Origin of the sequence: Streptacidiphilus cavernicola (assembly GCF_042510955.1) — a bacterium.
GTDB lineage: Bacteria > Actinomycetota > Actinomycetes > Streptomycetales > Streptomycetaceae > Streptacidiphilus > Streptacidiphilus cavernicola.
On the sequence record NZ_JBHFAB010000001.1, the window covers coordinates 112,218 to 169,500 of the forward strand.

Consider the following 57,283-nt stretch of genomic DNA (forward strand, 5'->3'; position numbering starts at 1 on the left):
GTCCAGACGATGGTGGAGGCGTCGACCTCGACGCCGTTCTTCAGCACCACGTGCTTGTCCAGGCAGGAGTCCATCGAGGTCTCGATGTAGATCTCGATACCGCGCTCCTCCAGCCGCTCCTTGGTCCACAGACCGAGGTCCGGGCCCATCTCGGGGAGGATCCGGTTGGCTGCCTCGACCAGCAGGAAGCGCATGTCCTCGCGCTTCACGTTGTGGTAGAGCTTCGCCGCGTCCCGGGCCATGTCCTCGACCTCGGCGATGGTCTCCACACCGGCGAAGCCGCCGCCGACGACGACGAAGGTGAGCGCCTGCTTGCGCACCTTCTCGTCGGTGGTGGACTCCGCCTTGTCGAGCTGGGCGATGACGTGGTTGCGGAGGCTGATGGCCTCCTCCACCGACTTCATCCCGATGCCGTGCTCGGCCAGGCCGGGGATCGGGAAGGTGCGGGAGACCGAGCCCATCGCCACGACCATGTAGTCGAAGGGCAGCTCGTAGGGGTCACCCGCGGCCGGGTGGATGGTGGCCACCTTGGCGACCTGGTCCACGGAGGTGACGTGGCCCGTGAGGACCTCCGCGGTCTTCAGGACGCTCCGCAGGGGGGCGACGAGGTTGCGAGGCGCGACGTTGCCGGCCGCCGCCTCGGGAAGGAAGGGCAGATAGGTCATGTACGACCGCGGGTCGACGACCGTGACGGTCGCCTCCCCGTAGCGCATCTTCTTGAGGATGCGCATCGCGGCATACAGGCCGACGTATCCACCGCCGACGATAAGAATGCGAGGACGCTCCGTGGTGCTCATATCCGAAAGTATCCAGCACTCCCGCACCCACCTGCTGCGGCCCTACTCCTCTCCCTCTGGACAGGCCCTGCTACACTACGCGGCCCACGGGTCCCCGCCGGTGCGCTCCCGTCCCACCCGTGTGTCGCCCGGGACATCACCGCAGCTCGCCGCCCCTGTTGCGATTGTGTGTCCGAAACCGGCGCCCCGCCTTGGAAGTTGCTGGAGAGCAAAGCCAGGGCCTTTGGTCTCGTAATCCGGACGAACCGCCCATAAGGAGCAGGAAAGATCGCGGATCAGCACGTGAAGAAATTCACAAACTTTCTCGCGTGCCCTCTCGCGCCGTGCTCCAGGCGATGCCGTCGAGGATGTCGTGCTCGCTCACGACCAGCTCGCGGGCACCGGTCCGCTCCATGATCGCGAGCAGCACCAGGGCGCCCGCGCCGATCACGTCCACCCGGCCCGGGTGCATCACCGGGATGGCCGCGCGCTGCTCCGAAGTCGCGGACAGCAGCAGCTCGGTGACCTCGCGGACCCGGGCCAGCGGGATCCGCGCGTGGTGGATCGCGGCCGAGTCGTAGGCGGGCAGGTCCAGGGCGATCCCGGCGACCGTGGTGGCCGTGCCGGCCAGGCCGACCAGGGTGGCCGCGGAGGTCAGCGGAACGGTCTGCTCGGCCAGGTCCAGGGCCTGCTTGATGTCGGCGCGCATGGCGAGGGTGTCCTCGCCGTGCCGCTCGGTCAGCCGGACGCAGCCGATGTCGACCGAGCGCGCGGCCTCGACCCGGTCCGTGCCGAGCACGAACTCGGTGGAGCCGCCGCCCAGGTCGAAGACCAGGAACGGCGGGGCCATCCGGTCGTCGCCGAGGAGTTCGCGGGTCGCGCCGGTGAAGGAGAGCCAGGCCTCCTCGTCTCCGCTGACCACCTCGGGCTCGACGCCCAGGATCTCCCGGACGCCGTCGGTGAACTCGTCCCGGTTCTCGGCGTCCCTGGAGGCGCTGGTGGCGACGAAGCGCAGCTGCGACACGCCGTGCCCGGCGATCACCGCGGCGTAGTCGCGGCAGGCGGCGAAGGTGCGCTCCAGCGCCTCGGGCGCGAGCCGCCCGGTGCGGTCCACGCCCTGGCCGAGCCGGACGATGGTCATCCGCCGGTCCAGGTCGTGCAGCCGGCCGGTGGCCGGGTCGAGGTCGGCGACCAGCAGCCGGATCGAGTTGGTGCCGCAGTCGATCGCGGCCACGCGCTGCGGGCTCACTGGTCGTCACCCCCGGTCGCGGCGGCGGCATCGGCCTCGGCATCGGCTCCGGGGAGCTGGACGCAGCAGCCCTTGCGCCACCACTCCGGCAGCTTGTCCAGCGCCTCGTCGCCGAGCGGGTTCACCCCGGGCCCGGCCGCCAGCGAGTGACCCACCAGGACGTGCAGGCACTTCACCCGGTCCGGCATCCCGCCGGCGCTGGGGAAGCCCTCCAGCACCTCGATGGCGTCCCGCTTGGCGATGTAGTCCTCGTGCGCCCGCTGGTACGCGGCGGCCAGCTCCGGATCCTCGGCCAGCCGGGCGGTCTGCTCCTTCATCAGCCCGTCCGCCTCCAGCGTGCCGATCGCGGAGGCGGCGCGCGGGCAGGTCAGGTAGTACAGCGTCGGGAACGGCGAGCCGTCCTCCAGCCGCGGCTGGGTCTCCACCACGTCGGGCAGGCCGCAGGGGCAGCGGTGGGCGACGGCGCGCAGGCCGCGCGGCACCCGGCCGAGCTGGGCCGCGATCGCGGCGGTGTCGTCGGCGGTGACGCCGGGGGCACCGGGGCCGGCAGAGGCGCCGGGGTCGCCGGGTGCGGGGTTGTGCGAGGTCATGTCCTGGGCTTTCTTCAGTGCGTCAGTGCGGAGCGTCAGTGCGGGGCGGTGTCCGAGGCGTCCAGTGACTCGAACAGGTTGTCGTACCAGGGCTGGCCCGCCGCGCCCGCCGCGGCCTGCGCCTGGGCCGTGGCCCGCGCCGTGGCGGAGGCGCTCGGGTCGGGGTCCACCGAGGTGAACGGGGTCTCGCCGGGGAAGCCGTAGTGCAGCCGCTCGCGCGCCTGCGCGGTCACGTACGCCGGGTCCTGCCAGCGGGCCTTCTCCCGGCGCAGCTCGTCCACCTGCGCCTGGGCCTGCTCCGCTGCGGCCCGCTGCTGGGCGATCTGGGCCCGCTGCGCGATGAACTGACGGGTCGGGTAGGCCAGCGCGGCGACCAGCGAGCACAGCACCAGCGCGAGGACGGCCGCCCGGCCGGTGAAGCGCGGCCTGCGCCCGTTCGGTCTGCTCACGTTCTCGCCCTCCCGTTGGATGTGCCGGTGCCCCGCCGCCCACCCTAGAGGGTGATCGCGGCGGGGCACCGGTCCAGCACGACGAGTCGTCAGCCGACGGGCTGTCAGTCGGCGGCGGGCTGGAACCGCGGGAACGCGCCGCGGCCGGCGTACTCGGCCGCCTCGTCCAGGATCTCCTCGATCCGCAGCAGCTGGTTGTACTTGGCGACGCGCTCGGAGCGGGCCGGGGCGCCGGTCTTGATCTGGCCGCAGTTGGTGGCGACGGCGAGGTCGGCGATGGTGACGTCCTCGGTCTCGCCGGAGCGGTGCGACATCATGCAGCGGAAGCCGTTGCGCTGGGCCAGCTCGACCGCGTCCAGGGTCTCGGTCAGCGAGCCGATCTGGTTGACCTTCACCAGCAGCGCGTTGGCCGCGCCCTCCTTGATGCCGCGGGCCAGCCGGACCGGGTTGGTGACGAACAGGTCGTCACCGACGATCTGCACCTTGTCGCCCAGCTTGGCGGTCAGCGCGGTCCAGCCGGTCCAGTCGTCCTCGAACAGCGGGTCCTCGATGGAGACCAGCGGGTACGCGGCGACCAGCTCGGCGTAGTAGTCGGTCAGCTCGGCGGCCGAGATGGCCTTGCCCTCGAACTGGTACGCGCCGTCCTTGTAGAACTCGGAGGCGGCGCAGTCCAGCGCCAGCGCGACGTCCTTGCCGGGGGTGTAGCCGGCCTTCTTGATGGCCTCGACGATCAGGTCGAGCGCCTCGCGGTTGCTGTCCAGGTTCGGGGCGAAGCCGCCCTCGTCGCCCAGACCGGTGGAGAGGCCGCGCTCCTTCAGCACACCCTTGAGGGTGTGGTAGACCTCGACGCCCCAGCGGACGGCCTCGGAGAAGGAGGCCGCACCGATCGGAGCGATCATGAACTCCTGGATGTCGACGTTGGAGTCCGCGTGCGAGCCGCCGTTGAGGATGTTCATCATCGGGACCGGCAGCACATGGGCGTTCGGGCCGCCCAGGTAGCGGAACAGCGGCAGGTCGCTGGCCTCGGAGGCGGCGTGCGCCACGGCCAGCGAGACGCCGAGGATGGCGTTGGCGCCGAGCGAGGACTTGTCCGGGGTGGCGTCCAGGTCCAGCATGGCCTGGTCGATCAGGCGCTGCTCGGTGGCGTCGTAGCCGATCAGCTCCGGGCCGATCTGCTCGATCACCGCGAGGACGGCCTTCTCGACGCCCTTGCCGAAGTAGCGGGACTTGTCGCCGTCACGCAGTTCGAGGGCCTCGAACGCGCCGGTGGAGGCGCCGGACGGAACGGCGGCACGCCCGGTGCTGCCGTCGTCGAGGCCGACCTCGACCTCGACCGTGGGGTTGCCTCGCGAGTCGAGGATCTCCCGGGCTACGACGACGTCGATGGACGGCACAGGCATCTCCTTGGGGGGAACACTGGGGTGCTTACCCCAAGAGCCTAGCCGCAGCCGGGCCCCGGGCCACGCGCACCTCGCGACTGTCTCACCCGCCGGATCCCCTACTCACGAGTAGTTCATCTCGTGGGCGGAGGACCCGGCGGCACTGACGGACCACGGACGGACGGTCAGCCGACGGTGAGGTGCTGACCGGGGAAGATCAGGTTCGGATCGGCGCCGACGGTGTCCTTGTTGGCCCGGTACAGCGCGGGCCAGCCGCCGCGGAGGTGCGCGGCGGCGGCGATCTCGGAGAGGTTGTCCCCCGGCTTCACCGTGTAGCCGCCGTGCCCGACGCTGTGCACGGCCGTGGTGGTGGTCGTGGTGGTCCCGGCCGGGGTCTTCGCCGCGGCCGTGCCCGTGGTCTTCGCCGGAGCCTTGGCCGGGGCCGCGTGCTTCGGCGTGCTGCTGCTCTTCCTGGTGGCGGCGGCCTGCTCGGTGCCGCCGCTGTGCTTCCCGGTGCCGGCCTTGGACGGCGTCCCGGTGTCCACCGACGCCGGAGCGCCGCCCTGGGAGAGACCGGCCCGCGGCCCGCAGACCGGCCAGGCGCCGGGCCCCTGCGAGGCGAGGACCTTCTCGGCTATGGCTATCTGCTGGCCCTTGCTGGCGTGGTCGGCGGTGGCGGCGTACGCGGTGCCGCCGTAGCCGGACCAGGTCGAGGCGGAGAACTGCAGCCCGCCGTAGTAGCCGTTGCCGGTGTTGATGGACCAGTCGCCCCCGCTCTCGCAGCTGGCGACCTTGTCCCAGGTCGAGACGGAGGCTGCGGAGGCGCTGGTCGCGCCGATCAGCGGCAGCGCGATCCCGGCGGTGCCGAGGCTCGCGGTGGCCACCAGGCGGGCGGTGTTGCTGGTGCGGGGCTTGCGATGACGCCCGGAGGCGTTGCTGGTGAAGGGCATGACGGAGTCCCTCTCCGACGCCTGCGAGGTGAGCTGTCGGGTTCGGGCCGTGAGGTAGCCCGGGCGCTGACGCGCCTTCACCCCTAGCCGCAGCGCTGTGAACTGCGGCGACTTACCTGGGTCCCCCGCTCCTGCCCAATCAAAGAGTCTGGGTCCCGCCCCGCGGCTGGACAGGACTCGGCGTCCCGCGCGACGGCCGCCCGCACGTGCGGGCGTTCCCGGAAGGCTAGGCACTGCCGCACCAAGACCACAAGCCCCAACCGTCCCGCCGAAAACCCTCCGAGACCGGCCGAGGCCGCGTCAGCGCTCCTTCCGCGCGGTCAACGACCTTTCGAACCAACGGGTGTGGTGCCATGTGACCAAGGCCGACCGGACCGTCTCCCGATCCGGGACGGCTCGCAGCCGCAGCGGCCCCGCCGCCGCCGCGAGCGCGCCCTGGGCACGGGTCACCGCCCAGTCCAGCGCCCGGTCCTCCGGCATCGCACCGAGGCTGAGCGCCGCCCGGATCACGTCCGGGTAGACCGACTGGGCCAGCTCGTAGCCGCGGTAGTGCCGCAGGTCGCGGCCCAGGCCGACGGCGTGCTCGGGCGAGGTGCGGATGACCGCCTCTTCCCAGGCCGCGACCACCTGGCGCTCCTGCGCGGCGGGGTAGCGCATCCGGCGCAGGTGGACGGCCAGGTCGTGCAGCGGGTCGCCGAACATCGCCAGCTCCCAGTCCACGAACCTGAGCCGGTCGTCGTCCGCGACGATGATGTTCCGCCGGTGCACATCGGTGTGCAGCAGCGCGAACGGCCGCTCGGTCAGCGGCGGCAGCGCCTCGCCGAACCTGCTGATCGCGTCCCCCGGCACGCCCAGGGCGCTGAACAGGTCGCCGAACTCGCCCTGGTTGGCGTCGCAGAGCCGCTCCTGGGCGAACCGCACCCGGGCCCGCAGAAAGCCGGTGGAGTCGCCGTCCTCCGGCCAGCCCTTCGGCAGTTCCGGCAGGTCGGAGCGCTGAAACTGGGTCAGCCGGCCGAAGAACCAGGCGATCTGCGCGACGTGGCGCTCCTGGACCGGCAGCCCGTCCGGATACCGCCGGGCGAAGGTCTCGCCGCTGACGTAGAGGTGCACGGCGGTGCCGTCGTCGTCGCTGTGCAGCACCCGCGGGCCGTCCGGGCCCCGTCCGTCCGCCGGGTCGGCGCGGATCGCGGCCAGTCGGCGGAGCAGGGCCGCCTCGTCCGGCCAGACCCGCTGGACCAGCTCCGGGCTCGACCGGCGGACCCGGACCAGCACGGTCTGGCCGCTGCCGAGGCCCAGCAGCCGCGCCTGCCGGTCGGTCGGACGGACCTGGTAGTTGCGGTTGTGGAAGCCGCCCTCGGAGCGGACCCGGAGCCGGACCGAGTCGACCAGTTCCCGGCAGGCCTCAGCCGCCGGGGCGGCGGTCTCGGCGGTCCTGTCGATGGGGGGCTCCCGGTGGTGTGGTGCTCGCTCTTCCCGTGTGTCCGGCCTGGACAGAGAAGTCAAGCCTAGTCGGGAAACGCCGGAAGGAGGCTGGAGGAAACGGGTCCGTTACCGCAATGCCTCCCGGGGTCAGCCGGGCCCGTCCCACAGCAGCACGTCCAACCCGCTGACCAGGTCCTCGACGCCCGACGCCCGGAGCAGCTCCTCCTTGCGGGCGTGCGGCGCGAAGCCGAGGAAGCGCACCCCCAGCGCCGCGGCGGCCTTGAAGTCCGACTCGGAGTCACCGATCAGCAGCACCCGGCTGTCCGGGGTGCAGCCGAGCCCCTCCAGCGCGCGGCGGACGCAGTCCGGGTGGGGCTTCATCAGATCCGGGTCCGGCGCGCGCCCGTGGACCTGGTGGCCGAACGCCTCCCGGAGCGGCCCGGCCAGGTCGCGGGCCAGGAAGTCGTGGATTGCCTCCGGCGCGTTGTTGCTGGTCACCGCCAGGCCGCAGTGCGGCAGCAGCTTCCGCACCAGCGCCACCGCGTCCGCGGTGACCCGGGCCGTGCCCGCCGCGATCCGCTCCTGCCGGACCAGCTCGCGCTGCACCACCTCGATCACCCGCGCGGCCTCCTGGAGCGGGATCCGGCGCGGATGCCGCTCCAGGACCCCGCGCAGCTCGGCCACCATGCCGTGCGGGTCGGTGGCGTCGGAGAACTCCTCCCCGGTGAGCGGCGTCTGCCGGAGGATCAGCGCGAGCAGGCCCTTGGCTATGCCGGGGGCCCGGTGCACGGCGAAAAGCTGCACCAGCGGCCCGTCGAAGTCGAACAGCACATGGGTCACTCCGTGGAACACCGCGGGGGCGGCGTCCGGTACCGGCGGGCGGATCATGTTCACCAGACGAGTGTCCGCGCAACCCCGGCGTCAGACCAGAGCGTCCCCCTCGCCGGGCCACTCGGTGGCGATGGTGTCCCACAGCGAGTCGAACCAGCGCTGGGCCACCGAGACCCCCTCCGGGGACTGCGGGATCAGCGGGGCCTCGATCCCCATCAGGTCGTGGATCGGCAGCATCTCAGGATCGCCCCCGCCGACCGAGGGCAGCTCCACCACATTGCGCTGGACCTCGTACCAACTCTGCAGGGCAGTAGTGCCGTTGATGATGTAGAGCTTCACCGACGGGGTCATCCGCACCGCCCGCACCTGCAGGTCGACCCGCCCGATCAGCCCGCGCGCCCCGATGTCGCTGATCGAGGTGTCCATCCCGCGGACGAAGCCGGCGGTCATCTCGCGCAGCCGGTTCAACGGGCGCTCGTCGGCCCAGTCCTCGATGGACCGCGGCAGCGCCAGGTGCGTCCCCGTCGCCGGCAGCAGCAACCGGACCGTGAGCGACTCGGGTCCGCTGCGGCCGGGGACCCGCAGCCGGTCCAGCCGCAGCTTGAGCAGGGTGGCCAGGGTCTCCGCGGTGAAGCCGAAGAAGTCGATGCTGACCCGCGGCTCCTGGAACGCCCGGTCCAGGTAGTCGGCCAGGCCGATGATGGCCGGCTCCAACCGCCCGCCGGTCTCGGGGCCGTCCGCGACAAAAGTCCCCTGCCCCTGCACCGGGTGGATCCGGCCCTCGTCCCGCAGCTTCCGCAGGGCGCGCTGCACCGTGTCCCGGGAGACGTCGAGCTGCTCGGCCAGTTCGTGCTGCGAGGACAGCTTGCCGCCGGGACCCAGGCGCTCGATCTCCTCACGGAGCGCGTCATAGGCCACCTGCACAGATGTGCGGGGTCCGCTGCTCACATCCGCTCCTTTAGCTAGGAGTTGACCGATCGTCAGTTTATCGATCAGTCATCTTCGGCATCATTTCCCCAGAATGCCAGTCAAGTTGCCGAGGCCATGGCCTAAGAATGACCGAACTTGGCTAACGGGGGAAGCGTGCGGTCACCAGTCAATGATGCCTCGAACCCACGTGTCCCAATCCCCGCCCCCGAGGGGTTGCAGGAGGTGGCACCGACATGAGGTTGAGGTCTGGTTGGCAGATGGCGTACGTGGCCGTGCTGATGCTGGTGGACTGGAAGTTGCAGCAGCACCAGCACGGTCTGTGGTTCCTCTTCATCGCCCCGAACATCCTGCTGTGCGGTGAGCGGGACCACGGCGGCGACATCACCGTCAAGAGCTGCCTGACCGTGGTCGCGGTCTGCTGGCTCACCTACGCGGCGCACGTGCCGCTCTAGGCTCCGCCCTCCTGGCTGAAGGTGACCGGGAGTTGGCGGAGTCCGCGCATGATCAGGCCGCCGCGCCAGCGGAGTTCGTCAGGGGCGGCGGCGAGGGCGAGATCGGGAAGCCTGCGGAGCAGCGCGGACAGCGCGTACTGGGCCTCCAGCCGGGCCAGCGGGGCGCCGATGCAGTAGTGGATGCCGTGGCCGAAGCCGAGATGCGGGTTGTCCCGGCGGTCGAGGTCCAGCAGGTCCGGCCGGTCGAAGCGGGACGGGTCGCGGTCGGCGGCGGCGAGGACCACCAGGACCGGGTCCCCGGCGGCGATCTCCTGGCCGCCGAGGGTCAGCGGGGTGGTGGCGTAGCGCCAGGTGGCCAGCTCCACCGGGCCGTCGTAGCGCAGCAGTTCCTCCACGGCGGTGGCCAGCGGCGCGGTCTCGCCGCGAGCGAGGGACTCCTGTAGCCGGGCCCGTTGGGCGGGGTGGGTGAGCAGGGCGTAGAGGCCGTTGCCGATGAGGTTGACGGTGGTCTCGAACCCGGCGAAGAGGAGGATGAAGGCCATCGCCGCGGCCTCGTTCTCGGTGAGGTGCTCGCCGTGGTCGCTGGCCCGGATCAGCTCCGAGATCAGGTCGTCGCCGCCCTGCCCCGAGCCGAGGTCGGCCCGCTTGCGGTGGATCAGCTCGGCCAGGTAGCCCCGCATCTTCTTCACCGACCGGGCCACCCCGCCCCGTGGGCCGCCGCCGTGACGGATCATCAGCCCGGCCCAGTCGCGGAAGTCGTCCTGGTCCTCGGCCGGGACGCCGAGCAGGTCGCAGATGGCGTAGATCGGCAGCGGGAAGGCGAACTCATGGATCAGGTCGGCCGAGCCGTTCCCGGCGAAGCCGTCGATCAGCCGGTCGGTGATCTCCCGCACCCGGGGCTCGAAGGTGGCCACCGTCCTCGGTGTGAAGGCCTTGGAGACGAGCCGGCGCAGCCGGGTGTGGTCCGGCGGGTCGATGTTCAGCAGATGCGTCATCAGGTCGGCGCCGCGCTCCCCGGGGATGCCGGTCCGGCCGCTGCTGCGGCCGTGGTGGCCCGGGTTCTTGCTCAGCCGGGCGTCCGCCAGCGCCTGCCGGGCGTCCGGGTAGCGGGTGACCAGCCAGGCCTCGACCCCGCTGGGGAGCGTGGTGCGGTGCACCGGCGCGTGCTCGCGCAGCCAGGCGTACGCCGGGTACGGGTCGGCGGCGAACTCCCAGGTGAAGAGTTCCGGGGCGGGCCCCTCGGCGGACTGCGGAGCGGGCTCCGGGACGGCTGCCGGGTCGGCCGGTCCGGTCGAGGCGGGCGCGAGCGGTTTGTGCACTCCTTGACGGTAGCTTGCGGTTGGCTTGCATCGCGGACGGGCACTGTTGCGGTGGCAGGCCGGATGCCTACGATCACCGGCAGTGCGCGGGCCTGTGCGGAGGCCCGCCGGGAGGAGCGGGACATGCAGATACGCGGATCCGTCGTGGTGGTGACCGGTGCGGCCGGGGGAATCGGGGCGGCGCTGGCCCGGCGGTTCGCCGCCGACGGCGCGCGCGGGCTGCTGCTCGCCGACCTCGACGGCGGCCGGGTCGAGGACCTGGCGCAGGAACTCGACCGTGAGGGTTGTCACACCGTGGGCGTCGGCAGCGACGTGACCCGGGAGAGCGACGTACGGGCGCTGGTCGAGACCGCCGAGAAGCACCTCGGCCCGGTGGACCTGTTCTGCAGCAACGCCGGACGCGGCTCGGTGCCCGGCGAGAGCGCCGGCTTCGAGGCCGCCAACGAGGTGTGGCAGTCCTGTTGGGACGTCAACGTGATGGCCCATGTGTACGCGGCGCGGGCGGTGCTGCCGGGGATGCTGCGGCGCGGCCGGGGCTACCTGCTGAACACCGCGTCCGCCGCCGGGCTGCTGCAGATGCCCGGCGACGCGGCGTACACGGCGACCAAGCACGCGGCGGTGGCCTTCGCCGAGTCGCTCGCGGTCACCTACGGCGACCAGGGCATCAAGGTCAGCGCGCTGTGCCCGCAGGGGGTGCGCACGGCGATGACCGCCGACCCGTCGGTCGAGGCCCGGCTCAGCCTGTTCGGGGCGATGCTGACCCCCGAGCAGATCGCCGACTCGGTGGTGGAGGGGCTGGCCGAGGAACGCTTCCTGATCCTGCCGCACCCGGAGGTCGCCCGCTACGAGCAGGGCCGCGCCGGAGACCGCGACGCCTGGCTGGACGGCCTGCGCGGCGCGGTCAGGACCACGGTCGTCTGACCGGGGCCGCCGGCCCGGAAGGCCCGCTGCCCCGGATCGACCGCTGCCCACTGCTGCCCCGGACGGAGCACCTACCCCGGGCTGACCGCCAGGACCGCCGCTGCGACGGCCTGGCGGCGGTCACGGGGCGCGGCGGCGCGGTCCGCCATCTCCGGGGTCGGCAGGATCGCCGGAACGGGGATGCCCACACCGTTGGCCGCGTAGCGGTGCAACTCCTCGCGCACCCGGCCCGGCTCGCCGTGCACGATCAGCGCGTCCACCACCTCGTCCGGCACCGACGCCGCCGCGCCCTTGCGGTCGCCCGCGGCCCAGGCCTCCCACATCGGCTTGAGCTGCTCCTCCCGGCCGAGCCAGCGGTGGAACGCCGCGTACGCGGGGACGGTGAGGTAGCCGGCGATCAGCCGTCGGCCCAGCGCCCGCGCGTAGTCGGCGTCGGCGGTCGGGCAGACGAAGATGCGCGCGGCGACGGTCTTGCCGTCGCCCCCGGCCGCCCGGAACTCGTCCACCACAGTGGTCACGTCGTCAGCGGAGAGCCAGTTGAGGATGGTGCCGTCGGCCTCCTGCGCGGCCAGCCGGAGCATCCCCGGCCGCAGGGCGGCCAGCAGCACCGGCGGGGTCTGCGCGGGGACCCGCTCCAGCCGGAACCGCCGCACCGCAAAGGTCGGGTAGTGCGTGTCGACGACCTGTCCGGTCAGCGCGGCCTTGAGGAATCGGACCGTGTCCCGGCTGCGCCCGAACGGCTGCTCGTGCGGGACGGCGTTCCAGTCCTCGACGATCACCGGCGAGGAGGCGCCGACGCCGAGGGTGAACCGTCCCGGCGCGGCCTCGGCGAGAGCCGCGGTCTGCATCGCCAGCAGGGCCGGGCCACGGGTGTGCACCGGGACGATCGCGGTGCCGAGGTTCAGCTGCGGCGCCCAGACCGAGGCCAGCGCGAGCGGGGTGAAGGCGTCGGCGCCGGCCGTCTCCATCGACCAGAGGTCGGTGAAGCCGAGGTCCGGAAGCGCCTCGACCAGCCGCCGCTGGTCCGCCAGCGGGATGCCGTCGAGCGGAAACGTCAGGCCCCAGCGGGCGGAGGTGTCAGGCGTGGGGGTCGTCATACCCCCGATGCGACCACGCGACGGGCCCGAACGGCAAGGGGAGGGGGAGGCTCTGCGCTGGGGCGCGGCATTGGTGGGGTCGGCGTGGCGCGGCCCCGGACTGCCGGTCAGGCGACGTGCTCGGCTGCCTCGGCCAGGGCGTCGCGGCAGAGGCGGTCGGCGAGTCGGGTGGTCTCCGGGAGGCGGTAGCGCGGGGAGGCGCGCAGCACCAGCGCGCAGGCGTCGTCCAGGGTGATCAGGTGGCCGGTGGAGACGGTGAGCGGTTTGACGCCGTCCTGGGTGCGCAGCACCCGGGCGACGGTCTCGCCGCCGTCCCGCACGTCGCTACTGTCGCCGCGGGCGGGGCCGGGCTCGTCCCACTCCCCGAGCAGCGGGGTCTTGGCGACGCCCAGCGTCGGCAGCCCGGCGAGGACGCCCAGGTGACAGGCCAGACCGAAGCGGCGCGGGTGCGCCAGGCCCTGGCCGTCGCACAGCAGAACATCCGGGGTGGTCGCCAGCCGCTCCAGCGCCGTGATCAGCGTCGGCAGCTCGCGGAACGCGAACAGCCCCGGGACATACGGGAACCCGGCCGTGCCCACCGCCGTCGCGCGGTCCAGCACCTCCAGGGTGTCCGCGTCCAGGACCACCACCGCCGCGGCAACCCTGTCCTCCGCCCCGCCGTGGCTGTCGCCGTAGGCGACGTCAAGCCCGGCCAGGGTGCGCGGCGGGGCCGCCAGCGGCGCGGTGCGCACCAGCGGGCGCAGCTCCCGCTGGATCGCGTACGCCTGCTCCTCGCCCGACGGCCAGTCGTGCGTGCGCTGAAGCTCCATCAACTGCCTTGTTCTGTCTGCTGGATGGCGTCACGGTAGCGGCGGGCCGCCGCCCGCAGCTCGGCCTCGGGGTCCAGCCCGGCCTGCTGGGCCTGGACGGCGAGGGCAAGCAGCCGACCACCGACGCCCTCTCCCACCGGCAGCGGCACCTCCAGCCGTGCCTTCACCGCCCGCGAGTGCAGTTTCGCCGCCAGCGCCAACGCGGGCTGCGCCAGCGGCACTCCCTCGACCACCGAGCCGCGCTGCTTCTCCGCTGCCTTCAGCTCCTCCCAGTCGGCCTCGACCTGGGACGCGGTGGTGGACGCGTCCGCATCGCCGAAGACATGCGGGTGGCGATACGTCAACTTGTCGACGAGGCCCGCCGCCACGTCGTCCACGCTGAACGGCTCCTCCGCGTGCTCCTCGGCGATCCGGGAGTGGAACAGCACCTGGAGCAGGACGTCGCCCAGCTCCTCGCGGAGCATCTCGCGGTCGCCCTCCTCGATCGCCTCGACCAGCTCGAACGACTCCTCGACCAGGTACTTCACCAGCGACTCATGGGTCTGCTCGGCGTCCCAGGGGCAGCCGCCGGGCGACCGCAGCCGGTCCATCACCGCGACCAGGTCCAGCAGCCGCGCGCCGGGGAGGTCGTAGGAGCCGGTCAGCACCTCGATCACCGGCACCGGTACCCGCACCGACGCCGTCCCGTCGGCGGCGCCGCTGCCCTCGACCGCGATCCGGGCCAGCCCCTCGGCGAGTCCCGGGTCGCCGTCCACGCCGCCGACCCACAGCACGGTGGCCCCGGGCCCGGACAAGGCAGCGGCCTCGGCCAGCGTCCCCGCCAGCGCGTAGCGGTCGGCGTCGACCAGTTCCACCTCGACCCCGGCCTGCCTCAGGTACGGCAGTTGCGGGTGGTCCGGGTCCCCGGCCAGCACCCGGTCGGCGCCGCGCAGCGCCTCCCAGGCGGGCCAGGACAGCAGGCCGGGGGCGATCCGGTGGGTGCTGGAGAGGAGGACGAGCCGTCCGGGCGCGCTCGCGCGGGTGTCGTGTTGTTCAGCCACGGGACGAACCTACCGCGACCGGCCGACGCACCCGCCCGGCGCCGGAACCGTCAGCTGGTCGCCGGAGGGGTCGCCGCCGTCCGCTGCAGCCAGGGCTGCTTCGCGGCGGCCAGCGGCGGCCAGGCCGAGCTGCTCGTGCTCACGGTGCTCCAGCTGCCGTAGCGGGGGTTGACGGTCACCCCGAGGCTGCTGCCCTCCTTCTGCAGGATCTTCAGGAACGCGGCCCCTGCCTGGCTGGAGGACGGGTCCACCCCGGCCTGCTGGAGCAGCAGGTCCTCGCCCACCTGGTACCGGGCGAAGATCGGGAAGTCGGACGGGGCGATGTAGAGCTGCTCGACGATCGCCTGCTGCAACGCCTGCGCGCTGCCGGTCTGCTGCGCGTACTGCGCCTCGACCTGCTGGACCTGGCCCTCGGAGACCGACTTGCCCTGGTCGGCCAGCGCCTGGTCGACGATCTGTGCGTTCACCAGCAGCGCCAGCAGGTTCCCCTGGACGCCGGGCTGCTCCTGCGCCGTGGTGTCCTGGGCAGCCGCCGCCCGGTACGCGGCAAGGTGCGACTGGAGCGTGGAGACCGTGATCCGCTGGTCCCCCACCACCGCGGCGGCCCCGGGGTGGGCGGTCGACGAGCAGGCCGACAGGGCTGCGACCGCGCTCACGGCGAGTGCGACGGCGGCGGTGCGACGGCGGTTCACGGGGCCTCCTGGCGATGACACTTCGAGCCACTGGAACGTACGGGACTGACGATACGTCTGGTACCGCGTCCGACGATCGAGGATAGGCAGCGGACCAGCCCGATGTCACCAGGTCGGCGCAGGCAGCATTCCGGCGCGGAGAACGTCAGCGGACCGGGGCGGGGGTCTCCGCCGAGGCCGGGTCGGGCCCGGTCCGCTCGGCCGGGGCGACCTCGCCGAACCTGGCCAGGGCCAGCGCGCCCGCGACGGCCAGCGCGAACCCGGCCACGGCCAGCGGCAGCAGGCCGGGGCGGGTGCCGTCGCCGAGCAGCACCACCCCGAGGATCGCGGGCAGCGCGGTCTCGCCGAGCACCATGCTGGCCGTGGCGGTGGTGACCCGGCCGCCCCTGACCCCCTCGGTCATGAAGACGAAGGACACCCCGCCGCCCGCGAGCAGCGCGTAGGTCGCCGGGTCGGCGAACAGCGGCCCCAGGTCCAGGCCGTGCACGGTCGGCAGCACCCGGACGGCCAGGCCGACCACGCCGAAGCCGAGACCGCACAGGCTGCCCATGATCGCGGCGCGGCGCGGCTCCCGCAGCCGCCAGGCCACGGCGCCGAGCACGGCGATCAGCGCGACGGCGGCGAGCAGCAGCCAGTGGAAGATCTGCGAGGGCTGCTTGTGGCCCTCGGCCCCGGCGGTCGCGCCGAGGAGCGCGAGGCCGACGCAGACCCCGACCACGCCCAGCCACTCGGCGCGTCCCAGGCGCAGCTTCAGCAGGGCCGCGCCGAGCACGGCGGTCACCGCGAGGGCGCCGGCCAGGGCCGCCTGCACCACGTACAGCGGGAGGGTGCGCAGGGCGATCAGCTGGGCCACGAATCCGCAGGCGTCCAGCAGGAGGCCCGCGGCGAAGGGGAGGTTCAGCATCGCCTTGGCTGTGCCGAGGACCCCCTCGCCGGGGGTGGGGCTGTGCCGGGAGGCGCCCAAGGCCTGCAGGACCATGGCGACGCCGAAGCAGAGGGCGGCGGCGAGGGCCATCAGCAAGCCTAGGAGCATGTGAGCGAGTCTAGGGGCTCGGAGGGACGGTGCAGGTCGGGTGGGTGGCCGGTCGCGCAGTTCCCCGCGCCCCCGGGGGCTGCGCGGCGGCTAGAACAGGGTGCCGAGGAACTCCGCGCACCAGGTCAGCAGGTCGCGGCCGACGACCGGCTTGCCGCCGATCTTGCCGGTGCCGGGGCGCGGCACCAGGAGCAGCTTGGTGCTGGCCTTGACCTGACTGCGCGGATAGATCCGCTGCAGCCGCAGCTCCTGCGACTCCCGCAGCTCGACCGGGCCGAAGCGGATGTTCTGGCCCTGCAGGGTGATGTCGGAGATCCCGCAGCGCCGGGCGAACAGCCGCAGCCCGGCCACCAGCAGCAGGTTCTCCACCGGCTCGGGGAGCTTGCCGTAGCGGTCGTGCAGCTCGGCCCGGACCGAGGCGATGTCCTCCTCCGAGTTGACCGAGGCGATCGCCCGGTACGCCTGGAGCCGCAGCCGCTCGCCCGGGGCGTAGTCGTGCGGGACGTGGGCGTCCACCGGCAGTTCGATCTTGACGTCCAGCGGCGCCTCGGCCGCGTCCTCGCCGGTGCCGCCGCCCTCCACGTTCTCCCGGTACTCGGCGACGGCCTCGCCGACCATCCGGATGTAGAGGTCGAAGCCGACGCCCGCGATGTGCCCGGACTGCTCGCCGCCGAGCAGGTTGCCCGCGCCGCGGATCTCCAGGTCCTTCATCGCCACGTACATGCCCGCGCCCATCTCGGTGTGCTGGGCGATGGTGGCGAGCCGCTCGTGCGCGGTCTCGGTCAGCGGCTTCTCCGGCGGGTAGAGCATGTAGGCGTAGCCGCGCTCGCGCCCGCGGCCGACCCGTCCGCGCAGCTGGTGCAGCTGGGACAGGCCGAAGGTGTCGCCGCGCTCCACGATCAGGGTGTTGGCGTTGGAGATGTCGATGCCGGACTCCACGATGGTGGTGGAGACCAGCACGTCGAACTCCTTCTCCCAGAAGTCGACCACCACCTTCTCCAGCGCGGTCTCCCCCATCTGCCCGTGCGCGGTGGCGATCCTGGCCTCGGGGACCAGCTCCTTGAGCCTGGCCGCCGCCTTGTCGATCGACTCGACCCGGTTGTGGATGTAGAAGACCTGGCCCTCGCGCAGCAGCTCGCGCCGGATCGCCGCCGAGATCTGCTTCTGGTCGTACGCGCCGACGAAGGTCAGCACCGGGTGCCGCTCCTCCGGCGGGGTGGTGATGGTGGACATCTCGCGGATGCCGGTGACCGCCATCTCCAGGGTGCGCGGGATCGGGGTCGCCGACATGGTCAGCACGTCCACGTTGGCGCGGAGCTTCTTCAGCTGCTCCTTGTGCTCGACGCCGAAGCGCTGCTCCTCGTCCACGATGACCAGGCCCAGGTCCTTGAACCGGGTCTCCGCCGAGAACAGCCGGTGGGTTCCGATGACCAGGTCCACGCTGCCCTCGCGCAGCCCTTCCAGCACCGCCTTGGCCTCGGTGTCGGTCTGGAACCGGGAGAGCGCCTTCACCACCACCGGGAAGTTGGCGTACCGCTCGGAGAAGGTGGAGAAGTGCTGCTGCACCAGCAGCGTGGTCGGCACCAGCACCGCCACCTGCTTGCCGTCCTGCACCGCCTTGAAGGCCGCGCGGACCGCGATCTCGGTCTTGCCGTAGCCGACGTCACCGCAGATCAGCCGGTCCATCGGGACCGTCTTCTCCATGTCGGCCTTGACCTCGGCGATGGTGCTGAGCTGGTCCGGCGTCTCCGCGTAGGGGAAGGCGTCCTCCAGCTCGCGCTGCCAGGGGGTGTCCGGGCCGAAGGCGTGGCCGGGGGCGGCCATCCGGGCCGAGTAGAGCCGGATCAGGTCCCCGGCGATCTCCTTGACCGCCTTCTTGGCCCGGGACTTGGTCTTGGTCCAGTCCGCGCCGCCGAGCCGGTGCAGCGACGGGGCCTCACCGCCGACGTACTTGGTGACCTGCTCCAGCTGGTCGGTCGGCACGAACAGCCGGTCCCCCGGCTGGCCCTTCTTGGCCGGGGCGTACTCCAGCACCAGGTACTCCCGGGTCGCGCCCTGGACCGTGCGCTGCACCATCTCGACGTAGCGGCCCACGCCGTGCGCCTCGTGCACCACGTAGTCGCCGGCCTGGAGCGCGAGCGGGTCGATGCCGTTCCTGCGCCGGGACGGCATCCGGCGCATATCCTTGGTGGAGGACTTCTGCCCGGCCAGGTCGGTCTCGGTGACCACGTGCAGCTTGAGGCCCTCCGAGTACAGCCCGTACTCGATCGAGCCGCAGGAGACGTGGACGATGTCGGCCGAGGGGGCGCCGACCAGGTCCGGGGTGAGCCGGGCGCCGATGCCCTCGCCGGACAGCATCTCGGCGATCCGGGAGGCCGGGCCCTGACCCTCCGTCACCAGCACCACCCGCCAGCCCTCGGCGAGCCGGCCCTTGGCGTCGGCGATGGCGCGGGCGGTGTCGCCGCGGTAGGCCTCGGCCGGGTGCAGGTCCAGGTGCAGCACGTCCGGGCCGGTCAGCACCTCGTCGTCGGCGGCGAACGGGCTGACCGACCACCAGGGCAGCCCGATCTCCGCGGCGTGCTCGCGGATGTCGGCGACGGACCACAGCGAGGCCGCACCCACGTCCAGCGGACGGTCGCCGCCGGAGGCCGCGGCGACCCAGGAGGCGTGCAGGAACTCCTCGCTGGTGGCGACCAGGTCGGCGGCCCTGGTGCGGACCCGCTCCGGGTCGCAGACCACCGCGATGCTGCCCTGCGGCAGCACGTCCACCAGCAGTTCCATGTCGTCGACCAGCACCGGGGCGAGCGACTCCATGCCCTCGACGGCGATGCCCTGGGCGATCCGGTCCAGGATGTCGGCCAGCTCCGGGTGCCGCACCGCGAGCTCGGCGGCCCGCGCCGTCACCGGCCCGGTCAGCAGCAGTTCACGGCAGGGCGGGGCCCACAGGCCGTGCTGGGCGACTTCGAGCGAGCGCTGGTCGGCGACCTTGAAGTAGCGGATCTCCTCGACCTCGTCGCCCCAGAACTCCACCCGCAGCGGGTGCTCCTCGGTCGGCGGGAAGACGTCCAGGATGCCACCGCGGACGGCGAACTCGCCGCGCTTCTCGACCAGCTCGACCCGCTGGTACGCGGCGGCGGCGAGACGGCGGGTCAGATCCTCCAGGTCCACGTCCTGGCGCACCCGCAGGCTCACCGGCTCCAACTCGGCCAGGCCCTTGACCTGCGGCTGCAGCACGCTGCGGATCGGCGCGACGATCACCTGCAACGGGCCCGCGGCCGGGTCGTCGGCGCTGGGGTGGGCGATCCGGCGCAGCACCGCGAGCCTGCGGCCGACGGTGTCCGAGCGCGGCGAGAGCCGCTCGTGCGGCAGCGTCTCCCAGGCCGGGAACTCGGCGACGCTGTCCGGTGGGAGGAGCGAGGCGAGCGAGGCGGCCAGGTCCTCGGCCTCCCGGCCGGTGGCGGTGACCGCGAGGACCGGACGGCCGCGGCCGTCCCGCTCCTTCGCGGCGGCCTGGGCGAGGGCGCGGGCCAGCGCGGCGACCGCGAACGGGCGGGCGGCGGGCGGACCGACCAGGTCCAGGTGGCGGCGGTCCCCGGCAAGGGCGGACTCGGCCGCCTCGGCGAGGGCCGGGTCGGCGACGACGACGTCAAGCAGGCCGGTCAGGCTCATGGACTTCTCTCAGACGGGTCTCGGCCGACGGCACGGCGCCGGGGCAACGCGAAGCACCCGGAACGCAGCGCGCACCGGGGGGTTCCCAGGGTACGCCCCACCGGCTCCCCCGCGACGGCGGTCACGGTTCGCCACCGTCGGCGCCGGTCGGAGCCTCGGACTCACCTGCGGCAGCGCCGGTCGGCGCGGCGCAAGTTCCCCACGGCGCACAGGTCAGACACTCGGGCCCGTCTCCGGCGGCGCAGGCTGGCGCGGGTCGGGCACGCTTCGGCGGCGCAGGGCGGCGCGGGTCGGGCACGCTTCGGCGGCGCAGGGCGGCGCGGGTCGGGCACGCCTGCGGCGGCGCTGGGCGGGACAGGCTCAGGGCTCGCCCGCTGCCGCGCCGGTCAGGGCGGTCAGGGTGGCGCGGATGTGGTCCAGGTGGGCGCGCAGTTCGGCCTGCTGCTCGGCGGAGGCCAGGGCCTCGCGCTCGGCCGCCGCGGCGATCCGCTCGGCCTCCCGCCGCGCCGCTTCGAGCAGGCGCTCGGCCGCCGTCACCGCCTCGGCCTCGGTCGCCGCGGCGCTGAGCCGCATCGCGGCGAGGTGGCGCTCGGCCTCGCCCTGCCGGCGCTCGGCCCGCCCGCTCAGCGCCGCCTCCCTGGCGTCCTGCTCGGTCTCCGCCTCGGCCAGGGCCTGGTCCGCGGCCTGCTGCAGCACCGCCTGCCGGGCCCGTTCCGCCTCCGCCGCCTGCTCGGACCCCGCGGCCAGCTCGGCGGCGTGCCCGGCGGCGGCCTCCCGCGTCGCGCGCGCTGCCCGGTCCGCCTCGCCGCGCAGCCCCTCGGCGGTGGCCCTGGCCCGGTCCAGCTCGCGGCGGAACGCCTCGTCGGCGGAGCCGCGCAGTCGGGCCGCGTCGTCGGCGCCCTCCTGGGCGCAGCGCGCGGCGTCGGCGCGGACCTCGGTGTCCAGCGCCTCGGTCCAGGCCTCGGCCTCGGTCCGCAGGTGCACCGACTCCTCCTGCGCCAGCGCCAGCAGCCGCGCGGCCCGGTCGCTCAGCACCGCGTACGCGGCCGGCGGGGCCTCGGCCGCGGCCTTCTCCGCGGCGGCGGCGTCGATCAGGGTCTGCTCCAGCGCGCGCATCCGGTTGCCGAGACCGGACAGCCGCTCCCAGGCGGCGTCCCGCTGCGCGGTGGAGCGGACCAGCGCCTGGTCGACCTGCGCGGTGTCGTAGCCGCGCCGGGTCACGGTGAAGCCGTGCGGGGAGACGGCGTCGCTCATCGGGCCGGTCCTCTCGTCTCGTCCGATCGGGTGGGGATCGCTAGCAAACGGTCATTATTTGACCTATTTTGCACAGATCCCCTACCCAATCGGACAATCCGACACCCGTACGGTCAGAGCAGTCCGTCCCACAGCTGTTCGATCAGCACCGCCCACCAGGTCTCCGGCGACTGCAGCGCGGCCGGGTCGAGCGCGGCCAGCTGGGTCTGGAAGTCCGTGGTCCAGTGGCCCGCCTGCTCCGGGGTCAGCCCGTACCGGAACCGCCACAGCCGGCCCAGCAGGGCCATGCAGCGCAGGAACTCCGGCAGCCCGGTGTTCACGAACCGCGGCTGCTGTGCCTCGGGGCCCGGCGGCTGGGTCGGGGTGCCGAGGTCGACCGCGACGATCGCCGCCGTCCCGTACTGGACGCAGAGCTGGCGGCCGTAGTCGTTGCCGATCACCAGGTAGGTGCCCGCGTCCGGCTGCGCCGCGATGCCGCGCTCGGCGGCGAGCTCGGCCAGGGTCGGCAGCGGGCGGCCCGGCTGGGCCTGCGCCCAGAAGAACGGCCCGAACTCGACCGGCAGTCCGGCCCAGGTCAGCGAACCGGACACGGCCTCCGGCACCCCCTGCCGGGACACCGCCTGCGGCTCGTAGCGGAACAGGTTCGGGTCGCCGAAGGCCTGCCGCAGCTCGTCGGCGAGGGCCTGCGGCGGCAGCGGCGGTCCCGGCCGCACCGACCCGGGCACGGGCAGCGGCACCCGGACCGGGCGCTGCGGCGCGGGCCCCGCGGCATGGGTGTGCAGCTCGCCGTGGTGCTCGAACAGGTGCTGGACGCCGCGTTGGCGGGCCGCCTGGTCCCGTCCGTACGGCGCGATGTTGCTGACCCGGACGTTCGGCCAGGCCTCCTTGACCATCCGCTGGCAGTAGCCGCCGGGCAGGTCGCAGCTCTCCAGCTCGGTGTGCAGTTCGAGCACCTGCTCCGGGGGCACGTTCAGTCGGCGCACCTCCTGCAGGATCTGCCACTCGGGGTGCGGCAGGCCGAGGGTGGAACGCTGGATCAGCTGCTGCTCCGAGCCGTCGGGCCCGCGGTAGCGGAGCACCGCCATGTAGCCGGGACCGACGCTCGGCAGGCCCTGCGGGGCCTGCGGCGCGGGGGCCTGCGGCGGCGCGGCGGCGGGGCCTCGGGGGGCGAACTGGGTTGCGGCGTAGCTGTCGTCCGCGGGCGCGCCGGGGGGCGCGGGCGGAGGCGGCACGGGGCCGCCGCGGAGCCCGGCCGGGGGCGGGCCCCCCGCGGGGTTGCCGGACAGCCCGGCGGGGGGCGGCGGAGGCGGACCACCGGCTGGGTTGCCGCCCGGGGGCGGGGGCGGCGGCACGGGGCCGCCGGGGCGGGACAGCATCGTCGGCGCGTAGTCGAGCGACTCCCCCGCGGACGGCGGACCCCCGGCGGGGTTGCCGGGGAACCCGGAGGACGCAGGCCCGGCGGGGCTCCCGACGAACCCGGCGGGCGGCGGGGGCGGGGGCCCGGCCGGGCCCCCGGACGACGCGGGCGGCGGACCGCCGGCGGGGTTGCCGGAGAAACCGGACGGCGCGGGCGGCGGGCCTCCGGCCGGGTTGCCGGACAGCCCGGCGGGCGCGGGCGGTGGCCCACCGGCCGGGTTGCCGCCCGGGGACGGGAGCGGCGGCTTGGGGCCGCCGGGGCGGGACAGCATCGTCGGCGCGTAGTCCAGCGAATCCCCGGACACTCCGGCAGGCGGCGGACCCCCGGCGGGACCACCCGAGAACCCCCCGGGCGGGGGCGGCGGAGGCCCGACCGGGCCTCCGGAGAACCCACCGGGCGCAGGCGGCGGCCCGGCCGGGCTCCCGACGAACCCACCGGGCGGCGGGGGCGGCGGGCCACCCGCCGGGTTGCCGACGAACCCACCGGGCGGCGCGGGCGGGGGTCCACCCGCCGGGTTGTTGGACAGGCTGACGGGCGGGGGCGGCGGCGGGCCACCGGCCGGAGCGCCGGGACGGTGGGACGGGCCGCCGGCCCACTCCGGTCCCGGCGGCGTGCCAGGACCGGAGCCAGGACCAGGACCGTACTGCGGCGCACCAGGCGGCGGCGGAGGCGTGCCGGGGGCGCCCTGGCCGGCGCCACCGCCGAAGGAGCCGCCCGCAGGGCCCGAGCGCTGCTGGGACGAAGGACCGGCCCAGTCCGGCGGCGGCGAGAGCATGGTCGGAACATCCCCGGGCGGCCCCTCCGACACCGGCGGAGCCACCATCAGCGACGGACCGTCACCTCCCGGCCCACGCCCAGCGCCAGCACCAGCACCAGCACCGACCCCCGAGCCAGCCCCCACACCCGAGCCCGCGCCCGCGCCGAAGTTGGAACCCGAGCCCGACCCCGACCCCGCACCACCCGGGCCAACCCCGGCCCCCGCCGCCTCCGCGGCAATCGCCGCGGCTCCGGCTTCCTCCAGCCACTGCGGGGGGCTGAGCAGGAACGACGTGGCCTCGGCCAGATCCCTCCCGGCGCCGCCGGCCGGCGTCCCGGCCGGGGTCGCGCCGGCCGGACGGCCGTAGGCCTCCTCGTACCGCCGGACCACGTCGTTGATCGGCAGCGCGGGCCACAGCGTGGTGACCCCGCTGTCCCGGGCGATCACCATCCGCACCGCGCCGCCGTCCGAGGAGGGCCCGTCCTGGCGGTCCACCGCCCAGGCCACGAAGCCCAGGTCGAACTCCCGCACCCGCACCTCGCGGCGCTGGTACGAGGGCACGCCCTCGTTGATCCACTCCTCCGCGCGCGCTTGCGCCTCCGCGTAGGTCACCACGGGCCCGCTCACCCCTCCACCGGGACCGCGCGGGCGAAGCCGCCGTCCACCATCAGCTCGGCCACCGTCTGCAGCTCGGGCGGGTTGCCCGCGAGCCGCAGCAGGAAGGCGTCGAAGTCCTCGCCGCAGGGCAGCAGCAGCTGCTCGCAGCGCTGCTGCGGCGGCATCCCGGCCGTGCCGGTGTCCCTGGCGTCGTCGTACGGCAGGAACCAGACGGTGCCGGCCGAGGCGCCTTTCGTCTTCAGCACGATCAGCCCGCCCTGGGCGTAGCCGACGCCCAGGTACTCCTTGGTCAGGTGGTCGCGCAGGCACTTGTTGACGTAGACCAGGTCGTCCAGCGCGCGTTCCTCACGCAGCGTCAGGAACGGCTGGTCGACCAGCATGCCCAGGTCGGTGTCCAGCGCGACGCCCTGGGGCCCGCGACCCCCGGCCGCCTTCAGGAAGGTCCGGTACGCGCCGGGCAGGCTGTAGCCGAGCCCCTCCTCCGCACTCTGGACCCGCTGCTCACTCGCCCCGACCCGCTCCGCGCCGACACCGCCGCCGTCCGGGCCCGAGCCGCCGCCCGTACCCCCGCCGCCGTCAGCGCCCCCGCCCCCGCCCAGTGGAAAGTGCACCGGCCTGCGCTCCTGCAACGGCCGGGTCCCCCGCTTGGCGTGGTCCGCGCTGGACACGGCGAGCCCGGCGTGGTGCCGCAGCAGCGCCTTGACCTCGACCGGGACCAGCTCCATCCGCCGGGCCCCGGCCCGCGCCCCGCCGACCGCGTGGTGCCAGGTCCAGCCCGCGGGGGTGGACACCGACGTGTCCACGTCCGCCCACAGCTCGTGCCCCTGGGCGTAGAGCGCGGCGTTCGCTGACACGTAGTCGGTGAGCCGCAGCTCGTCCACGCCGAAGCCCTCCGGCGGGTCGGCGACCTCGGCCGCGGCGCGGACGTAGCGGCCGAAGTCAGGGTGCCCCTTCCCGTCGATCCGCACCCCGTCGGGGTACTTCTCGGATCGCAGCGGATCAGGGAAGTGCACGACCTGCCCGGCATAGGCGGCGTTGGGCCGACCTGTCGTCATCGAGTTTGCCCCCTGCTGGAACTGAATGCCGTCCCCCAGCCTAGGGGGTGGTCGCGCCGAGCGGATCTCCACCGTCCGCACTGGTCCGCGCTGATTCGAACATGTGGAGTTCCAGTGCGAGCAGGCCACCCCGACTTCCCCCCGGCTGTGGGCATTTGGCAGGCTGACCACATGCAGCAGCGGTGGGTCCGTGCCCGCCGACGGGGGCTGCCGCGCGGCAAGTGTCCCTGCTCCGCCGTGCGCGAGAACAGGGAAGGAACGACCGTACGTGGACCACACCACCGATGATCGCCGCCCGGCGACCGTCTCCTCAGCCGCGCCGCTGCTCCGGGAGAGACGCGACAGCCTGATGCCGGTCGTCGCCGCGGCGCTGTCGCTGCGCGGCGGCGAGACCCACACCTGCGCCGGGGAGAAGACCGACCGCGCGCCCGAACTCCACCCGCTGGTCGAGACCTTCCTCGACGGCCTGCCGACGGACGCGCGCGAGCGGTTCACCGGGCGCTGCCCGGAGGCGGTGCTGCTCTCGCAGTTCTTCCGGACCGTCGAGGACAACCGCTCCCGCCGCGCCGCGCGGCGGATCTTCACCGAGGGCGACGCCCGCAAGGCGCTGCGCGGCGCCCGGCTGACGACGGTGCGGATCCGCGAGGAGGGCGACCCGGCGCACGGCACCCACCAGCCGCCGTGCCGCTCCTGCGAACCGATGCTGGCGCACTTCGGCGTGGAGACGGTGGCGCTGGCGTCGTCCGCGTCCTCCGCCGGGCAGGGGTGAGGACGGTGGCGCCGGACGCACGATTCCCCGCCGAGGTGGCCTCGGTCCTGGCCAAGGCCGGGTGGTTCCCCGGCCGCAGGCAGCTGCCGCAGGCCGAGCGCTGGGCCGACGCCCTGGCCGGGTACAGCTCCGCGGAAGGGCACCGGCACGCGCTGTTCCCGGCCGCGATGGAGGCCTGGGCCGAGTTCGGCGGCCTGCGGGTGACCCTGGAGGGGGCCGGTCGGCAGCAGGCCAGGACCCCCTTCCTGCTGGACCCCATGGTCGGCCTGCACCAGCCGCGCACCCTCGCCGACCTGGGACGCTGCCTGGAACTGCCGCTGGCCCCGCTGGGCGAGGAGCGGGACGGGCAGGCGCTGCTCGCCATCGACGCGCTGGGTCGGGTGCACAGCCTGGACCACAGCGGCGAGTGGTTCCTGGGGCAGACCATGGACCAGGCGCTGAGCACCCTGATCCTGGGCCTCACCCCGGAACGCCTGCGCTCCGTCGCCGACGCGCTGTGAGGACGGCCGCTCGGCCGGACGCGGGTCAGTCCTCGCCGTAGGCGCTGCGCAGCGCCGCCTCCGCCACCGCGCGGGCCTCCGCCGCCGGGATGCCGAGACCGTGCACCCGGGCCGCGTAGGTGGCGGCGGCCTGCGCGGCGGCGGCCCGGGAGGCGTCGCCGGAGGAGGCGACGACGGTGCCGAGCCGGCCCCTGGTCCGCACCACCCCGGCGGCCTCCAGCTCCCGGTAGGCCTTGGCCACGGTGTTCGCCGCGAGGCCGAGCTCCTCGGCGAGCCCGCGCACCGTCGGCAGCTTGGTCCCGACCGGCGCGGCGCCGGTCCGTGCCAGCTCCGCGATCTGCGCTCTGACCTGCTCGAACGGCGGGACGGTCGAATCGGGATCAAGGGTGATCAACACGGTGCGGTCTCCGTCGTCGAGGGCTCGGCAGCCGGGGGCAGGTGCCGCTGACCACGGTAGTACCGCCGTCGGGCCCGGCCGCGCCCCCGGCCGCGGCTCAGCGGACTGCCGCTCAGCGGGCCGCGGCTCAGCGGGTGCCCGGGGCCGCCGTCATCCGGGCCTCGACCCGGAAGCCGCCCGCCTCGGTCGCTGCCGCGACGAACGTGCCGCCCAGCGCGGTCACCCGCTCCCGCATCCCGACCAGCCCGTTGCCGCCGCTGGGCAGCCTGCGGGCCGCCCCGGCCGCCGCGTCCGGCCCGGCCGCCTCCGGGCAGGTGTTGGCGACCGCCAGGGCCACCCCGCCCGGCACGTACGCCACCACGACCTCCGCCTCGGCCCCGGCCGCGTGCTTCAGCACATTGGTCAGCGCCTCCTGCACCACCCGGTAGGCGGTCCGCTCGGTCTCCGCGCTCAGCGCCCGCCGTGCGCCGCCGACGGTGAGCCGCACCCGCAGCCCCGCCGCCCGCGACTCGTCCACCAGCCGCGGCACGTCGGCGAGCCCCGGCCCGTCCCCCGAGGGGACGGCCAGCACCGCCGCCGCGGCCTCCCCGCTGACCGCGTCGGTCTCGACCGTCCGCAGCACGCCGAGGATCTGCCGCAGCTCGTCCAGCGCCTGCCGGCCGATGTCGCCCATCAGCTTGGCGCTCTCCGCCGCCCGCTCCGCGTCCTTGTGCACCACCCGCTCAAGCGCGCCTGCATGCACCACCATCAGACTCACCCGGTGCGCCACCACATCATGCATCTCCCGGGCGATCCTGGTCCGCTCCTCCATCCGGGCCCGGCGGGCCCGCTCGGCGGCCTGCTCGGCCAGCAGTGCCAGCTCCGTCTCCAGGCCCTCGGCGCGGTCGGACAGCGTCTCCCACAGCCGCCGCCGGGCGCCGATGTACAGGCCCAGCATGGTCGGCGCGACCGTGATCCCCACCGCCACCAGCACCGAGAGCAGCAGCAGCGCGTACTCCGGGACGCCGTTGCGCAGCGCGTCCGCCTGCTGGGTGGTGATGGTGAGCGCGGAGACCACGGTGGTCTCCACGATCGCCCAGACGCACAGCAGCGACATCGCCCGCCGCTCCGCGAAACGCCGGGCCGGGCCCTCCGGCCGGTACGCGCCCAGCGTGTAGAGGCCGACCATCAGCAGCAGGTACCCGGCCTGGAACGGGATGGTCAGCAGCGCCGCCGCGACCGGCACCAGCGGCCAGCGCCGCCGCACCAGCAGGGTCGAGCCCGCCAGCGTCCCGAACAGCGCGAGCACCACCTCGACCGGCAGGCCGAAGCCCTGCTTGCCGACGAACGACGCGGTGCTCGCCGTGCTCTCGGCCGCCGCCAGCGCGGTCAGGCCCAGGTCGAACCACATGCTCCGGCGCCGCGACCAGACCCCCGTCCGGAAGCCGCCCCACAGCCTGTCCCGCACTCCCGTACACGGCGGGGCCTCCGGCCCGACCGTGTCCTCAGCGCCCACCCCGGGCGTCCCCGCGCTCATGGGTCCAGCCTATGCGCCGCCCGACGCCCGCTGTCCGGCATTCGACCGGCACCGCTGCCGCCGACACCCGCACACCTATGCTGGTCGCGTCGGACAGCGCCGTCCGGGAGCCCCCCGCCCACCCACCTGCAACAGGGAGCACCAGCGTGAGCGACGCACGCGAGGCCACCAACCCGGCCAACACCCCGGCCGAGCCGGACAACACTGCTCTGCGCGCCGACATCCGCCGGCTCGGTGAACTGCTCGGCGAGACCCTGGTCCGCCAGGAGGGCCAGGAACTGCTCGACCTGGTGGAACAGGTCCGCGCCCTCACCCGCAGCGACGGCGCCGCCGCGTCGGCCCTGCTGGAGCAGACCGACCTGGAGACCGCAGCCAAGCTGGTCCGCGCCTTCTCCACCTACTTCCACCTGGCCAACGTCACCGAGCAGGTGCACCGCGGCCGTGAGCTGAGCGCGCACCGCGCCGAGGAGGGCTCGCTGCTCTCCCGGACCGCCGACAAGCTCGCCGGCGCCGACCCGCAGCAGGTCGGCGACGCGCTGGCGCACCTCGCGGTGCGCCCGGTGTTCACCGCGCACCCGACCGAGGCCGCCCGCCGCAGCGTCCTCACCAAGCTGCGCCGGATCGCCGAGCTGCTGGACCAGACCGACACCCCGGCCCGCCCGAGCGGACGCCGCCAGGCCGACCGCCGACTGGCCGAGGTGATCGACCTGCTCTGGCAGACCGACGAGCTGCGGATCGCCCGCCCGGAGCCCTCGGACGAGGCCCGCAACGCCGTCTACTACCTGGACGAGCTGTACAAGCGCGCCGTCCCCGACGTGCTGGAGGAGCTGAACGAGGAGCTGGCCCGGGTCGGCGTCGCCATCCCGGACGGCGTCCGCCCGCTCAGCTTCGGCACCTGGATCGGCGGCGACCGGGACGGCAACCCCAACGTCACCCCCGCGGTCACCCTGGACGTGCTGCTGCTCCAGCACGAGTACGGCATCAAGGATGCGCTGGACGTGGTGAACGAGCTGCGGGACCAGCTCTCCTCCTCGGTCCGGCTCTCCGGCGCCAGCGACGAGCTGCTGGCCTCGCTGGAGGCCGACCTGGTGGCGCTGCCCGAGATCAGCCCCCGCTACAAGCGGATGAACGCCGAGGAGCCCTACCGGCTCAAGGCCACCTGCGTCCGGCAGAAGCTGATCAACACCCGGGAGCGGCTCGCCCACAGCACCCCGCACGTCGAGGGCCGCGACTACCTCGGCACCGGGCCGCTGCTGGCCGACCTGCAGCTGATCCAGGACTCGCTGCGGGCCCACCGCGGCGAGCTGATCGCCGACGGACGGCTGTCCCGGGCGATCCGCACGGTCTCCGCGTTCGGGCTGCAGCTGGCCACCATGGACGTCCGCGAGCACGCCGACGCCCACCACCACGCCCTCGGCCAGATGTTCGACCGGCTCGGCGAGGAGGCCTGGCGCTACACCGACATGCCGCGCGAGTACCGGCAGCGGCTGCTCGCCAAGGAACTGAAGTCGCGCCGCCCGCTGGCGCCCACCCCGGCCCCGCTGGACGCCGCGGGCGCCAAGACCCTCGGGGTGTTCCAGACCGTGCTGGACAGCTTCGAGCGGTTCGGCGACGAGATCGTGGAGAGCTACATCATCTCCATGTGCCAGGGCGCCGACGACGTCTTCGCCGCCGCGCTGCTGGCCCGCGAGGCCGGACTGATCGACCTGCACGCCGGGATCGCGAAGATCGGCATCGTCCCGCTGCTGGAGACCACCGACGAGCTGCGCGCCGCCGACACCATCCTCGACGAGATGCTGCGCGACCCCTCCTACCGGCTGCTGGTGTCGCTGCGCGGGGACGTCCAGGAGGTCATGCTCGGCTACTCCGACTCCAGCAAGTTCGGCGGCATCACCACCTCGCAGTGGGAGATCCACCGGGCCCAGCGCCGGCTGCGCGACGTCGCCCACCGCTACGGCATCCGGCTGCGGCTGTTCCACGGCCGCGGCGGCACCGTCGGCCGCGGCGGCGGCCCCTCGCACGAGGCGATCCTGGCCCAGCCGTACGGGACGCTGGAGGGCGAGATCAAGGTCACCGAGCAGGGCGAGGTGATCTCCGACAAGTACCTGATCCCGGCGCTGGCCAGGGAGAACCTGGAGCTGACGGTCTCCGCCACGCTGGAGGCCAGCGCCCTGCACACCGCGCCCCGGCAGTCCGAGGAGGCGCTGGCCCGCTGGGACGCCACCATGGACACCGTCTCCGACGGCGCCCACACCGCCTACCGCCGCCTGGTCGAGGACCCGGACCTGCCGTCCTACTTCTTCGCCGCCACCCCGGTCGACCAGCTCGCCTCGCTGCACCTGGGCTCCCGCCCCAGCCGCCGCCCGGACAGCGGCGCGGGCCTGGACGGGCTGCGGGCCATCCCGTGGGTGTTCGGCTGGACCCAGTCCCGGCAGATCGTCCCCGGCTGGTACGGCGTCGGCTCCGGCCTCGCCGCCGCGCGGGACGCCGGGCTCGGCGACATCCTGGACGAGATGCAGAACGAGTGGCACTTCTTCCGCAACTTCCTGTCCAACGTCGCCATGACGCTGGCCAAGACCGACCTGCGGATCGCCCGCCACTACGTGGACCAGCTGGTCCCGGACGAGCTCAAGCACGTGTTCGACCTGATCGAGGCCGAGCACGCGCTGACCCTCAAGGAGGTGCTGCGGATCACCGGTGAGAACGAACTGCTGGAGCACACCCCGGTGTTGAAGCAGACCTTCACCATCCGCGACGCCTACCTGGACCCGATCTCCTACCTCCAGGTGGCCCTGCTGCGCGGCCAGCGCGAGGACGCGGCCAACGGGCTCCCCGAGGACCCGCTGCGCTCGCGCGCCCTGCTGCTGACCGTCAACGGCATCGCGGCGGGCCTGCGCAACACCGGCTGACGCCGGGCGCCGACGAACGACGGAGGCCCGCAACCGGAATCAATCCGGTTGCGGGCCTCCGTCGTTGACGTGAGCTCAGCTCACGCTCGTCCGCTCAGGTCAGCTGTGGCTGCCCGCGGCGCGACGGCGGAGGAAGAACACGGCGCCGGCACCGACGACGACGAACGCGCCGGCGATCCCGGCGATCATCCCGGCGTCACTGCCGCCACCGGTGGTGGCCAGGACCGCGCCGGTCGGCGAGGCGGACGCGGTCGCGTCCACGGTGCTGGTGGTGCTGGGAGCAGCCGTAGTCGGCGCGGCGGTGGTCGGCGCAGCCGTGGTGGGGGTGCTGGTGGTCGGCGGGGCCGTGGTGGGCGGCTCCGTCGTCGGCGGCGTGCTGGTCGGCGGGGCCGTGGTGGGCGCCGAGCAGTGCTCGTCGGAGATCTTGGTGTTGGTGATGGTCACATCGTCGAGGTACTTCGGCACCGACACCTTGATGGTGATGTCGTGGATGTCGCTCCACGGCACGCCGGTGAAGGTGACCGTCTGGTCCTGGCCGTACGGCGCGCCGGGCAGGTTCGCGGTCTGGTCCGCGCCGCCGTTCTTCGCGTCGATCAGGTGCAGCGTGCCCGTCGCACCGTCGGTGTCGGTCACGACGATGGTGGCGGTGCCGTCCTGCGAGTTGCAGCTGGCGGACCAGCTGAGTTCAGTGATGCTGCACGCGAGTGCGTTGCCTGCGACGCCGAGCGTGAGCGCGGCTGCGGCGGAGGCGACGCCGAGAGTGCGCACCATCGTGCTGGTGCGACGGGATATGGACACGTCTTCCCCTAACTGGACAAACCCAGAGCGGTTGGAGCCACAGGGGATGACCAGCACGACCCGCAGGAAACGCCGCAGGTACCGGAGCCGGGAAGAGCGGCAATGACATGCACGCCTCCCCCATGAGCATCACACATCGTCATTTCAGCGGGCTGCGTTGTCAATTCACTCCAAAACCGGCAATGCGTCCTAATCCCATCGCTACCGCCGGAGCAAAAAGCTCAGCACCACCCAAAAGCCCCACAAGGCCGATGCGTAACAATCCGATAGCCGAGATCGACTTGCGGCTCCGTCAGGAGTTGTACGTCGACTGGGCCCGCTCCAGCCCCTCCGCGAGCAGCGCCTCGACCGCGTCCGCGGTGCGGTCGACGAACCAGTCCAGCTCCTTGCGCTCGGTCGAGGAGAAGTCCTTCAGCACGAAGTCCGCGACCTCCATCCGCCCCGGCGGGCGCCCCACCCCGGCCCGCACCCGGTAGTACTCCGGGCCCATCGACTTGGTCAGCGACTTCAACCCGTTGTGGCCGTTGTCGCCGCCGCCCAGCTTCAGCCGCAGCGTCGCGTAGTCGAGGTCCAACTCGTCGTGCACCACCACGATCCGGTCCACCGGCGCCTTGTAGAAGTCCCGCAGCGCGGTCACCGGTCCGCCGGAGAGGTTCATGTAGGAGGTCGGCTTCGCCAGCACCACCCGCTGCCCGGACAGCCGCCCTTCGGCCACCTGGTTCCGGCTCTTGTGCGCCTTGAACCTGGCGCCGATCCGGCCCGCCAGCAGGTCCACCACCATGGCGCCGATGTTGTGCCGGTTGCCGGCGTACTCGGCGCCGGGGTTGCCCAGGCCGACCACCAGCCACGGGCCGCTGTACTCGTCACTCACCACTGCCGGGTTCCTCTCTGCTCCTGGTGCACGGATACGCCGCTGCCCCGGCCGGTCGGAACCGGGCCGGGGCAGCGGACGGAAGACAGCGCGACGGCTCAGGCCTCCGCGGGGGTCTCACCCTCGGCCTCGGCGGCCTCGTCCTCGGCCGGGGCCTCGACCTGCGCGGCGACGACGTGCAGCACCACGGTGTCGTCCTCGACGGCCAGCGCGGTGCCCTTCGCCAGGGTGATGTCCTTGGCCAGGATGGAGTCGCCGGCGGTCAGGCCCTCGACCGAGACGGTGACCGACTCGGGCAGGTTGGTCGCCTCGGCCTCGACCGGCAGGCTGTTGAGGACGTGCTCCAGCAGGTTGCCGCCGGGGGCCAGCTCGCCCTCGGTGATGATCGGGATCTCGACGGTGACCTTCTCGCCGCGCTTCACCAGCAGCAGGTCCACGTGCTTCAGGGTGCGCTTGATCGGGTCGCGCTGCACGGCCTTCGGCAGCACGAACTCGTCCTTGCCGTCGATCGGCAGCGAGAGCAGCACGTTCGGGGTCTTCAGCGCCAGCATCAGGGCGTGGCCCGGCAGGTTGACGTGGACCGGGGTGGTGCCGTGGCCGTAGACGACGGCGGGGACCAGGCCCTCGCGGCGGGCGCGGCGCGCGGCGCCCTTGCCGAACTCGTTGCGGGGCTGGGCTTCAAGGCGGATGTCGGCCATGACGGCTCTCCTCGTGGACACGGGGCGGGCACGTCCGGGAGGTCTCAAAAAGAAAAGCCACCGGCAGAACCTCACCCGAAGAATCAGGGATGAGTTGCCCGGTGGCACCTCGCACGACCAGCCAGAGGACTGGCGGAGCAGCGCGTCGATCACGGAGTCGGTCACCTGCGGTGGGACTCCCTCGCCGGGCAGTTTCAGCAGTCTAGCCGAAGCCCGGCGAGGGACCCAAAACGATCATCCCGGGTCACCCGGGACACCCCGGAGGGGTCAGTGCGCGCCCTCGAACAGGCTGGTCACCGAGCCGTCGTCGAAGACCTCGCGGATCGCGCGGGCGATCAGCGGGGCGATCGACAGCGTGGTCACCTTGTCGATCTGCAGCTCGCCCGGCGTCGGCAGGGTGTTGGTGAAGACGAACTCACTGGCGCGGGAGTTCTTCAGCCGGTCCGCGGCAGGCCCGGACAGCACCCCGTGGGTGGCGGCCACGATCACGTCGGCGGCGCCCTGCTCGAACAGCGCGTCGGCGGCGGCGCAGATGGTGCCGCCGGTGTCGATCATGTCGTCGACCAGCACGCAGACCCGGCCCTTGACGTCACCGACCACCTCGGCCGACATCACCTTGTTGGCGACGTTGGGGTCGCGGCGCTTGTGGATGATCGCCAGCGGGGCGCCGAGCCGGTCCGACCACTGGTCGGCCACCCGCACCCGGCCGGCGTCCGGCGAGACGATGGTCAGCCGGTCGCGGTCGACCTTGCCGCCCACGTAGTCGGCCAGCAGCGGCAGCGCGAACAGGTGGTCCACCGGGCCGTCGAAGAAGCCCTGGATCTGCGCGGTGTGCAGGTCCACCGACATCAGCCGGTGCGCGCCGGCCTGCTTCAGCAGATCGGCGACCAGGCGGGCCGAGATCGGCTCGCGGCCGAGGTGCTTCTTGTCCTGGCGGGCGTAGCCGTAGAACGGCATGATCACGGTGATGCTCTTGACCGAGGCCCGCTTCAGGGCGTCGATCATGATCAGCTGCTCCATGATCCACTGGTTGATCGGCGCGGTGTGGCTCTGCAGCACGAACGCGTCCGCGCCGCGCACCGACTCCTCGTACCGCACGTAGATCTCACCGTTGGCGAAATCCAGAGCCTTCGTGGGAACCAGGTCCACCCCCAGCTGCTCTGCCACCTCCCGGGCCAACTCGGGGTGTGCGCGGCCGGAGAAGAGCATCAAGTTCTTCTCACCGGACGTTTTGATCCCGGTCACTGCACCGTCTCCTCATTGCGTCATGAACGCGCGCTGCGCCCGCCGCGGCGAGCGGCCAGGCTGCTGGGGGGTTGGCTGGAGCGCCGACGGGGACTGACGTCCGCGGCGCCTGGATGACACCCAGGTTACGCGCCGGGGACGGTTCCCGTCGCCTCCGGGTCAGCAGCTGAGACCCTCGGCGGAGCCCAACCGAAGCTCAGCGGGGGCTCACTCCCCGCCGCGCGCGCGGGCGTCGGCCGCCGCGTGCGCCGCCGCCGTCCCGGGCCGCTTGCGCTCCACCCAGCCCTCGACATTGCGCTGCTGCGGACGGGTGACCCCGAGCGCCCCGGCCGGAACGTCCTTGTAGATAACGGATCCTGCCGCCGTGTAAGCCCCGTCCCCGACCGTGACCGGGGCGACGAACATGTTGTCCGAACCGGTCCTGCAGTGGTCCCCGATCGTGGTGTGGTGCTTGTTCACGCCGTCGTAGTTGACGAAGACCGAGGCCGCGCCGATGTTGCTGCCCTCGCCGATTGTGGCGTCGCCCACATAGCTGAGGTGCGGCACCTTGCTGCCCGCGCCGATCACTGCGTTCTTGGTCTCGACGTAGGTCCCGATCTTGCCCTTGGCGCCCAGCACCGTGCCCGGACGCAGGTAGGCGTACGGGCCCACGGTCGCCCCCGGGCCGACCACCGCACCGGTCGCCGTGGTGTTGCTCACCTGGGCGCCCGCGCCGACCGCGGTGTCCCGCAGGGTGCAGTTGGGGCCCACCTCGGCGCCCTCGCCGATGCTGGTCGCCCCCTGCAGCTGGGTGTTCGGCAGGACCACCGCGTCCTGCTCGTAGGTCACCTGGACGTCCAGCCAGGTGGTCGCCGGGTCCACCACCGTGACGCCGGCCCGCATCGCCGCCTCGACCAGCCGGTCGTTCATGATCCGGCGGGCCTCGGCCAGCTGCACCCGGTCGTTGATCCCGAGGATGTCCCGGTAGTCCCCGGCCACCAGTGCGCCCACCCGGTGGCCCTCCTCGCGGAGGATGCCGAGGACGTCGGTCAGGTACTCCTCGCCCTGGCTGTTGTCGGTGCGGACCTCGCCCAGCGCCTCGCCCAGCAGCTTGGCGTCGAACGCGAAGACGCCGGAGTTGATCTCGGCGATCCGGAGCTGCGCCTCGGTGGCGTCCTTGTGCTCCACGATCCGCTGCACCTCGTGGCTCGGGCCGCGGAGGATCCGGCCGTAGCCGCTGGCGTCCGGGACCTCGGCGGTCAGCACGGTCGCGGCGTTGCCGTCGACGGAGTGCGCCTCGACCAGGCGGCGCAGGGTGGCGCCGGTGAGCAGGGGGGTGTCGCCGGTGCTGACCACGACCGTGCCGTCCAGGGAGACCCCGTCGGCGGCGAGCGCCTCCAGCGCGGTGCGGACGGCGTGGCCGGTGCCGTTCTGCTGGTCCTGGACCACGGTGCGGGCCGCCGGGTCGACCTCGGCGAGGTGGGCGGCGACCTTCTCCCGCAGGTGGCCGATGACGACGACCAGGTGCTCGGGGTGGAGTTCGCGCCCGGCGGCGACGGCGTGGCCGACGAGGGTGCGGCCGCAGAGGGGGTGCAGCACCTTCGGCAGCACCGCCGACTTCATGCGGGTACCCCCGCCGGCGGCGAGAACGACGACAGCGGCCGGCGGATTGAAGCTCACGACTGGAGGCTCCTCGGCGTCAGAAGATGAGGGAACGCCGGGCCCGCAGAGGGTTTCGCACAGGCGCACCCGGACCGTTCGAGAATAACCGTCCACCGGGCATCCGCAGACGCGTGAGCTGAGGCGCTCCCCGGGCAGGAATCGAACCTGCGACCTCCAGAATCAAAATCTGGCCGCCCGTGCCAGCAGAGCAACCGGGGAAGGCACTGGACAGACTACGGGTTTCGGGGCCTCAGCTCCACCACCATTCCGGACCACCGGACGCGGCGAGCTGTTCACCCGCCCGCCACGCCGGGCGCGTGTGGGGGTGTGCGCAGCGGGGCAATCAACCTACGATGCCGTAGGTTACGGACCCGTAGGCACGGTGTTCCGGCATCGCGCCCCCTCACCCCACCTTTCCCCGAGGTAGCCGTATGAGCATTGAGCCCACTGAGGAGAGCCCCGCCGCCGCGACGGCCGTGCTGACCCGACCGGACGGGTCGAAGCCGGTGCTGGCGACCCGCGGCGGTGAGAAGCAGGGGACCGCGGAGCGCGTCGCCCTGGGGTCGTTCATCACCGTGCCGTTCCTCGCGGTCGTCGCCGCTGTGCCGTTCGCCTGGGGCTGGGGCATCGGCTGGCACGACGTGGTGATCATGACGGTGATGTACTTCACCGCCTGCCACGGCGTCACCGTCGGCTTCCACCGCTTCTTCACCCACGGCTCGTTCAAGGCGAACCGGGCCCTGAAGATCGCGCTGGCGGTGGCCGGGAGCCTGGCGATCGAGGGTCCGATCGTGCGCTGGGTGGCGGACCACCGCAAGCACCACAGGTTCTCCGACAAGGACGGCGACCCGCACTCCCCGTGGCGCTACGGCGAGTCGATCCCGGCGCTGCTCAAGGGCCTGTGGTGGGCGCACATGGGCTGGCTGTTCGACGAGGAGCAGACCCCGCAGCAGACCTACGCCCCGGACCTGGTGAAGGACCGTGACATCTCCTGGATCTCACGCCAGTTCGCGTTCTTCACGCTCGCCTCGGTGCTGCTCCCGCCGCTGGTCGGCGGGCTGTGGTCGTGGTCCTGGTGGGGCGCGCTGACGGCGTTCTTCTGGGGTTCGCTGGTTCGGGTGGCGCTGCTGCACCACGTCACCTGGTCGATCAACTCGATCTGCCACGCGGTGGGCAAGCACCCGTTCAAGTCCCGCGACCGCTCCGGGAACGTGGCCTGGCTGGCGATCCTGTCCTGCGGCGAGTCCTGGCACAACCTGCACCACGCGGAGCCGACCTCGGCCCGGCACGGGGTGCTGCGCGGGCAGGTGGACTCGTCGGCGCGGCTGATCCGCTGGTTCGAGTTGGCGGGGTGGGCGCAGGACGTCCGCTGGCCCAGCCCGGAGCGGATCGCGGCCCGGCGCGCGGCATGATGGTCCCGTGAACGAAAGCAGCAGTGGGTCAGACGGGGCGGGAGATCCATCCGCACCCGTGCGGGCCGCACGGGGGTCTCGGGCGCGCAAGCCGGCGGCGGCCGCGGGAGGCAGGGCCGGCCGGGTGCGGATGAGCGGGAAGCAGCGGCGGGAGCAGCTGCTCGACGTCGGCCGGGCGCTGTTCGCGGAGCGCGGGTACGAGGCGACCTCGGTGGAGGAGATCGCGGCCAAGGCCGGGGTGTCCAAGCCGGTGGTGTACGAGCACTTCGGCGGCAAGGAGGGGCTGTACGCGGTCGTGGTGGACCGGGAGATGCAGCTGCTGCTGGACATGGTGACCGGCTCGCTGACCGGCGGTCATCCGCGCGAGCTGTGCGAGGAGGCGGCGTTCGCGCTGCTGGACTACATCGAGACGTCCACCGACGGGTTCCGGATCCTGGTCCGGGACTCGCCGGTGGCGCAGTCGACCGGGACCTTCGCCTCGCTGATCAACGACATCGCGACGCAGGTGGAGGACATCCTCGGCCATGAGTTCAAGTCCCGCGGGTACGACGCGAAGCTGGCCCCGATGTACGCGCAGATGCTGGTCGGGATGGTCGCGCTGACCGGCCAGTGGTGGCTGGACGTGCGCAGGCCGAAGAAGGCGGAGGTGGTCGCCCACCTGGTGAACCTGGCCTGGCACGGCCTGGAGGGGATGGAGCGCCGCCCGCAGCTGGTGGGCCGCCGCAAGAGCTAGCCGTCGCGGTCGGCGCGGTCAGTCCCGCACCGGGATCGGCTCCAGGAACTCGATCCGGTTGCCGACCGGGTCGGTGGAGTAGAAGCGGTGGTGGCCGGGCAGGTCGTAGTCCCACGTGACGGGCGCGCCCAGGGCGGCGATCTGCCGGGCGTAGGCGTGGATGCCCTGGATCCGCAGGGCCGGGTGGGCCTTCCGGGCCGGGGTGAACGGCTCCTCGATACCGAGGTGCAGCTGCACCGGGCCGACCTGGAACCAGCAGCCGCCGCGCAGTGCCAGCAGCGGCGGCTTGGCGATCTCGGTCATCCCGAGGACACCGGCGTAGTAGTCGCGGAGCCGTTGCTCGCTGCCGGGCGGGGCGGCGAGCTGGACGTGGTCGAGGGCGATGATCATGGCGTGCCCCTACCCCTTGGTGGCGACGACGAAGACCCGGCGGTACGGCAGCACCGTGCCGTGCGGGGTGGCCGGGTAGGCCTCGGCCAGGGCGGCGGAGTACTCGGCCAGGAATTCCGCGCGCTCGGCCGGGTCGGGCAGGGCGTCCAGGCTGGGTCGCAGGCCGGTGCCGAGCATCCAGTCGAGCACCGGGTCCTCGCCCTGGAGCACCTGGTAGTAGGTGGTCTCCCAGGCGTCGACGGTGCAGCCGAGGGCGCTGAGCCGGGCCAGGTAGTCGGCCGGGTGGAGCACTCCAGGACGGCTGAGGTCGGCCAGCCGCGCGGCCCAACGGGGGCCGGTGCGCAGGGCGGTGAGCAGGGTGTGGGTCGGCTCGCCGAAGTTGCCGGGGACCTGGAAGGCGAGGCTGCCGCCGACCGGCAGCGCCTCGATCCAGCGGGGGAAGAGGTCGGCGTGGCCGGGGACCCACTGCAGCGCGGCGTTGGAGAGGATCAGGTCGGGGGCGGGGCCGTCCGCGGCGGGGTCGTAGCCGGTGATGTCGCCGAGCCCGAAGGCGGTGCCGGGGTGGTCCCGGCGGGCCTTGTCGATCATCGGGGCGGAGTTGTCGATGCCGGTGACGGAGGCCCCCGGCCAGCGGTCGGTGAGGGTGGCGGTGGTGTTGCCCGGCCCGCAGCCGAGGTCCACGATCCGGGTCGGGACGCCGGGGACCCGGTCGACCAGCTCGTGGAACGGGCGGCTGCGGTGGTCGGCGTGGCGGAGGTACTGGGCCGGGTCCCAGGTCACCGCGGGCGTCACGGGGGGCGTCATGGAATGCTCCAAGTATCTCGACATCAAGATACTTCGAGTTTGGCCGATTTCGTCTCTTGATGTCAAGAGACTTCATATCGACACACCGCCCACTACACTGATCAACCATGGAGGACGAGGTCGACCGGTTGGTCGCTGCATGGCGCCGCGAGCGCCCCGACCTCGACGTGGAACCGCTGGAGGTGCTGAGCCGGATCAGCCGCCTCGCCCGCCATCTGGACCGGGCCCGGCGCACCGCCTTCGCCGAGCACAGCCTGGAGCCGTGGGAGTTCGACGTGCTGACCGCGCTGCGCCGGGCCGGCGACCCGTACCAGCTCTCGCCGGGGCAGTTGCTGACGCAGACCCTGGTCACCTCCGGCACGATGACCAACCGGATCGACCGGCTCGCGGTCAAGGGCCTGGTGCAGCGGCTCCCCGACCCGGGCGACCGGCGCGGGGTGCTGGTGCGACTGAGCCCGGCCGGGCGGGATCTAGCCGACCAGGCGCTGGCCGGGCTGCTGGCGCACGAGCGCGCCCTGCTCTCGGAGCTCTCCGCAGGTCAGCGCGGAGAGCTGGCCGGGCTGCTGCGGCAGCTGGTCGCCCCGTTCGACAATCTGCCGGAATAGAACCCCGGCAGCACTCTTGACGCAGTGCCAGCCACGGGGCCACTCTTGCCGAAATCGAGTTAGGAAACTTACCTAACTATCAGAGCAGGCAGGCTTCTCCTCTCCCCACGAAGGAGTACCACAGCGATGGCCCGTCAGTCCCTTCACCTCCGCGGCCCGGTCAGGAAGCTGGTTGCCGCGACCGCCGCGGCCGGCTGTCTCAGCCTGGGCGTCGTCGCGGTCGGCGGTGCGAGCGCCTCCGCCGCGACCACTCCGGCCAAGCCCTTCCCCGCCCACACCACCTACAAGGTCGGCGTGATGCCGTCCGCCTCGGCCGCGACCCGGGACGCGGCGGTGGAGAAGCAGTACGCCTCCTGGAAGAAGACCTACCTGGTCAAGGGCTGCGCCTCGAACGAGTACTACGTCTCCACCAAGGGCGACGACGACGCCCCCAACAACGGCACCGTCTCCGAGGCACAGGGCTACGGCATGAACATCGTGCCGCTGATGGCCGGCTACGACGCCTCCGCACAGACCGAGTTCAACGGCCTGTGGCAACTGGTGAAGGACCACAAGGACGCCGACGGCCTGATGCAGTGGCAGCTCGACGGCAAGACCTGCAAGTACACCGACTCCGGCACCCCGGACTCGGCCACCGACGGCGACCTGGACGTCGGCTACGGGCTGATCCTGGCCGACAAGCAGTGGGGCGGCTACACCGCCGACGCCAAGGCCTGGCTGGCCAGCGTCTACGCCCACGACGTCGCCCCGGACGGCCACCTCAAGTGCGAGGACGACGGCCCGAACACCGACACCCGTCCGTCCGACATGATGCTGGACCACCTGCGGGCGTTCGCGAAGTACGACACCGCGCACGACTGGAGCAAGGTGGTCACCCGCACCGAGGCCGTGATCAACGAGTTCACCGCGGGCTACTCGGCGAGCTCGGGCCTGCTCTCGGACTTCGTGGTCAACGCCAACGGCACCAGCCCCAAGCCGGCCCCGGCCAACTACCAGGAGGACCAGCCGGACAACATCGTCGGCTACAACTCCATCCGGGTCCCCTGGCACCTCGGCACCGACGCACTGCTGAACGGCTCCACCACCGCCGCGACCGCGTACAAGACGGCCAAGCTGGAGTCGGCCTGCCTGAAGTCGCTGTCCGGCGGCAACCCGGCGAAGGTCCAGCCGCACGTCAAGCTGAACTGCGCCAACGGCAACGTCTCCGGCGACACCCAGGCCGAGGAGGCCGGCGACTCGGTCGGCCCGGCGGCGATGGCCTCCGGTGACCAGGCCTGGACCGACGCGATCTGGAAGCAGCTGGCGTCCAACCCGTTCGGCGACGCCTACTACGGCGAGACCATCAAGACCCTGGTCTACATCGTGATGGCGGGCGACTACTGGAGCCCCACCTCCTGACCCGCACCGCCGGTGCCCCTCCGTCCTGAGGCGGAGGGGCGCCTCCCATGTGTGCACGGGTCTTGCCAAAAGCTACTGACCGGTTGGCATACTCCCTGGGACCGGGGGCCGCAGTGTCGCGTCTCCCCAGAAGGGGTGCACCACCCATGCGCAACAGCTCCATGATCCGCCGCGGTCTGACCGCCTTCGCGGTGGTCGCGCTCGCCGCCGCGTCGATGACCGGCACCGCCTCCGCGCACGGCCGCGACCCCGGTCACGGCCACGGCGGCCGGCCGCACCACCACCCGGCCCCGCCGCACTACTACGTCTCGCTCGGCGACTCGCTGGCCGCCGGCTACCAGCCGGACAGCAACACCAACACCTCGAAGGCGTACACCGACCAGCTCTACGCCAAGCTGAAGAAGCAGGACCCGCGCCTGGTCCACATCAAGCTCGGCTGCAGCGGCGAGACCACCGGCACCCTGATCAACGGCGGGATCTGCAGCTACCCGGGCGCGACCTCGCAGCTGGACGCGGCAGTGAAGTTCCTCCGGGCGCACCGCGGCGAGGTGCGCTACGTGACCCTGGACATCGGCGCCAACAACGTGGACGGCTGCCTGACCGGCGGGACCATCGACCAGGCCTGCACCACCGCGGGCGTGGCCACGGTCGCCACCCAGCTGCCGCAGATCGCCAGGGCGCTGCACCGGGCCGGCGGCGACGCACCCCGCTACGTGGGGATGAACTACTACGACCCGTTCCTCGCGGTGTGGCTGACCGGCGCGCCGGGCCAGGCGCTGGCGCGGCAGTCGGTCCAGCTGTCCACGGTGCTGAACGGCGTGATCGACCAGGGCCTGAGGCACGACGGCTTCGCGGTCGCGGACGTCTCGAAGGCGTTCTCCACCGACGACTTCACCGACCAGGTGACCCTGCCCGGCCTCGGCGCGGTGCCGCTGAACGTGGCCCGGATCTGCGCCTGGACCTGGGAGTGCACGCCGTACCAGAACATCCACGCCAACACGGCCGGGTACGGGGAGATCGCCACCGTGTTCGCGCAGACCCTGGCGCACCGCCGCTGACCCCTCGGATCAACCTCAGGCAGAGCCCGCCCCCGCCGTTCGGGGGGCGGGCTCTCGCCTTGTCGGCCGACGGTGTTGCGGAAATGTTATGCAATTATGAAGATCCCCCAGTAAAGCGAAGAAAGGGATGTCAAGGGACGTGTCCTCCGAAACCCCTCCCGGTCGGCTCGCCGCCTGGCGCCCCCGCGCCGCGGGCTTCGCCGTCTGGTACCTGCGGATCGCCGCGGTGCTCAACTTCTTCGGAGCCGTCTCCGCCCCCTTCCGGAGCCAGGTCTCCCGGCACAACACCGGGGACTTCTTCACCCCCTACATGCTCAGCGCCGGCTTCACCTCGGGCGCGCTGGCGCTGTTCCTGGCGATGATGATGCGCCGCCGCAAACGTGCCGCCTGGATCTGGAACACCGTGGTCGGCGGCCTCTACGCGGTCCTGATGGTGCTGCTGCTGGCGTTCGCGCCGGAGGTCCGCGAGCACTGGTTCAACTGGATCTCCACCACCCTCACCGTGCTGCTGCTGGTCGCGCTGCTGGTCGGCCGGCGGGAGTTCCGGGCCAAGGGCGACCGCTCCAACCCCCGGCTGGCCCTCGGCGTGCTGATCGGCGGCGGCGCGATCGGCGTGGCGGTCGGCACCGCCCTGGTCGCGCTGACCAACACCGCGGCCGACTCCAGCTTCGGCGTCCAGCTGCGGTACGCGCTGCTGCGGGTCTACACCCTGGCGCCGTCCGGGGCCGACCAGCGCGGCATCGACACCCCGCACTGGGTGGACATCGCCATCAACGTGATGAGCGCGCTGATCCTGGTGCTGGTCCTGTACGCGCTGTCCCGCTCGCCCAAGGGCAAGGAGTACCTCTGCCCGCAGGACGAGCTGCAGCTGCGCGCGCTGCTGGACCGGCACGGCGAGCGCGACTCGCTGGGCTACTTCGCGCTGCGCCGGGACAAGTCGGTGGTCTTCTCCCCGTCCGGGAAGGCCGCGGTGGTCTACCGGGTGGTCGGCGCGGTCTCGCTGGCCTCGGGCGACCCGATCGGGGACGTCGAGGCCTGGCCGGGGGCCATCGACCGCTGGCTGGACCAGGCCCGCGAGCACGCCTGGATCCCCGCGGTGATGGGCGCGGGCGAGGAGGGCGGCACCGTCTACGCCCGGCACGGCCTGAACGCGCTGGAGCTGGGCGACGAGGCGGTGGTCGAGGTGGACGAGTTCACCCTGGAGGGACGGGCCATGCGCGGCGTCCGCCAGGCGCACAAGAAGGTCGGCCGGGCCGGCTACACGGTCCGGGTGCGCCGCCATGCCGACATCCCCGACGCCGAGATGGACCTGCTGCTGCAACGCGCCGACCAGTGGCGCGACGGGCAGACCGAGCGCGGCTTCTCGATGGCGCTGGGACGGCTCGGCGACCCCGACGACGGCCAGTGCGTGATGCTGGAGTGCCACGACGGACAGGGCGAGCTGCGGGCGCTGCTGAGCTTCGTCCCCTGGGGCCGGGAGGGCCTCTCGCTCGACCTGATGCGGCGGGACCGGGACTCCGACAACGGGCTGCTGGAGTTCATGGTGATCGAGCTGATCGGGCAGGCCGAGGCGGTCGGCGTGAAGCGGGTGTCGCTGAACTTCGCGATGTTCCGGGCGGTCTTCGAACGCGGCGGCCGGCTGGGAGCGGGCCCGGTGCTGCGGATGTGGCGCTCGGTGCTGATCTTCCTGTCGCGGTGGTGGCAGATCGAGTCCCTCTATCGGGCGAACGCCAAGTACCGGCCCATCTGGGAGCCGCGCTACCTGCTGTTCAGCCGGAGCAGCGACCTGCCCAGGATCGGCATGGCCTCGGCCAGGGCCGAGGGCTTCATCACCGCGCCCAGCCTGCCCAGCCTGTTCAAGCGGCGGCACGTCCGTGCGCTGGAGAAGCCGGCGGAGCCTCTCAAAGAGGCCTGATCTGGGATTTCGTCCTAGTTTGGAAGAGATGAGAGCACTGCTGTTGGGAGACGGACTGCTCGCCGCGGCGCGGCGCAGCCTCACCCGGGACCGCTTCGCGGCCCTGGCGCTGACGCTCACCGCCACCACGGCGGTGCTGCTGTTCCAGGTGCTCCAGCACACCGCGGGCGGCGCCGCGCTGGTGGAGCGGATCGGCGTGGTGCGGGCGTCGCTGCCGCTGTGGCAGTCGCTGCTGCGGACCCCGATGTCGCTGTTCGTGCCCGCGCCGGACCTGCCGGTCTGGGGCGCGGCGGGACAGGTGTTCGTGGTCTTCGGCATCGCCGAGCTCACCATCGGCCGCTGGGCGACGCTGGCCGTCGCCTACGCGGGCACGCTGGCCGGCACGCTCTACGCCCGGCACGGCGTCCAGGCCGGCGCGCGGGGCACCGAGCACCTGTTCGCGCTGCCGTGGGACGACACCTTCGTCCGCGACACCGGTCCCTCGGCGGCGGTGGTGGCGCTGACCGTGTACGTCGCCTGGCGCTACCGGGCCTGGCTCACCGGGGGCGCGACCGTGCTGGCGATGGTGCTGGAGCAGGCGCTGTTCCCCAACCTGGCCGGGGTGGAGCACCTGGCGGCGATCCTGTGCGCGCTGGCGCTGGCCGGGAGCGGCGAGCTGGTCGCCCAGCGGCTGGTGCGGACGACGGACGCCTGGCGTCCGCTGCTGCCCGCGCCGCCCTGAGGCTTCCTCGGGGGTGAGGTGCGCAGGGTCGGGTCCGCGCGGGGGCTCAGTCGGCCGGGCCGACGCCCGCCCGGCGGGCCACCGCGACGGCGGCCAGGGTGGAGTGCACGCCGAGTTTGCCGAGGACGTTCTGCATGTGGGTGCGCACGGTGTGCGGGGAGAGGTAGAGCCGGTCGGCGACGGCCTGCCGGCCGAGGCCGGCCACCATGCAGCGCAGCACCTGTCTCTCGCGCGGCGTCAGCGACTCCACCAGGCGCTCGCTCTCGGTGCGGTCCCGGCGGGCCGAGGTGAGCTCCCTGATCACACCGGTGAGCAGCAGCGGGGGGACATGGGTCTCGTCCCTGAGCACCCCGCGGACCACGGCCATCAGCCGGCCCAGCGAACTCTCCTTGGCGACCCAGGCCGAGGCCCCGGCGGACAACGCCTGGACCGCCCGGCGCGGATCGTCGTCCACGGCGAGGACGACCACCCGCAACGACGGCTGCGCGGCACGGGTCCTGGCCACCGTCGCGATGCCGTCCACCGGCGGCGGCCCCCCGACCGGGCCGTCGGCGGGTGCCGGGGCGGGCGCGGCGGAGCCGGGGGGCGCGGTGGGCCCGGGGTGGGCGGTGGGACCGGGCTGCGCGGTGGGCCCCGGTTGCTGCGGTGCGGCCAGGGCGTGGGGGGTCGCCGGGGGGCGGCGTTGGGCCGGGAGGGTCAGTGCGGTGCGGCGGGGGGCGGCGCCGGGCGGGACGGGCGCGGGGGCCGCGCCGGGGGTCAGGTCGGCGTCGACCAGGAGGACCTGGAAGGGGCGGTTCTCGGTGCTGGCGCGTTCCAGCGCCCGCAGCACCGCCTGGGCGCTGCCCGCCGCGGCGACGTCCACGTCGGGCTCCGCGGCGAGCGCCGTGGCCAGGGCCTCGGCGAAGATCCGATGGCTGTCCGCCACCAGGACCCGGATACGCGCCACAGTCGTCCCCCTCCCCCGGCGGCCCCGGCCCCCGCCGGACCTCCAAGGGATCAGGGTAGGGCCTCAAGGTCGTCAGGAGCGGGGGAACGACAGGGTCGGATCCCGGACGCGGGTATGAGTCAGGTCAGCCGCCGCGCCCCCGGCCCGGGAACCGCGGTGAAGGCCCGCGGCTCGGTCCAGCCGCGGTCCGCGAACGCCACCGCGACGGCCGCGGCAACCGTCCCGGCGTCCGCCGCGTCGGCCAGGGCGATGATCGAGCCGCCGAAGCCGCCGCCGGTCATCCGCGCCCCGAGCGCGCCCGCGGCCACCGCGGTCTCGACCGCGAGGTCGGTCTCGGCGCAGGAGATGGCGAAGTCGTCGCGCATCGAGGCATGGCCCTCGGTCAGGATCGGGCCGATGCCGCGCAGGTCGTCCACGTCCAGGCGGGCCATCACCCGTTCGACCCTGGCGTCCTCGGTGACGATGTGCCGGGTCAGCGACCGCAGCTCGCCCTCGGGCAGCCGGGCCAGCGCCCGGTCGAGGCCGTCGTACGGCACGTCCCGCAGGGCGGGGACGCCGAGCAGCGCGGCGGCCCGCTCGCAGCCCTTGCGGCGCTCGGCGTAGGCGCCGTCCGCGTGGGCGTGCTTGACCTGGGTGTCGATGACCAGCAGCACCAGGCCGTGCCCGGCCAGGTCGAAAGGCACCTGACGGGTCGCCAGGCTGCGGGCGTCCACGAACAGCGCCTGCCCCTCGGCGCAGCAGCTGGAGGCCAGCTGGTCCAGGATGCCGCAGGGGACGCCGACGAAGTCGTTCTCCGCGCCCTGGCACAGGCCCGCCAGCTGAGCCGGTGTCAGGCCCAGTGCGTGGAGGTCGTTGTAGGCGGTGGCGACGGCGCACTCCAGCGCGGCGGAGGAGGAGAGCCCGGCGCCGGTCGGCACGTCGCTGTCCAGGTGCAGGTCGGCGCCGCCGACCTGGTGCCCGGCCCGGCGCAGCGCCCAGACCACCCCGGCCGGGTAGGCGGCCCAGCCGTCGACCGTGCCCGGGGCCAGGTCGTCGACCCGCAGCTCGGTCACCCCGCCGTCCGGGGACTGGCCGCTGTGCAGGCGCAGGATTCCGTCCCCGCGCCGGGACGCGGCGACCCGGGCGGCGTGCGGGAGGGCGATCGGGAGCATGAAGCCGTCGTTGTAGTCGGTGTGCTCGCCGATCACGTTGACCCGGCCCGGCGCCTGCCAGACGCCTTCCGGGTCGGTGCCGTACAGGGCGGCGAAGCCCTTCCGCACAGCCTCCGCGGGTGGTGTCACTGCTTACTCCTTCTCCAGGGCCCGGGCGAAGGCCCAGGCGTCGGCGACGATGCCGTCGAGGTCGGTGCGGGTGGGGGTCCAGCCGAGCAGGGTGCGGGCGCGCTCGGCGGAGGCGACCAGCACGGCCGGGTCGCCGGGGCGGCGCTCCGCCGGGACCGCGCTGACCTCGCGGCCGGTGACCCGGCGGACCGCCTCGATCACCTCGCGGACCGAGAAGCCGCTGCCGTTGCCCAGGTTGCAGACCAGGTGCTCGCCGGGACTCGCCGCGGCCAGCGCCAGCAGGTGCGCCTCGGCCAGGTCGGCCACGTGGATGTAGTCGCGGACGCAGGTGCCGTCCGGGGTGGGGTAGTCCTCGCCGTAGACGGCGATGTGCGGGCGGCGGCCCTGCGCGGCCTGGATCACCAGCGGGATCAGGTGCGACTCCGGGTCGTGCCGCTCGCCCTGCTCCCGGTACGCCCCGGCCACGTTGAAGTACCGCAGCGAGACCGCGGCCAGGCCGTGCGCCTGCGCCTCGCCGGTGATCATGTGGTCGACGGCGAGCTTGGTCGCGCCGTAGGGGTTGGTCGGGGCGGTGCGCGAGGTCTCCTCGATCGGCACGCTCTCCGGCTCCCCGTAGACGGCGGCGGTGGAGGAGAACACCAGCCGGCCGACCCCGGCCTTGCGCATCGCGGCGAGCAGTTCCATCGACCCGGCGACGTTGTTGCGCCAGTACTTCCCCGGGTCCGCGACCGACTCGCCGACCTGCGAGCTGGCGGCGAAGTGCAGCACCCCGTCGAAGGAGCCGTCCAGCACGTCGGCGGCGTCCTGGATCCGGCCCTGGACGAAGGCCGCCCCGGCCGGGACCGAGGCGCGGTGGCCGGTGGACAGGTCGTCCAGGACCACCACCTCGTGGCCGGCCTCGACCAGGTGCGCGGCGACCACGCCGCCGACGTAGCCGGCGCCGCCGGTGACCAGGTACTTGCTCTGCGGAGTCACGGGGAGACCTCTCGTAGCCGCCGCGCCGCCTGCTCCGGCGACACGTCGTTGATGAACACGTCCATGCCGGACTCGGACCCGGCCAGGTGCTTGAGCTTCCCCACCGTACGACGGATGGTGAAGAGCTCCATGTGAAGCGCCAGTTCACCGCCTGTGCCGGGCGCGCCGGAACGGCCCGGCGCCTGGTGCCAGCCGGCGATGTACGGGGTCCGGGCGCCGCCCTCGGCGTCGAACAGCCGGTCGAAGCGTTGCAGCAGGTCGAGGTAGAGGGTGCAGAACTCGGCCCGCTCGGCCTCGTTCAGCGCGAGCAGGTCGCCGACCCTGCGGTTCGGGTAGAGGTGCACCTCGTAGGGCCAGCGCGCGGCGTAGGGGACGAAGGCGGTCCAGTGCTCACCGGCGCTGACGACCCGTCGGCCGTCGGCCCGCTCGGCGGCCAGCAGGTCGTCGAAGAGGTTGCGTCCGGTGCGCCTGCGGTGCGCGGCGGTGGCGGCGAGCATCCGCTCGGTGCGCGGGGTGACGAAGGGATAGGCGTAGATCTGGCCGTGCGGATGGCCGAGGGTCACCCCGATCTCCTTGCCGCGGTTCTCGAAGCAGAACACCTGCTCGACGCCGGGGAGCGCGGAGAGTTCGGCGGTGCGGTCGGTCCAGGCCTCCAGCACCAGGGCGACCTGGGCCGGGGTCAGGTCGGCGAAGGAGGCGTCGTGGTCCGAGGTGAAGCAGACCACCTCGCAGCGGCCCACGCCGGGACGGGCCAGCTGCGGCAGCGGGCCGCTCCGCTGCTCGCCGGGCGCGGCGTCCTGGTCCGTCACCGAGCCGGTCGCGGCGCCGGTCACGGCGCTGGTCAGCGAGGGGAAGCGGTTCTCGAAGACCACCACCTCGTAGTCGGCCGCCGGGATCTCGCTGAGCCGCCCGTCCCGGGAGGGGCAGAGCGGGCACTCGTCGGCCGGCGGGTGGTAGATCCGGCCCTGCCGGTGCGAGGCGATGGCCACCCACTCGTCCAGCAGCGGGTCGTAGCGGATCTCCGAAGCGGTGCTGGTCGCCTCCAGCGGACGCCGGTCCGGATCGTCGCGGACGAGGTCGTCGCGGGAGTCGTAGTAGATCAACTCGCGGCCGTCGGCCAACCGAGTGCTGGTCTTCTTCACTACGCGCTCCACCCTTGCCACGCTCACGCGAACCTGATGTCAACATAATCAAACACAAAAACTCATCAGTCAACAGGTTCGTATGTTCGGATCAGTGGTCGGCGGCACGCTCCAGCAGGCCGGTCCTGGCCGCGACGGCCGCGGCCTCCAGCCGGGTCCTGGCTCCGAGCTTCATCAGCACCCGCTGGACATGGGTGCGCGCGGTGCTCGGCGCGATGGCCATCCCCGCGGCGATCTCCCGGGTGTCCTGCCCGTCCGCGATCCGGATCAGCACCTGGACCTCACGGCGGGTCAGCAGCCGGAGCAGCCGCAGCGCCTCGTCGTCGGGCTCGGACACCGGGCGCAGCAGGTGCCGGAACACCGCGTGCAGCAGTTCCGGGGCCACCGCCGCCTCGCCCGCGCGGACCCGGGTCAGCGCGCGCTCGACCACCTCGATCCGCTCGTCCTGCCGGACGTAGCCGGACGCGCCCGCGCCGAACGCCGCGGCCACCCCGCCCAGCGCACCGACCGCGCCCATCACCACCACGCCGACCTCGGGGCGCTCCCGGCGGATCCGCCGCACCACCTCGAAGGCGGCCGGATCCTCCGGGTGCGCCACTCCGAGCAGGCACAGCTCAGGACGCCGGTGCAGCACCAGCTCGGCGGCGGCCGACACCGGGGTCGCCACCGCGAGCACCCGGTGGCCCCGCAGTTGCAGCGCCGCGGCCAGCGCCTCCGCCAGCAGCCGATGGTCGTCCGCCACTACGAGCCTGACGCCCACAGCGCCCCCCTGGTGGTCCGCCTGCGGTGCGCGTGCGGTCCGCACGTCGCCGCCGCAGTTCCGGTGACGCACCATCACAACGCATGACGGGTACGTACTGCCAGCACCTGGACGGGGGAATCGGGGTGGGCGAGCCGGGGCGCGCGCCGGAGAAACGCCGGAAGAACGCCGAAGGCCCTCGCCAGCGGCGAGGGCCTTCGATTCGAACGAGCCCCCATGCGGAATCGAACCGCAGACCTTCTCCTTACCATGGAGACGCTCTACCGACTGAGCTATAGGGGCGAACGAGGAAGACACTACCTGGTCATCGCCCCAAACGTAAAATCCCCCGGAGTCTGTTCGATCAGTGCCCGCCGACGATGATCCGACCGATGGCGGCGAGGCTGCGGCTACCCGGGTCGAGGTAGTGCGAGTGGGCCCCGGCGACGCCCCCGCCGGGGCCCCGGCCGCCGTCCACCGGGAGCGGGCGGGCGCCGAACGAGGGCGCGGCCGGGTTGGTCCCGAACCAGGCCGTGCCGCGCTCCTCGGCCAGTTGCTGGACCGGCATGCGCAGCGGGGGCAGGACACCGGAGAGGATCGCCCCGGCCGCGATCAGGCCGCCCTGACGGGGTGACGGCAGCAGGCTGCTGACCGGGTCCTGCGGGGCCGCGCCGACCCAGACCCGGCCCGGGGCCACGCCCAGTTCGGAGGCGTGCCGCGCGCCCGTCCCCGGGCTGCCGATCAGCACCAGGTCGTCGGCGCCGGTGCCGCCGGGGCGGCGGGCGGCCAGGCCGACCAGCAGCGAGCCGTAGCTGTGGCCGAGCGCGGTGAGGTGCGCGGGGGGCCGCGCGGGAGGCCTGGCCCCGGTCACCCGCAGCCCCCGCAGGAAGCGGTCGTAGCCGACCGCCCCGGCCGCGGCGCGGGAGTCCCCCGCCGCGGCGGACAGGCCCTGCGGGGCGTCGTAGCCGAGCCAGACCATGGCGGCGGTGGCCCCGGGGCGGGCGGACCGGTCGGCCGCGACCGCGGCGGCGTGCAGCGCCAGCGCGCGGTCGCCGTCCTTTCCGGCGACGTCGGCGAGCGTGGTGCCCATGCCGGGGACGTAGACGCAGATGTGGTCGGCGGTGTCCGGGTCACCGAAGGACAGCACGGCGCGGCCCTGGCCGGTGAGGCCGAGGGACAGCAGCAGCGCGGGCGGGGACGCGCCGTGCTGCCGGGCCAGCCGGTCGCTGATCGCCAGCAGGCCCTTGGTCGGCTCACTGTCCGCGCCGCCACCGCGGCCCTGTCCGTCGCCCACGCCGTCGGCGAGGAGGTGGTCGAGCAGGGCGCGGTTGGCGCGGTCCCGGGCGGCGGCGGGGACCCCGTCCAGGCTGCCGACCAGCTGCGGCTGATCACGCAGCAGCATCTCCCGCTGCCGTGGGTCGAGCCGCAGCCACCAGGAGTGCACCTGCGCCGGGGTGCTGTCCGGGGCCGGCAGCGAGGCCTCGACCAGCGCGGCGGCGGCGAGCAGGGTGGTCCGGGCGGCATCCGGATCCAGCCCGTCCGCGCCACCGGCCTGCGCGGCCGAACCCGCCAGGACGGCGGCACAGCGCTGATCCGTCCGCTCGGCGGCGGCCAGCGCGGCGGCCAACCGCGCGGTGAGTTGGGCGGCGTGGGCGGAGCCGGCCCCCGCCGAGGCGCCGCCGGAGCGCCCGACCACGGTGCCGCCGGTGTGAGACGCGGGCCCGGCCGTCGCCGTCGCCGGGACGACGGTGTCGCCGTGGACGGCGCAGCCGGCGGCGCGGGCCTCGGCCAGGACCGTACGGACCTCGGCGCGGGCCGCGGTCAGCTCCTCGGCGGCCTGGACCAGCAGCGAGGCCAGGGCCCGGAACTGGTCCGCCGCCGTGGTCAGCCGCTGCCGTTCCTCCTGCAGCACCAGCGCGGCGTGGTCCGCGGCGATGCCGTGCCACCCGGCGCGGCCAGGCCCGCGGGCCTCGGTGAGGGTCGCGTCGCGGTCGGCCAGGATCACCGACAGGGCGTCACACTCCTGCCCTGCGGCGGAGAGTGACACCGGGTCGACCCCGGACACCAGGGCCGCGGTCAGCGCTGTCATCGGAGCCGGTCCGACAGGCTGCGGGCCACCCCGGCGTCCACCGCGCGGTAGTTCCCGGCCGTGGCGCGCAGGTTGTCGGCGTCGCCGGCCAGCGCGGCGGACAGCGCCGCGAGGCACTGTCCCCAGCCCGCGGCGCACTCCTCCAGCGCCGCGGCGATCCGCCACCCCGGCAGCCCGCCCGCACCCGCCGCCAGCCCCACCCGGGCCCGCGCCGCCGCGGACCCGACCGCCACCGCGGCTGCGGCGAACACCCCGGCCTCGGCGTCCAGCGCCTCCGGCCGTACCAGCAAGAACCCTGCCATGCCCCCACCCCCGACTACGTCCTGTGAGCACACACGCTATAAACTCACGCACAGTCAGCAAGGCATTCGGCCGTACGTTCACCGGATGGAGTGAATCCGGGGCCGCTCAGACGTCCTCGGCCAGCTCCAGCCACTCCAGCTCCAGCTCGTCCCGCTCCTCCTTGAGCGCCCTGAGCCTGCCGTCCAGCTCCGCGACCTTGCCGAAGTCGGATGCGTTGGCGGCCAGTTGCTCGTGCAGCTTGGCCTCCTCCTTGTCCAGCTTCTGGATCTGCCGCTCGATCCGCTGGAGCTCCTTCTTCGCGGCTCGGGTGTCGCCGCCGGTCTTCTTGGCGAAGGTCGCCGCGGGCATGGCCGCCGCCGCCCGCTCGGCGATGGCGTGCCGCCGCTCCAGGTACTCGTCGACGCCCTTGGGCAGCATCCGCAGCGCCCGGTCGCCGAGCAGCGCGAACACCTGGTCGGTGGTGCGCTCGATGAAGTACCGGTCGTGGCTGACCACCACCAGCGATCCGGGCCAGCCGTCCAGCAGGTCCTCCAGCTGGCTCAGGGTCTCGATGTCCAGGTCGTTGGTCGGTTCGTCCATGAACAGCACATTGGGCTCGTCCATCAGCAGCCGCAGCAGTTGCAGCCGACGGCGCTCGCCGCCGGAGAGGTCGCCGACCGGCGTCCACTGCTTCTCCTTGCCGAAGCCGAAGGTCTCGCAGAGCTGACTGGCCGACATCTCCCGGCCCTTGCCCAGGTCCACCCGGCCGCGGACCTGCTCCACCGACTCCAGCACCCGCAGCGTCGGCGGCAGTTCGGCCACCTCCTGGGAGAGGTAGGCCAGCTTGACGGTCTTGCCGACCACCACCCGTCCGGCTGCCGGCTGCACGTCGCCCTGGCTGTCCCAGGCCGCCTGCATGGCCCGCATCAGCGAGGTCTTGCCCGCGCCGTTGACGCCGACCAGGCCGATCCGGTCGCCGGGGCCCAGGTTCCAGGTGAGGTGCTCCAGCAGCACCTTGGGCCCGGCCTGGACGGTGACGTCCTCCAGCTCGAACACGGTGCGGCCGAGCCGGGAGTTGGCGAACTTCATCAGCTCGGCCCGGTCCCGCGGCTCCGGCACGTCCGCGATCAGCTCGTTGGCCGCCTCGACCCGGAACCGCGGCTTGGAGGTACGGGCCGGGGCGCCGCGGCGCAGCCAGGCCAGCTCCTTGCGGACCAGGTTCTGCCGCTTGGTCTCCTCGGTCGCGGCGATCCGCATCCGCTCGGCGCGGGCGAAGACGTAGTCGGAGTAGCCGCCCTCGTACTCGTGCACGGTGCCGTCCTGGACGTCCCACATCCGGGTGCAGACCTGGTCCAGGAACCACCGGTCGTGGGTGACCACGACCAGCGCGGAGCGGCGCGCCCGCAGGTGGCCCGCCAGCCAGGAGATGCCCTCGACGTCGAGGTGGTTGGTGGGCTCGTCCAGGACCAGCAGGTCGGGCTCGGCGATCAGCAGCTTGGCCAGCGCGATCCGGCGGCGCTCGCCGCCGGAGAGCGGGCCGATCACGGTGTCCAGGCCCTGGGCGAAGCCGGGCAGGTCGAGGCTGCCGAACAGGCCGGTGAGCACGTCGCGGACCTTGGCGTTGCCGGCCCACTCGTGGTCGTCCATGTCCCGGATGACCTCGTGCCGGATGGTGGCCTTCGGGTCCAGGCTGTCGCTCTGGGTGAGCGCGCCGACCTGGAGCCCGCCGACGTGGGTGACCCGGCCGGAGTCGGCGTCCTCCAACTTGGCCATGATCCGGGTGAGGGTGGTCTTGCCGTCCCCGTTGCGCCCGACGACGCCGATCCGGTCGCCCTCGCTGACGCCGACGGACACCCGGTCCAGGACGGCGCGGGTGCCGTACACCTTGGTGACGGCTTCGACGGTGACGAGGTTGACTGCCACGGGTGCTGCGCTCCTGCGGGGGCTTGGGGGTGCAGGCGGACGCGCCTACCACCCCACCAGCCTAGTCGCCGCGGGACGGGCGCCGGTCCTGGCCCGGGTGCGGCCCGTCCCGGCCCGGGTGCGGCCGGACCGGGCGGTCCGTCAGACCACGACCGCGCCGGGGACCGGGCCCTCGGCGACCCGGGCGCTGCGGCAGGTGCCGGAGGCGGTGAGGGCGGCGGCCAGGGCGTCCGCGGCGGCAGCGTCCTTGGCGACGAAAGCGCAGGTGGGGCCGGAGCCGGAGACCAGCGCGCCGATCGCGCCGGCCTCGGTGCCCGCGCGCAGGGTGTCGGCGAGGGACGGGCGCAGCGAGAGCGCGGCGGCCTGGAGGTCGTTGCGCAGGGTCGCGCCGAGCGCGCCGGCGTCGCCGGTGCGCAGCGCCTCCAGCAGGGCCGGGTCGGCAGCCGGGACCGGGACGTCGGCATCGGAGGAGCCGGTGGTGAGGTCGCGCAGCCGGTCGCACTCCCCGTACACGGCGGGGGTGGAGAGCCCGCCGTCGGCGACCGCGAAGACCCAGTGGAAGCCGCCGCCGGTCGGCACCGGGGTCAGCCGCTCACCGCGGCCCTCGCCCAGGGCGACCCCGCCGAGCAGGCTGAACGGGACGTCGCTGCCCAGTTCGGCGGCGAGCTCCAGCAGCACGGCGCGGTCGGCGCCGGTCCCCCACAGCGCGTCGCAGCCGACCAGCGCGGCGGCGCCGTCCGCGCTGCCGCCGGCCATGCCGCCGGCCACCGGGATGCCCTTGTCGATGTGCAGGTGCGCCTTCGGCTCGATGCCGTGCCGCGCGGCCAGCAGCAGGGCGGCCTTGGCGGCGAGGTTGGTGGCGTCGGCCGGGACCTGCTCGGCGTCGGCGCCGGCCACGGTGATCCGGAGCCGGTCCGCGGGGGTCACCGTGACCAGGTCGTAGAGGCCCACCGCGAAGAACACGGAGGACACCCCGTGGAAGCCGTCGGCGCGCCGGCCGCCGACCGCGAGCTGGACGTTGACCTTGGCCGGGACCCGGACGGTGATGGACGACGACGGCTGCACGGCCTTGCTACTCCCAGCGCTGCGAGGTGGTGGTGCGAGGTGGTGGTGCGGCTCATTCTGCCGTATCGGCGGGGAGCGGCTTCGCCTCGGCGATCCGGGCGAACTGCTCGACCGTCAGGGTCTCGCCGCGGAGCGTGAAGTCGATGCCCGCGGCGGTCAGCGCCTGCTCGGCGGCGGCCGGGGAGCCGGCCCAGCCGGCCAGCGCGGCGCGGAGCGTCTTGCGGCGCTGGGCGAAGGCGGCGTCCACCACCGCGAAGACCTCCTGCCGGGTGGCCGTGGTCTGCGGCGGATCGTGCCGGACCAGCGACACCAGGCCGGAGTCGACGTTGGGCGCGGGCCAGAACACATTGCGGCCGATCGCACCGGCCCGCTTCACCTCGGCGTACCAGTTGGCCTTGACCGAGGGGACGCCGTACACCTTGCTGCCGGGGGCGGCGGCGAGCCGGTCGGCGACCTCGGACTGCACCATCACCAGGGTTCGCTCGATGCTGGGGAAGGTCTCCAGCATGTGCAGCAGCACCGGGACGGCGACGTTGTAGGGGAGGTTGGCGACCAGCGCGGTGGGCGGCGGGCCCGGCAGTTCGGTGACGGCCATGGCGTCGCCCTCGACCAGCGCGAAGCGGGCGGCCCGTTCGGGCGTCCGGGCGGCGACGGTGGTCGGCAGGTGCCGGGCGAGCAGCGGGTCGATCTCCACCGCGGTGACCCGGTCGGCGACCTCCAGCAGCCCGAGGGTGAGCGAGCCGAGCCCGGGGCCGACCTCCACCACCACGTCCTCCGGGCCGACCCCGGCGGCGCGGACGATCCGGCGCACGGTGTTGGCGTCGATGACGAAGTTCTGCCCGCGCTGCTTGGTCGGCCGCACCCCGAGGGCCGCGGCGAGGCCGCGGATGTCGGCCGCGCCGAGCAGCGAGCCGCCGTCGGCGGGGGCGTCGGCGGGAGCCGGGGCGTTGCCGGAGGCCGGGTCGTCACCCGAGGCGGGGGCGTCACTGAGGGCGGAGTCCTCCGCCGGGCGGGGGTCGGACGAGGGGTCGGTACTGGTGCTCACCCGGTAAGCCTACGGGTCGGGCCGCGCCCGCCGGGTCTAGCCGCCCGCGCGGCGGCCGCAGGCAGGCCAGGGGGCGGCGCCGCGCTGGTGGTAGAGCTTGCGGGCGCGGGCGGTCTGTTCGGACGGGGAGGCGTCCTGCGGGCGGCCGGTGCCGCCGAGGCTGTGCCAGGTGCCGCTGTCGAACTGGTACAGACCGCCGTAGCGCCCGCTGGGGTCGACCGCGTGCGGGTTGCCACCCGCCTCGCAGCGGGCCAGCGCGGACCAGTTCAGCTCGCCGGTGCGGGTGCCGCCGTGGCCGTCCGACCGGTCGCTGTCCCCGCGGTGCCGCCCGGTGGGCTGCGACCACTCCCCGCGCCGCTCGCTCCGCTCGGTGCTCCGCTCCGCCCGCGGCAGCGCGTGCCGGGGCGCGAGCAGCCCGCGCGAGGCCGGTTCGGCGACCCGGACCAGCGCGGGGCCCGGAGCCACCCGCGGGGTCACGTCCACCACCGTGGGCGCGTACAGCGGCACCGTCGCGACCGGTTCGGCATCCGGCTCGCTCGCGGCGAGTGGCTCGGCGTCCGGCCTGCTGTGCGCCAGGTGCTGCTGGGCGGCGAAACCCCCGGTTCCGCCGACCAGCAGGGCCAGCGCCAGTGCCCTGGGCAGCCCGCGCTGCACGCTCTGGATCCCCGCGGAAACGTTCACCCTCAAGCCCTCCGCCGACCGGTCGTC

General features: G+C 73.4%; 50 protein-coding genes, 2 tRNA genes, 1 pseudogene and 1 riboswitch (1 of these 54 running past the window's edge). Of the genes and pseudogenes, 12 read left to right on the top strand and 41 right to left on the bottom strand.

Translation table 11 applies throughout. The features are described 5' to 3' along the window. From ACEZDE_RS00515 to ACEZDE_RS00555, 9 genes are all read right to left on the bottom strand, one after another. Positions 1-797, bottom strand: the 5' portion of a protein-coding gene (locus ACEZDE_RS00515; protein ID WP_380530320.1) for an NAD(P)/FAD-dependent oxidoreductase. Its footprint begins 580 nt before the window's first position; 797 of the gene's 1,377 nt are visible here — the first part of the coding sequence; it begins with the start codon at positions 795-797; the stop codon falls past the left edge of the window. A 292-nt stretch (positions 798-1,089) separates the two neighbouring features. Beyond that, positions 1,090-2,025, bottom strand: a complete 936-nt coding sequence (locus ACEZDE_RS00520; RefSeq protein WP_380530323.1) for a Ppx/GppA phosphatase family protein — start codon at positions 2,023-2,025, stop codon at positions 1,090-1,092. Beyond that, positions 2,022-2,615 carry a DUF501 domain-containing protein gene (locus ACEZDE_RS00525; RefSeq protein WP_380530326.1) on the bottom strand — a complete coding sequence of 198 codons (594 nt, stop codon included), beginning with the start codon at positions 2,613-2,615 and terminating at the stop codon, positions 2,022-2,024. The genes ACEZDE_RS00520 and ACEZDE_RS00525 overlap by 4 nt, the downstream gene beginning before the upstream one ends. 35 nt (positions 2,616-2,650) lie before the next feature. Next, a complete protein-coding gene (locus ACEZDE_RS00530; protein WP_380530329.1) occupies positions 2,651-3,064 on the bottom strand; it encodes an FtsB family cell division protein in 414 nt (137 codons plus the stop codon). 104 nt (positions 3,065-3,168) lie between these two features. Then, a complete protein-coding gene (eno, locus tag ACEZDE_RS00535) occupies positions 3,169-4,458 on the bottom strand; it encodes a phosphopyruvate hydratase (protein WP_380530332.1) in 1,290 nt (429 codons plus the stop codon). 170 nt (positions 4,459-4,628) lie between these two features. Next, complete coding sequence (locus ACEZDE_RS00540; RefSeq protein ID WP_380530334.1) at positions 4,629-5,393, bottom strand: LysM peptidoglycan-binding domain-containing protein; 765 nt, start codon at positions 5,391-5,393, stop codon at positions 4,629-4,631. Positions 5,394-5,396: 3 nt separating this feature from the next. Continuing rightward, a riboswitch (cyclic di-AMP (ydaO/yuaA leader) is annotated at positions 5,397-5,539 on the bottom strand. 154 nt (positions 5,540-5,693) lie between these two features. After that, on the bottom strand, positions 5,694-6,896 hold the full coding sequence (locus ACEZDE_RS00545; protein ID WP_380530336.1) for an aminoglycoside phosphotransferase family protein: 1,203 nt from the start codon (positions 6,894-6,896) through the stop codon (positions 5,694-5,696). Between the two features lie 66 nt (positions 6,897-6,962). Then, a complete protein-coding gene (locus tag ACEZDE_RS00550; protein ID WP_380531157.1) occupies positions 6,963-7,703 on the bottom strand; it encodes an HAD family hydrolase in 741 nt (246 codons plus the stop codon). Between the two features lie 33 nt (positions 7,704-7,736). After that, on the bottom strand, positions 7,737-8,594 hold the full coding sequence (locus ACEZDE_RS00555) for a winged helix-turn-helix domain-containing protein (RefSeq protein ID WP_380530338.1): 858 nt from the start codon (positions 8,592-8,594) through the stop codon (positions 7,737-7,739). 239 nt (positions 8,595-8,833) lie between these two features. Here ACEZDE_RS00555 and ACEZDE_RS00560 point away from each other — a divergent pair, with 239 nt between their 5' ends. Further along, entirely contained in the window at positions 8,834-9,028 is a 195-nt protein-coding gene (locus ACEZDE_RS00560; protein WP_380530340.1) for a hypothetical protein, read from the top strand. Here ACEZDE_RS00560 and ACEZDE_RS00565 read toward each other — a convergent pair. Further along, positions 9,025-10,347, bottom strand: a complete 1,323-nt coding sequence (locus ACEZDE_RS00565) for a cytochrome P450 family protein (RefSeq protein WP_380530343.1) — start codon at positions 10,345-10,347, stop codon at positions 9,025-9,027. The two genes, ACEZDE_RS00560 and ACEZDE_RS00565, sit on opposite strands and share 4 nt — an antisense overlap. A gap of 123 nt (positions 10,348-10,470) precedes the next feature. On the opposite strand from ACEZDE_RS00565, the gene ACEZDE_RS00570 reads away from it, so the two are divergent. Further along, the gene (locus tag ACEZDE_RS00570; protein ID WP_380531160.1) at positions 10,471-11,268 is read left to right on the top strand and encodes an SDR family oxidoreductase; all 798 of its coding nucleotides are present in this window, start codon (positions 10,471-10,473) and stop codon (positions 11,266-11,268) included. Between the two features lie 71 nt (positions 11,269-11,339). On the opposite strand, the gene ACEZDE_RS00575 is transcribed toward ACEZDE_RS00570, so the two are convergent. From ACEZDE_RS00575 to ACEZDE_RS00615, 9 genes are all read right to left on the bottom strand, one after another. Continuing rightward, the gene (locus ACEZDE_RS00575; RefSeq protein WP_380530346.1) at positions 11,340-12,365 is read right to left on the bottom strand and encodes an LLM class F420-dependent oxidoreductase; all 1,026 of its coding nucleotides are present in this window, start codon (positions 12,363-12,365) and stop codon (positions 11,340-11,342) included. A 107-nt stretch (positions 12,366-12,472) separates the two neighbouring features. Beyond that, positions 12,473-13,174 (bottom strand): endonuclease V, encoded by a 702-nt coding sequence (locus ACEZDE_RS00580; protein WP_380530349.1) that lies wholly within the window; start codon positions 13,172-13,174, stop codon positions 12,473-12,475. Beyond that, on the bottom strand, positions 13,174-14,214 hold the full coding sequence (locus tag ACEZDE_RS00585) for a MazG family protein (RefSeq protein ID WP_380530352.1): 1,041 nt from the start codon (positions 14,212-14,214) through the stop codon (positions 13,174-13,176). Before ACEZDE_RS00585 ends, ACEZDE_RS00580 begins: the two co-directional genes overlap by 1 nt. 50 nt (positions 14,215-14,264) lie before the next feature. Beyond that, positions 14,265-14,906, bottom strand: coding sequence for a hypothetical protein (locus ACEZDE_RS00590; protein ID WP_380530354.1), 642 nt, complete (start codon positions 14,904-14,906; stop codon positions 14,265-14,267). A gap of 145 nt (positions 14,907-15,051) precedes the next feature. Next, positions 15,052-15,939: a hypothetical protein gene (locus ACEZDE_RS00595; protein WP_380530356.1), complete on the bottom strand. Its 888-nt coding sequence runs from the start codon at positions 15,937-15,939 to the stop codon at positions 15,052-15,054. Between the two features lie 90 nt (positions 15,940-16,029). Beyond that, positions 16,030-19,608 carry a transcription-repair coupling factor gene (gene mfd, locus ACEZDE_RS00600; RefSeq protein WP_380530359.1) on the bottom strand — a complete coding sequence of 1,193 codons (3,579 nt, stop codon included), beginning with the start codon at positions 19,606-19,608 and terminating at the stop codon, positions 16,030-16,032. A gap of 360 nt (positions 19,609-19,968) precedes the next feature. Continuing rightward, the gene (locus tag ACEZDE_RS00605) at positions 19,969-20,862 is read right to left on the bottom strand and encodes a hypothetical protein (protein ID WP_380530362.1); all 894 of its coding nucleotides are present in this window, start codon (positions 20,860-20,862) and stop codon (positions 19,969-19,971) included. 113 nt (positions 20,863-20,975) lie between these two features. After that, entirely contained in the window at positions 20,976-23,663 is a 2,688-nt protein-coding gene (locus ACEZDE_RS00610; protein WP_380530365.1) for an SUKH-4 family immunity protein, read from the bottom strand. Beyond that, positions 23,660-24,709, bottom strand: coding sequence for an SMI1/KNR4 family protein (locus ACEZDE_RS00615; protein ID WP_380530367.1), 1,050 nt, complete (start codon positions 24,707-24,709; stop codon positions 23,660-23,662). Before ACEZDE_RS00615 ends, ACEZDE_RS00610 begins: the two co-directional genes overlap by 4 nt. Positions 24,710-24,977: 268 nt before the next feature. Between ACEZDE_RS00615 and ACEZDE_RS00620 the strand changes: the two genes are divergently transcribed. Next, complete coding sequence (locus ACEZDE_RS00620) at positions 24,978-25,478, top strand: YwqJ-related putative deaminase (protein ID WP_380530370.1); 501 nt, start codon at positions 24,978-24,980, stop codon at positions 25,476-25,478. A gap of 5 nt (positions 25,479-25,483) precedes the next feature. Then, positions 25,484-25,978, top strand: coding sequence for an SUKH-3 domain-containing protein (locus tag ACEZDE_RS00625; RefSeq protein WP_380530372.1), 495 nt, complete (start codon positions 25,484-25,486; stop codon positions 25,976-25,978). A gap of 25 nt (positions 25,979-26,003) precedes the next feature. Here ACEZDE_RS00625 and ACEZDE_RS00630 read toward each other — a convergent pair whose 3' ends face one another. Further along, a complete protein-coding gene (locus ACEZDE_RS00630; protein WP_380530375.1) occupies positions 26,004-26,375 on the bottom strand; it encodes a GntR family transcriptional regulator in 372 nt (123 codons plus the stop codon). Between the two features lie 127 nt (positions 26,376-26,502). After that, entirely contained in the window at positions 26,503-27,765 is a 1,263-nt protein-coding gene (locus ACEZDE_RS00635; protein ID WP_380530378.1) for a sensor histidine kinase, read from the bottom strand. A 203-nt stretch (positions 27,766-27,968) separates the two neighbouring features. On the opposite strand from ACEZDE_RS00635, the gene ppc reads away from it, so the two are divergent. Continuing rightward, the gene (gene ppc, locus ACEZDE_RS00640) at positions 27,969-30,800 is read left to right on the top strand and encodes a phosphoenolpyruvate carboxylase (RefSeq protein ID WP_380530381.1); all 2,832 of its coding nucleotides are present in this window, start codon (positions 27,969-27,971) and stop codon (positions 30,798-30,800) included. Positions 30,801-30,899: 99 nt separating this feature from the next. Here ppc and ACEZDE_RS00645 read toward each other — a convergent pair whose 3' ends face one another. From ACEZDE_RS00645 to ACEZDE_RS00670, 6 genes are all read right to left on the bottom strand, one after another. Beyond that, on the bottom strand, positions 30,900-31,598 hold the full coding sequence (locus ACEZDE_RS00645; RefSeq protein ID WP_380530384.1) for an LAETG motif-containing sortase-dependent surface protein: 699 nt from the start codon (positions 31,596-31,598) through the stop codon (positions 30,900-30,902). A gap of 292 nt (positions 31,599-31,890) precedes the next feature. Beyond that, positions 31,891-32,469, bottom strand: a complete 579-nt coding sequence (pth, locus tag ACEZDE_RS00650; protein ID WP_380530386.1) for an aminoacyl-tRNA hydrolase — start codon at positions 32,467-32,469, stop codon at positions 31,891-31,893. A gap of 98 nt (positions 32,470-32,567) precedes the next feature. Then, positions 32,568-33,167, bottom strand: coding sequence for a 50S ribosomal protein L25/general stress protein Ctc (locus tag ACEZDE_RS00655; RefSeq protein ID WP_380530389.1), 600 nt, complete (start codon positions 33,165-33,167; stop codon positions 32,568-32,570). 267 nt (positions 33,168-33,434) lie between these two features. Then, on the bottom strand, positions 33,435-34,412 hold the full coding sequence (locus tag ACEZDE_RS00660) for a ribose-phosphate diphosphokinase (RefSeq protein ID WP_380530392.1): 978 nt from the start codon (positions 34,410-34,412) through the stop codon (positions 33,435-33,437). Between the two features lie 207 nt (positions 34,413-34,619). Then, positions 34,620-36,071 (bottom strand): bifunctional UDP-N-acetylglucosamine diphosphorylase/glucosamine-1-phosphate N-acetyltransferase GlmU, encoded by a 1,452-nt coding sequence (gene glmU, locus ACEZDE_RS00665; protein WP_380530394.1) that lies wholly within the window; start codon positions 36,069-36,071, stop codon positions 34,620-34,622. A gap of 126 nt (positions 36,072-36,197) precedes the next feature. Further along, positions 36,198-36,272, bottom strand: a tRNA-Gln gene (locus ACEZDE_RS00670). 212 nt (positions 36,273-36,484) lie between these two features. On the opposite strand from ACEZDE_RS00670, the gene ACEZDE_RS00675 reads away from it, so the two are divergent. Further along, positions 36,485-37,465: an acyl-CoA desaturase gene (locus tag ACEZDE_RS00675; RefSeq protein ID WP_380530397.1), complete on the top strand. Its 981-nt coding sequence runs from the start codon at positions 36,485-36,487 to the stop codon at positions 37,463-37,465. Positions 37,466-37,523: 58 nt separating this feature from the next. Then, positions 37,524-38,198 carry a TetR family transcriptional regulator gene (locus ACEZDE_RS00680; RefSeq protein ID WP_380530399.1) on the top strand — a complete coding sequence of 225 codons (675 nt, stop codon included), beginning with the start codon at positions 37,524-37,526 and terminating at the stop codon, positions 38,196-38,198. Between the two features lie 18 nt (positions 38,199-38,216). On the opposite strand, the gene ACEZDE_RS00685 is transcribed toward ACEZDE_RS00680, so the two are convergent. Both ACEZDE_RS00685 and ACEZDE_RS00690 read right to left on the bottom strand, forming a co-directional pair. Beyond that, positions 38,217-38,588, bottom strand: a complete 372-nt coding sequence (locus tag ACEZDE_RS00685) for a glyoxalase (protein WP_380530402.1) — start codon at positions 38,586-38,588, stop codon at positions 38,217-38,219. 9 nt (positions 38,589-38,597) lie between these two features. Further along, positions 38,598-39,392 carry a methyltransferase domain-containing protein gene (locus ACEZDE_RS00690; protein WP_380530405.1) on the bottom strand — a complete coding sequence of 265 codons (795 nt, stop codon included), beginning with the start codon at positions 39,390-39,392 and terminating at the stop codon, positions 38,598-38,600. Positions 39,393-39,499: 107 nt separating this feature from the next. Between ACEZDE_RS00690 and ACEZDE_RS00695 the strand changes: the two genes are divergently transcribed. The 5 genes from ACEZDE_RS00695 to ACEZDE_RS00715 all read left to right on the top strand — a co-directional run bounded on the left by ACEZDE_RS00695 (position 39,500) and on the right by ACEZDE_RS00715 (position 45,089). Next, complete coding sequence (locus ACEZDE_RS00695; protein ID WP_380530408.1) at positions 39,500-39,997, top strand: MarR family winged helix-turn-helix transcriptional regulator; 498 nt, start codon at positions 39,500-39,502, stop codon at positions 39,995-39,997. 126 nt (positions 39,998-40,123) lie between these two features. After that, complete coding sequence (locus ACEZDE_RS00700; RefSeq protein ID WP_380530411.1) at positions 40,124-41,395, top strand: glycosyl hydrolase family 8; 1,272 nt, start codon at positions 40,124-40,126, stop codon at positions 41,393-41,395. Positions 41,396-41,541: 146 nt separating this feature from the next. Then, positions 41,542-42,453: an SGNH/GDSL hydrolase family protein gene (locus ACEZDE_RS00705; RefSeq protein WP_380530413.1), complete on the top strand. Its 912-nt coding sequence runs from the start codon at positions 41,542-41,544 to the stop codon at positions 42,451-42,453. 127 nt (positions 42,454-42,580) lie between these two features. Further along, positions 42,581-44,368 carry a phosphatidylglycerol lysyltransferase domain-containing protein gene (locus ACEZDE_RS00710; RefSeq protein WP_380530416.1) on the top strand — a complete coding sequence of 596 codons (1,788 nt, stop codon included), beginning with the start codon at positions 42,581-42,583 and terminating at the stop codon, positions 44,366-44,368. A 28-nt stretch (positions 44,369-44,396) separates the two neighbouring features. Continuing rightward, complete coding sequence (locus ACEZDE_RS00715) at positions 44,397-45,089, top strand: hypothetical protein (protein WP_380530419.1); 693 nt, start codon at positions 44,397-44,399, stop codon at positions 45,087-45,089. Positions 45,090-45,135: 46 nt separating this feature from the next. On the opposite strand, the gene ACEZDE_RS00720 is transcribed toward ACEZDE_RS00715, so the two are convergent. From ACEZDE_RS00720 to ACEZDE_RS00775, 12 genes and pseudogenes are all read right to left on the bottom strand, one after another. Beyond that, positions 45,136-46,035, bottom strand: coding sequence for a LuxR C-terminal-related transcriptional regulator (locus ACEZDE_RS00720; RefSeq protein WP_380530422.1), 900 nt, complete (start codon positions 46,033-46,035; stop codon positions 45,136-45,138). Between the two features lie 119 nt (positions 46,036-46,154). After that, the gene (gene galK / locus ACEZDE_RS00725) at positions 46,155-47,315 is read right to left on the bottom strand and encodes a galactokinase (protein ID WP_380530425.1); all 1,161 of its coding nucleotides are present in this window, start codon (positions 47,313-47,315) and stop codon (positions 46,155-46,157) included. Positions 47,316-47,318: 3 nt separating this feature from the next. Beyond that, positions 47,319-48,290, bottom strand: coding sequence for a UDP-glucose 4-epimerase GalE (gene galE, locus ACEZDE_RS00730; RefSeq protein ID WP_380530428.1), 972 nt, complete (start codon positions 48,288-48,290; stop codon positions 47,319-47,321). Then, positions 48,287-49,432 carry a galactose-1-phosphate uridylyltransferase gene (galT, locus tag ACEZDE_RS00735; RefSeq protein ID WP_380530431.1) on the bottom strand — a complete coding sequence of 382 codons (1,146 nt, stop codon included), beginning with the start codon at positions 49,430-49,432 and terminating at the stop codon, positions 48,287-48,289. Before galT ends, galE begins: the two co-directional genes overlap by 4 nt. A gap of 91 nt (positions 49,433-49,523) precedes the next feature. Then, on the bottom strand, positions 49,524-50,174 hold the full coding sequence (locus ACEZDE_RS00740; protein WP_380530433.1) for a response regulator transcription factor: 651 nt from the start codon (positions 50,172-50,174) through the stop codon (positions 49,524-49,526). A gap of 227 nt (positions 50,175-50,401) precedes the next feature. Continuing rightward, positions 50,402-50,474, bottom strand: a tRNA-Thr gene (locus ACEZDE_RS00745). Positions 50,475-50,535: 61 nt separating this feature from the next. Continuing rightward, on the bottom strand, positions 50,536-52,260 hold the full coding sequence (locus ACEZDE_RS00750) for an alpha/beta hydrolase (protein WP_380530436.1): 1,725 nt from the start codon (positions 52,258-52,260) through the stop codon (positions 50,536-50,538). Continuing rightward, positions 52,257-52,562: a type VII secretion target gene (locus tag ACEZDE_RS00755; protein ID WP_380530439.1), complete on the bottom strand. Its 306-nt coding sequence runs from the start codon at positions 52,560-52,562 to the stop codon at positions 52,257-52,259. The genes ACEZDE_RS00750 and ACEZDE_RS00755 overlap by 4 nt, the downstream gene beginning before the upstream one ends. Positions 52,563-52,668: 106 nt before the next feature. Further along, on the bottom strand, positions 52,669-54,465 hold the full coding sequence (locus ACEZDE_RS00760; RefSeq protein WP_380530442.1) for an ABC-F family ATP-binding cassette domain-containing protein: 1,797 nt from the start codon (positions 54,463-54,465) through the stop codon (positions 52,669-52,671). Positions 54,466-54,606: 141 nt separating this feature from the next. Beyond that, the gene (locus tag ACEZDE_RS00765; protein WP_380530445.1) at positions 54,607-55,530 is read right to left on the bottom strand and encodes a 4-(cytidine 5'-diphospho)-2-C-methyl-D-erythritol kinase; all 924 of its coding nucleotides are present in this window, start codon (positions 55,528-55,530) and stop codon (positions 54,607-54,609) included. A 52-nt stretch (positions 55,531-55,582) separates the two neighbouring features. Next, positions 55,583-56,437, bottom strand: coding sequence for a 16S rRNA (adenine(1518)-N(6)/adenine(1519)-N(6))-dimethyltransferase RsmA (gene rsmA, locus ACEZDE_RS00770; RefSeq protein ID WP_380531163.1), 855 nt, complete (start codon positions 56,435-56,437; stop codon positions 55,583-55,585). A 174-nt stretch (positions 56,438-56,611) separates the two neighbouring features. After that, positions 56,612-56,845 (bottom strand): annotated as a pseudogene (locus ACEZDE_RS00775) (transglycosylase family protein); the annotation flags it as partial. Positions 56,846-57,283 lie beyond the last annotated feature (438 nt).

Excerpts from the sequence above, each read along its gene's own strand:
- ACEZDE_RS00525 (WP_380530326.1), bottom strand. The coding sequence starts at position 2,615 with ATGACCTCGCACAACCCCGCACCCGGCGACCCCGGCGCCTCTGCCGGC.
- ACEZDE_RS00540 (WP_380530334.1), bottom strand. The coding sequence starts at position 5,393 with ATGCCCTTCACCAGCAACGCCTCCGGGCGTCATCGCAAGCCCCGCACC.
- ACEZDE_RS00550 (WP_380531157.1), bottom strand. The coding sequence starts at position 7,703 with ATGATCCGCCCGCCGGTACCGGACGCCGCCCCCGCGGTGTTCCACGGA.
- ACEZDE_RS00560 (WP_380530340.1), top strand. The coding sequence starts at position 8,834 with ATGGCGTACGTGGCCGTGCTGATGCTGGTGGACTGGAAGTTGCAGCAG.
- ACEZDE_RS00570 (WP_380531160.1), top strand. The coding sequence starts at position 10,471 with ATGCAGATACGCGGATCCGTCGTGGTGGTGACCGGTGCGGCCGGGGGA.
- ACEZDE_RS00575 (WP_380530346.1), bottom strand. The coding sequence starts at position 12,365 with ATGACGACCCCCACGCCTGACACCTCCGCCCGCTGGGGCCTGACGTTT.
- ACEZDE_RS00580 (WP_380530349.1), bottom strand. The coding sequence starts at position 13,174 with ATGGAGCTTCAGCGCACGCACGACTGGCCGTCGGGCGAGGAGCAGGCG.
- ACEZDE_RS00595 (WP_380530356.1), bottom strand. The coding sequence starts at position 15,939 with ATGCTCCTAGGCTTGCTGATGGCCCTCGCCGCCGCCCTCTGCTTCGGC.
- mfd (WP_380530359.1), bottom strand. The coding sequence starts at position 19,608 with ATGAGCCTGACCGGCCTGCTTGACGTCGTCGTCGCCGACCCGGCCCTC.
- ACEZDE_RS00605 (WP_380530362.1), bottom strand. The coding sequence starts at position 20,862 with ATGAGCGACGCCGTCTCCCCGCACGGCTTCACCGTGACCCGGCGCGGC.
- ACEZDE_RS00615 (WP_380530367.1), bottom strand. The coding sequence starts at position 24,709 with ATGACGACAGGTCGGCCCAACGCCGCCTATGCCGGGCAGGTCGTGCAC.
- ACEZDE_RS00635 (WP_380530378.1), bottom strand. The coding sequence starts at position 27,765 with ATGTGGTTCGACCTGGGCCTGACCGCGCTGGCGGCGGCCGAGAGCACG.
- ppc (WP_380530381.1), top strand. The coding sequence starts at position 27,969 with ATGCTGGTCGCGTCGGACAGCGCCGTCCGGGAGCCCCCCGCCCACCCA.
- ACEZDE_RS00655 (WP_380530389.1), bottom strand. The coding sequence starts at position 33,167 with ATGGCCGACATCCGCCTTGAAGCCCAGCCCCGCAACGAGTTCGGCAAG.
- ACEZDE_RS00675 (WP_380530397.1), top strand. The coding sequence starts at position 36,485 with ATGAGCATTGAGCCCACTGAGGAGAGCCCCGCCGCCGCGACGGCCGTG.
- ACEZDE_RS00685 (WP_380530402.1), bottom strand. The coding sequence starts at position 38,588 with ATGATCATCGCCCTCGACCACGTCCAGCTCGCCGCCCCGCCCGGCAGC.
- ACEZDE_RS00690 (WP_380530405.1), bottom strand. The coding sequence starts at position 39,392 with ATGACGCCCCCCGTGACGCCCGCGGTGACCTGGGACCCGGCCCAGTAC.
- ACEZDE_RS00695 (WP_380530408.1), top strand. The coding sequence starts at position 39,500 with ATGGAGGACGAGGTCGACCGGTTGGTCGCTGCATGGCGCCGCGAGCGC.
- ACEZDE_RS00700 (WP_380530411.1), top strand. The coding sequence starts at position 40,124 with ATGGCCCGTCAGTCCCTTCACCTCCGCGGCCCGGTCAGGAAGCTGGTT.
- ACEZDE_RS00705 (WP_380530413.1), top strand. The coding sequence starts at position 41,542 with ATGCGCAACAGCTCCATGATCCGCCGCGGTCTGACCGCCTTCGCGGTG.
- ACEZDE_RS00710 (WP_380530416.1), top strand. The coding sequence starts at position 42,581 with ATGTCAAGGGACGTGTCCTCCGAAACCCCTCCCGGTCGGCTCGCCGCC.
- ACEZDE_RS00715 (WP_380530419.1), top strand. The coding sequence starts at position 44,397 with ATGAGAGCACTGCTGTTGGGAGACGGACTGCTCGCCGCGGCGCGGCGC.
- ACEZDE_RS00750 (WP_380530436.1), bottom strand. The coding sequence starts at position 52,260 with ATGACAGCGCTGACCGCGGCCCTGGTGTCCGGGGTCGACCCGGTGTCA.
- ACEZDE_RS00755 (WP_380530439.1), bottom strand. The coding sequence starts at position 52,562 with ATGGCAGGGTTCTTGCTGGTACGGCCGGAGGCGCTGGACGCCGAGGCC.